Raw genomic sequence first — 57,671 nt, 5'->3', positions numbered from 1 at the left:
GATCGGGTTCAACAACGAAAAGCTCGTATCCGATGACACGTTTTTCGGCGACCCTGACCTGAAAGGGCGCGATATTGAGGATTACGCGACCAGCTATCGGCTGGACCATGAATTTGACGACGTCTTCAGCGTCGGCCACCAGTTCCTTGTTCATTTCGCAAGGGCGGACAATGAATCGATCCGCCCGCGCGGCGTTGCGGGAACCGCAGGAGCGGAGGTGCTTCGCCTGCGGTATCAGAACGAGGAGCGCAAGGACGACGAATACCAGGTTGTTACGGATGTAAAGGCGAAATTCGAAACCGGCGCCGTCGATCACAATGTCCTTGTCGGCGTCGATCTTTCCTACGCACGCACCGATTTTCGCCGGTTCCGCCAGAACCTCGCCAATGTTGCGATTTCCAACACGCCGAACGTGAATTTCGATCCCCCTGCCAATCAGGTCCAGCAGGTGAGAATTGCCAGCAGCAAGCGTGGCTCCCTGTATGTGCAGGATCAGGTATCACTTCTGGATGACGGCAAATTGAAACTGCTGATGGGCGGACGCTTCGACGCCCTGGAAAGTAAGCAAAAAACCGATGGGGTCAACGCGCCCGAAGTGACAGATACTGATTTTACAGGGCGTGTCGGGGCGCTGTACCAACTGCATCGCAACCTGTCTGTCTTTGCGAATTATACCGAGTCGTTCAATCCCCAACAGGCCGGTACGGTGGATGTCGCGGGTACGCCATTGGCGCCGGAAACGGGTGAACAATACGAAGCGGGTGTAAAGGCGGAATTCTTCGACGGGCAACTGATCACTACCGGTTCCGTCTATCAGATTCGCAAGGCGAATGTCGCCGTGCAGGATATCGCGCTCTTCAATGCGACGGGCCAGACCGCGTTTCTGCCCGATGTGGAGCAGCAGAGCCGTGGTGTCGAATTTGACGTAACGGGACAATTGACCCGGAATCTGAGTGCGACCGCCTTCTATTCCTACACCGACACCGAAGTTCTCGAAAATCCGCAGGTTACCGCCAATATCGGGCAGCGCTTGGGAAACGTCCCGTTGCAGAAGGCCCGGATGTGGCTGAAATACACATTCCCGGAAGGCTCCCCCCTGGCCGGTCTGTCGCTGAGCGGCGGCGCGCGTTATGTGAGCGAAAACACCGCACAGTTCGATACCGATGTGAAACTTGGCGCTTACACGGTGCTGGATCTGGGTGCACAGTACACGTACAAATTGCTGCGCTTCCGTCTGAACGTCGACAATATTCTGGACAAGGAATATTTCGTCCGCGCCAGTGACCGGGGAATCGTCCATCCCGGCGAACCTCTGTCTGTTCTGGGCACAGTCTCGGTGACGTTCTGAAGTCCTTGTCGGCGCCCGGTCATGCAGCATACCCGTCGGGTTCTATACAAGGTCCACGCCTGGATAGGCCTGAATCTCGGCCTGTTGCTGTTCTGCGTCTGCTTTTCGGGCACAGTGTCGGTATTCGGACCGGAACTGGAATGGCTCGGCGACCCGGATATGCGTGTCGAACAGCCAGTTGGAGGCGACCCCGCCGCAATGTCCTGGCAGAGAATGCATGATGCCGTTTCCGCCGCTTATCCCGATGCGCTGATCCTTCGGCTGTATGGCCCGAGGGGGCCGTCCTGGGTGGCGCAGGCCGTGGTTACATACGGGCGTGGCGACTTGCGCCGCGTACTCGTCAATCCCTATACGATGCAGGTGGCGGGTCAGCGCAGCACATTCGGGCCGCAGAGTTTTCTCCGCATCCTGCACAAGCAGTTCTATATCGTTCCCACCGTGCTGGGGTGGCACGGAATCCTGGTTGTCGGGCCGCTCGGGCTTGCGATGCTGGTGACGGTCGTTCTGGGGTTATGTTCGTATAGTCGGCCATGGCGGTCGCTGTTTTCGATACGATTCGGGCGCAGCGGCCGGGTGCTGTGGTCCGACCTGCACCGGGCCGCGGGTGTCTGGGCGCTTTTAGTGGGCCTGCTGCTTTCCGGTACCGGCGTCTGGTATCTGGTCGAGTACGGATTGGACAAGGCAGGCGTCGTTGAGGAAGATACGGGCAAGGTCGCGATGACCCGGGAAATGCTTCGCAGATTGCCGTTGTCGGGCGTTCCGTTCGATCTCGATGGCGCTGCAGCACGGGCGCGGTCGGCGTTTCCCGAGCTGAAAATTCAAATCGTGGCGCTGCCAATTCTCGGCGACGATGTCCTTGCGTTCCATGGCGATGGCGACGCCTGGGTTGTGCGCAGCCGCGCCAACCAGGTGTTTGTGAATCCCTTTACCGGCGCAGTGATGGGCGTGCGGCGGGGGCAAGACCTGCCCGGCTTCGACCGCTGGATTGAGACGGCCGACCCGTTGCATTTCGGTACCTTAGGCGGAACTTCGACCCGCGTGATCTGGCTGGTTACGGGGCTGCTGCTATGCGGTGGAATCGTCACCGGTCTGGTGACGTTCTGGCTGCGTTTCGGGCAACGGGGAGACGCCGCGCCGCGCCGGCATCTCTGGGCATGGCTGGCTGTCGTGCCCAGCATCGCCGTTATCGCTGCAAGTATCCATGGTACATTCGCCTTCGGCCTTCAACTGCACGATCAGACACAGATTCCAAAGGCCATGGAACGGCTGGGCGCAACGAAGGCAGGACCATGGCAGGTTACGATGTACCGGGACTGGTTGCCGATAGCGGCGGCGCCCGGCAAGGAACTGCAGATTCTGTTCAGTGGTGGCCGACCGAACGTGGCGGGGGTCTCGGCGCGGATCGGTCCCGAATCAGCGTTGGCGGACATGCAGCCGTTCCGGCTTCGCGGCAACCGTGCAAGTGGCAATGCCGACGCCTGCACCGGGGATTGTTATGTCGATATCGCTATTGAAGACCGGTCCGGCATCCGGCATACGGTGCGCATGCCCTTCCCGATTCCTGCCCGTTCAGTAGACGCCGTGCGGCTTATTCCGCCGGTGCCGCGCCTGCCGGCAGGCGCAGTCGCGATCGTTCTCGCCTTCGCATGCCTGCTGTTGTTGCCAGCGGGAGGCTGGATTTACCTGCAATTCCGGACGTCAGGATACAATGGGTCCAGGCGTCGTGAAGTATCAGCAGCACACAGTATCAGCAGCAACAGTTGACGCCTTCGCCACGCCTGCCGCAGACTCTCTCGTACAGGCGACACCACTGGAGAACCCCATGACCACCGCTGCCATCACCCGCGACCCGGAAACCGCCACGTTCGACGCCGTCATCGTCGGCGCGGGCTTCGCCGGGATGTATATGCTGCACGCGCTGCGCCAGTTGGGCTTTACCGCGCGGGTGTATGAGGGCGGCGGCGGAGTCGGAGGCACGTGGTACTGGAACCGCTATCCGGGCGCGCGCTGCGACGTGGAAAGCCTGCAGTATTCCTATTCGTTTTCCGAGGCGCTGGACCAGGAATGGGAATGGACGGAAAAATACGCGCCTCAGCCGGAAATCCTGTCCTACGCCAACCATGTCGCCGACCGCTTCGACCTGCGCCGCGATATCCGCTTCGACACGCGGGTGACGGCGGCGGCGTTCGATGAAGGCGGGAAATGCTGGACGGTCGAGACCGACCGGGGCGACCGGGTCACGGCGCAGTTCTGCATCATGGCGGTGGGCTGCCTGTCGGCGGCCAACAAGCCGGAATTTCCGGGGCTGTCGGATTATACCGGGCCGGTCTACCACACCGGCGAATGGCCGCATGAAGGGGTCGACTTCACCGGGTTGCGCGTCGGCGTGATCGGCACCGGATCGTCGGCGATCCAGTCGATCCCGCTGATCGCGAAACAGGCTTCGGCGCTGACCGTGTTCCAGCGCACGGCGAGCTATACCGTACCCGCCTGGAACGAAAAGCTGGATCCGGAATACCTGCGCGCGGTGAAGGCCGATTACCCGGCGCTTCGGGCGAAAGCGCGGGCGCGGCCGACCGGGTTCTATTTCCCGTTCAACACCAGACCGGCGCTGGAGGACAGTCCCGAGGATCGCGAGCGGCAGTATGAGGAATTCTGGTCGCGCGGCGGGCTGCCCTTTCTCGGGGCCTATGGCGACCTGCTGTTCGAAAAGGCGGCCAACGACACCGTCGCCGATTTCGCCCGCGCCAAGATCCGCGCCATCGTGAAGGACCCGAAGGTGGCCGAACTGCTGTGCCCGGACAATGTGTTCGGCTGCAAGCGGCTGTGCGTCGATACCGGCTATTACGAAACATACAACCAGCCGCATGTGACCCTGGTCGATATCGCGCAGAACGGCATCGAGCGATTCACCGAAACCGGCATCGTGGCCAACGGCACGGAATACGAACTGGATGCGGTGGTCTGCGCCACCGGCTTCGCGGCGATGACAGGCTCCTTCGACCGGATCGCCATTACCGGGCGCGATGGGTTGACCCTGAAGGAGAAATGGGCGGCGGGGCCCCGTACCTATCTGGGACTGACCTCGGTCGGATTTCCGAACCTGTTCATGCTTACCGGGCCGGGCAGCCCCTCGGTGCTGGCCAGCCTTGTGCAGGCGATCGAACAGCATGTGGACTGGGTCGCGGACTGCATTGCCCATATGCGCGACGTGGGCGCGGCGAGCATCGAACCGACGCTGACGGACGAGGACGCCTGGGTGGAGCATGTGAACGAGGTGGCGCAGGTGTCCCTGCGCTCCACCTGTTCGTCCTGGTATGTGGGGGCCAATATTCCCGGCCGTCCGCGTGTGTTCATGCCCTATATCGGCGGGTTCCCGGTCTATGTGAACAAATGCAACGAGGTGATGGACGCGGGCTATGAAGGCTTCGTGCTGGACGGCGCGAAAGCCGGCAACACCCCGCCGCGAATCCGCCTGACCGAACGCTGGCACGTGCCGCTGGACATGGACGTGATTTCCCCCGCCGCCCTGGCGGCGAAGCGCGTGCCGGTGGTTTAACCGGCTGCTGTCTTTCGGTCCGGCGCTGTTTCCCGGACCTCCGGATCGCAGGCGACCTGCAAGTTGTCGTGGAAAAAGGAACCAGCCTGATGCCGATGGACGAAAAAATGCTAGAGGCAGGCATGGCCGCCCGCCGCCGGATTCTGGGTGACGCCCATGTCGACCGCGCGGCTGCGAGAACAACGCCGCTGACCGCCGATTTCCAGGAGCTGATTTCCACCTATGCCTGGCATGTCTGGACCCGCGGCGTCCTGGATGACCGCACCCGCCGGGTGCTCGTCATCGGGACCATGATGGCCATCGGCCGCTGGGAGGAATTCGACATGCATGTGGGCGCGGCCCTGCGGGACAACTTTCCCCTGCTGGACATCAAGGAAACCGTGATCCAGCAGGGCGTCTATTGCGGCGTACCGGCGGCGAACACCGCCTTTCACCGGCTGCAGGCGCTGGTCGATGCGCTGGAAAAGGAAGGCGTTACGGTCAACAAGACCGGTATATGACGGGCGGGAGAATGCGAAACAGTCATATCACGGTGGAACCGGTTGCCGGCGCGCTGGGCGCCGAAATCGTGGGCATCGACCTGTCGCGGGATCTCGACGATGCGCAATTCGCCGCGGTGCACGATGCCCTGATGGCGTATGGCGTGATCTTTTTTCGCGACCAGAACATCACGCCGCAACAGGAACTCGCCTTCGCCCGGCGCTTCGGTGAAATCCATTTCCATCCCTTTGTCGCCGGGCTGGCGAACCTGCCCGAGGTGATGGAAATCATCAAGACCGAAACCGATGTCCGCAATTTTGGCGAGGGCTGGCACACGGACCAGATGTTTCTGCCGGAACCGGCGCTGGCAACGGTGCTGTATGCAAAGGAAATTCCCGAGTACGGCGGCGATACGCTGTACGCGAGCATGTACGCGGCCTATGACGCGCTGTCCGACGGCATGAAGGCGCTCGCGGGGCGGCTGAAAACCGTCAACCTGCCGGATGCGGGACGCCCTCGTGGCAGGCCGGCGACGGGCAGCTACGGCAACCTGCAGACCATGGGGCTGAGCGACACGGAAAAATATGAAAAAATCGCCGAACATCCGCTCGTCCGGACCCACCCGGTCACGGGGCGCAAGGCCCTCTATATCGGCCTGCATACCGAACGTTTTGCCGATATGACATGGGAGGAAAGCCAGGGCCTGCTGAACTATCTGATCGACCATGCCACGCGGCCGGAATTCACCTGCCGCTTCCGCTGGCGCGCTGGGTCGCTTGCGCTTTGGGACAATCGCGCCGTGCTGCACAACGCGATCAATGACTATCCGGGCAGGCGCCGCCGCATGCATCGGGTGACGGTCAGGGGCGACGCGCCGTTTTGACACGGGGGGCGGCATGCGCCATACGGTAATTTGGGCAACATCGAAACCGGTGCGTTTTACCAGGCCTTGACCGCGACGACATCTGCTGGCGGATCGGTCAGGAACCCTTCGGCCACGCTGCCGAGAAAGGCTCGCGCCACGCCAGTCCGGCCGTGCGTTCCCAGAACCAGAAGATCCGCGTCGAGTGCGGCAACCTGCGCGTTGATAACGCTATGGGGGTCGCCTTCGCTGACCACGATTTCGATCCGGCCTCTCTGGGCATCGAGCCCGGCCAGAAAAACCTCGACTTCCTGATCGACCATCTCGCGGAACAGAGTTTCGTCCCGCTTCCGCATTTCCGCATGCGTATTCGCGGATGGCAGGAAGCCCTTGAACGGAATTTCATATGCATGCACCAGTTGGATGCGGGAATTTTTCGAAAAGTCGAGCGCGAATTCCAGTGCCCGACGGGAATAGATCGAGAAGTCGACGCCAACGACGATTACCCGGTAATCGCGTGTTGGCCGGTTCTTGGCGACTAGGACCGGTGTATCGCCGTTGCGGACAACGCGCTCCACCGTCGTGCCGCGAAACATGCTCCCCAGGCCGCTTTTGCGGTGCAGGCCGAGGATGACCAGTTCCGATTGTTCGGTATCTGCCTGTTGCAGGATTTTAGACCAGTCCTTGCCGAAACCGACTACGAGGTTTGTGTCTAGGTCCTTAGCGCCTGGTATCGAGGCTAGGTGTTCGCGCATACTTTGGCCGGCCACCTGCTTTTGCGTTTCCGCAACTGACGCGGGAAGGTCGTCGTCTATGACATGCAGCACCGTCAGCCGCGCGGAAAGGGTCTTTGCCAACAAAATGGCGCGGCCGATGGCACGGTCCGACCTTTCGGAAAGGTCTGTAGCAACCAGAATTCGTTTCATTGCGTCATCTCCTGGTTATGTCCATTCGGATACCCTGGCAGGAACCCGCCAAAGGCGTTTGCGACCCACTCGACCGGCAGTGTCCCTAAACAATAACAGAGCCAGAGTTGCGGGCAATGCCCGGATCAATGCCAGAGACATATTTGGGCATCGTTGATCTAACGCAATTAGCCGGGATTCGATTTGAGTATATTTGACTCTGTACTGACAGGCGTCGAGATTGAAATTAAGGCGCTTGTGCATGCCAGCAAAGCATCAAGCACTGTGCTAGTCACACAAAATTATAGCGGGAACAGGGAATCGGTTTCTCGAGGGACAAAGATCATGAGTGATAGAGAAACCGGCGAAATGCGTTCCCCGTCTCAGCAACGGCCACGTTCGCTGCTGCCCCTTGCGGAGACCCTGCAGCAGCTTATCCGCGGTAAATTGTGGCTCCAGGTCCTCATCGGCATGGTCCTGGGGATCGGCTCGGGATTGCTGCTTGGGCCCAGCGTGGGGCTGGTACAAGCCGACATCGCAGCCGTTATCGGCAACTGGCTCGCCTTTCCGGGGCAGCTGTTCCTCGCCCTGATCCAGATGATCGTCATTCCGCTGGTCTTCGCCTCGATCATTCGGGGCCTCTGCTCCAGCGACAATCTCGATCAGCTGCGCAGCATGGGGTTGCGCGCCATCGGGTATTTTGTGGTCACAACGGCGGTCGCCGTCACCATCGGCGTCTGGCTGGCCCTGCTCATCCGGCCCGGCGATTTCGTCGATGCGGCCGAAATCCGGGCGGGGTTTGGCGTGGCGGCCGCCACGATCGATACCTCCGTTGCGACCGCGCCAAAACTGAACAACCTGCCGCAGCATTTCGTCGCGCTGCTACCGTCCAACCCGCTGTCTTCGATGGTCGAATCAAACATGCTGCAGGTCGTCATTTTCGCGACCGTCGTCGGCGTCGCGCTGGTCATGATGACGCGGGAAAAGGCGATGCCGATGCTCGACCTGCTGGCAACCCTGCAGGAAGTCTGCATGACCGTCGTGCGCTGGGCCATGTGGCTGGCGCCCTGGGCCGTGTTCGGTCTGATGGCGCAACTCACGTCACGGATCGGGCTGCAGGCATTCCTCGGCATGGCGGTCTATGTCGGCACGGTCCTGCTGGGGCTGTTGCTGCTGCTGGTCATGTTTCTGACCATCGCCGCCATCGGTGGCGGAATGAAGCCGCTGAAATTCCTGGCATCGGCGCGCGACGTGATGCTGCTGGCCTTTTCCACGTCCAGTTCCGCCGCCGTCATGCCCCTGTCGATGAAAACGGCGGAGGACCGCCTCGGTGTGCGCCCGCCGATCAGCCAGTTCATCATCCCGCTGGGCGCGACCATCAACATGAACGGCACGGCGCTGTATCAGGGGGTGGCGGCAATTTTCCTGGCCCAGGTGTTCGGTGTCGATACCGGCACCGGCGGGCTGGTCCTGATTGTGCTGACCGCTGTCGGCGCGTCCATCGGTTCGCCGGCCACGCCCGGGGTCGGCATCGTGATCCTGTCGTCGATCCTCGTAACCGTCGGCGTGCCGCCGGCGGGGGTTGCGCTGATCATGGGGGTTGACCGTATCCTGGATATGAGCCGTACGGCGCTGAACGTGACAGGCGATCTGGTCGCCTGCGTGCTGATGAACAAGTGGGTGCCGGCGGAAGCGCCGCCGGAAAGCCCGGGTGGAGGCTGACGAAAGGATGAGCGCACGCGAACAATGGGGGTCCCGCCGGGGGTTTATCCTGGCGACAATCGGGGCGGCGGTCGGGCTGGGCAATATCTGGCGCTTTTCCTATGTCGCCGGCGAAAACGGCGGCGCGGTATTCCTGTTCATCTACCTCGTCTGCATCCTGCTGGTGGGGTTGCCGCTGGTCATCGCCGAACTGTCCCTCGGCCGACGCGCCCAGGGCGATGCGGTCGCGGCGTTCGATATCGCTGAAAATGGTGGAAAATGGCGCTATCTCGGCTGGGTCGGCGTTGCCGGCGCCGTCCTGATCCTCAGCTATTATGCGGTCATCGCGGGCTGGGCCCTCAAATATTTCAGCGGCGCGGCGACGGGAAGCCTGTGGACCGCGGCGGCGGCCGGTTACGGCGCCTATTTCAAGGCCTTCATCGCCGATCCGGGCGAACCGGTCGGCTGGCAGGCGGCCATGCTGGCGGCGACCATGTTCACCGTGGCGGGTGGCGTGCAGGGCGGTATCGAGCGGATGAACCGTTGGCTCATGCCGGTGCTTGTGATCATCATCGCGTTGCTCGCCGGCTACGCCCTGTTCCTGCCCAATGCCGGGGCCGGCGTGCGCTTCCTGTTCGCACCGGACTGGGCGGCCTTCGCCAGACCCTCGGTCTATGTCGCCGCGCTGGGGCAGGCGTTTTTCTCCCTCGGCATCGGCATGGCGGTCTTCATCACCTATGGCAGTTACATGCCGCGCAGCTTCTCGCTGTCGACCTCGGCTGTCGCCATCGCCTTTGGCGATTCGCTGTTCGCGATCATCGCCGGGCTCGCCATCTTTCCGGCGGTGTTTTCCTTTGGCGTCGATCCGACCGCGGGGCCGGAACTGGCCTTCATCACACTGCCGCAGATTTTTCTCGCCATGCCCGGAGGGCGAATGATCGGCGCGGTGTTCTTCCTGCTGCTGTCGGCGGCGGCCTTTACGTCAATGGTGGCGCTTCTGGAGGTGCCGGTTTCGCTCGCCGTGCACCGGCTGAAGATGCGGCGCTGGACCGCTTCCGCCCTTGTCGGCGGCATCGTGTTCGCGGCTGGCGTGCCGTCGGCGATGAGCTTCGGCGTGCTGTCTCATATTCAGATCGGCCAGCACGGCATTCTCGACGCCATCGATGCCGGGGTCTCGAATTTCCTGCTGCCCGTCGGCGGTGTGCTGGTGGCGCTCTTTGTGGGCTGGCGCGTGAAGCGGGCGGTAGCGCTGCACGAAGCCGACCTCGCGGACAGCCGGTTTGGAAAGGTTTGGCTGTGGCTGCTGCGCTACCTTGTACCAGTAACGATCCTCGCGATCCTGCTGCAATCGGCGAGCACCCTGTAACACGCCGGCGCGGCCGGGGTTATTTCAGATAGGACTGGATCGTCTGCGCCATGGTGCGCGGGTCGGTGCCGGCGTTGAACATGGTCAGGAAATCGCCGTCTGGCCCCATCAGGTAGACGAAAGAGGAATGATCGACCAGGTAGTCGGTCGCCGAATCGTCCACGGCCTTCCTGTGATATACGCGAAAAGCCTTTGCGGCCTCGTTGACCGCCGCCTCCGTTCCGGTCAGACCGACCATGTCCGGGTGGAAATGGGAGACGTAATCGGCCATGAAATCGACCGTGTCGCGCTCCGGATCGACGGTGATGAAAATCGGCTGCACGCGCGCGGCGTCGTTACCCAGCGCATCGAGCGCGCCGGACATGATCTGCAACTCGGTCGGGCATACATCGGGGCAGAAGCCGTAGCCGAAATAGATCAGCATCAGCTTGCCGCGCCAGGTTGTGTCGCTGACGGTTTTGCCGGTCTGGTCGACCAGCGTGAAGGGGCCGCCGATCTTTACCGTGGGGGCGACGGCGACGGTCCGGACATCGCCAACCTGGACCCGGGGCGCCGGACGCGTGAGGGTCCACGCCACCCAGGTGATCAGCCCGATGGCGGCCAGCGCCGCAAGCAGCACGGCAATCAGCGGATAGGAAGGTCTGGAAGCCATCGTCAGTGGAAAACCATTTGATTTATTGCCTTGGAATCGTAGATATAGGGGGCGTGAGACGCGTTGCGAGTGGGCATTTCGCCGCACGATATATCGATTCGCCGCCGATTGGCCCGCCAATGGCGGCAATGTCGTGAGCCGGCCGCTTGCTCGCCATATTCCCGCCACATCGCGACCGCACGCTGGCATCGGTGGAATTGAGATCCTGATCTGTACAGGGGTCTTCGGTAAAAAAAAGGGGAGTCTCCAATGCACAGGACGATCGCGCTCGTGGACGACGACCGCAATATTCTAACCTCCGTCGCCATGACCCTGGAAGCCGAAGGCTATCAGGTCCGTGCCTATAGCGACGGGGAAGAGGCTTATCGCGGCATCAGTCAGCAGCCGGTGGATCTGGCGATCCTCGACATCAAGATGCCGCGGATGGACGGTATGGAGCTGCTGCAGAACCTGCGCAGGACCAGTCGCGTTCCTGTCATTTTTCTGACCTCGAAAGACGACGAGGTCGACGAGGTGCTGGGTTTGCGTATGGGCGCGGACGACTACATCAAGAAGCCGTTTTCCCAGCGCCTGCTGATCGAACGGATCCGCACGCTGCTGCGTCGCGCGGATGCCCTGAAGGATCCGGATCACGTGCGCGGCGAAGCGACGCTGGTGCGCGGCGAACTGGTACTCGACCCGGAGCGCCACCAGTGCACCTGGAAAGGAATGCCGGTGCAGTTGACCGTCACCGAGTTTCTGCTGCTGCGCGCGCTGGCGCAGTATCCGGGCCATGTCAAAAGCCGCGATCAGCTGATGGATGCGGCCTATGGCGAAAGCATCTACGTCGATGACCGCACCATCGACAGCCACATCAAGCGCCTGCGCAAGAAGTTCCGCGACACCGACGACGAATTCTCGGAAATTGAAACCCTTTACGGCGTCGGCTACCGGTACAATGACAGCTAGTACCCGTTTTCGCGCTAATGTGCGCCATGGCGGCTAAGGAGGCGGGCGGGTCGGAAGCCAGCCCCTTCCCGCGGCGGCGGCGCCGTATCCTGTCGCCGTTGACGCGGCGCATATTGGCGGTCAATGTGCTGGCGCTGGCAATTCCGGTTGTCGGCCTGCTTTATCTCGGCACCTATCGCGACCGGTTGATTGAGGCAGAGCTGGATTCCCTCAAGACCCACACGGACATATTTGCCGGCGCGCTGGGCGAAGGCGCCACCCATATCGATCCGACCGGACGCCAGGTGCTCGACCCGATCCAGGCGCGCGACATGATCCGCCGGCTGACCAGCGAGCGGACCACCCGCGCGCGGCTGTTCATGACGGACGGGAGTCTGGTGGCGGACAGCCGGCGGCTCGGCGGCAAGGGGCGGCTGGTGCGCATCCGCTCCCTGCCGCCGCCGCCGGACGACATCTCCTTCTTGGACCGGGCGATGCAGTTCTTCGAGCGCCTGTTCGATGCGCTTCAGACCCGCACCGACCTGGACCTCTATCAGGAAGCCCCGCAGCAGAGCATCGCCGATTACCCGGAGGCCAGCCGCGCGCTCGGCGGCGAATCCGTCAGCGTTGCCCGGCAGGACGGAGAGGGCGGCTACGTGCTTTCCGTCGCCATGCCCGTACAGCAATACCGGCAGGTTATCGGCGTGGTCCTGCTGTCCAGGGCCGGCCCGGAAATTCAGCAATCGGTGCGCGCCGTGCGGATTGTGGTGCTGCAGGTGTTTGCCGGCGCGCTGGTCGTCACGGTCCTGCTGTCGCTCTACCTTGCAGGGACGATTGCCCGCCCCGTCCACAGGCTGGCGGAAGCCGCGATCCGCGTTCGGCACGGGCTTGGCGGTCCGGATATGCAGATACCGGACATGGCGCGGCGCGGCGACGAAATCGGCGACCTGTCGGTGGCGCTGCGGGACATGACGGACGCGCTGTACAAACGGATGGACGCGATCGGCCGCTTTGCCGCCGATGTCAGCCATGAAATCAAGAATCCGCTGACGTCGCTGCGCAGCGCGGTGGAAACCGCGGCGCGGCTGAAGGACCCGGTCCAGCAGCAGAAACTGATGGCGATCATCCTGGATGACGTGCAGCGGCTGGACCGACTGATCACGGATATTTCCGATTATTCCCGGCTGGATGCGGAACTGGGCCGGGAGAACCGCGAACCGGTCGATATCGGCAGAATGCTGCAGTCCCTGGTGAACATCCGCGAGACCGTGGGCGGAGACGGCGCCCCCCGCTATGTCATCGAAAAGTCCGAAAGCGAAAATATAACGGTGCCGGGAATCGAAAGCCGGCTGGCCCAGGTTTTCACCAACCTGATCGACAATGCGCGCAGTTTCAGCCCGCCTGGCGGGACCATTCGAATCCGGGTGGCCCGACGGGGCGGCGATGTCACGGTCAGCGTTTCCGATGATGGGCCGGGCATACCGGACGGCAAGCTGGAAGCGGTTTTCGACCGGTTTTACTCGGAGCGGCCGGCGGCCGAGAAATTCGGCACCCATTCCGGTCTCGGCCTGTCGATTTCCCGGCAGATCGTAGAGGCGCATGGCGGCACGATCCGTGCGGAGAACCGCCGGGACGACGCCGGCAAAATAATCGGCGCGCATTTCACGGTCTGCCTGCCGGTCGACTAGGTCGGACCGTGCTTGACCGGAATCGCCTCTGGCGATCCAACAAGCACGTGAATCCGATCTATCTTGTTGAAGATATGGCGCCCGTCTTGTTCACCAGCCTGCTAACAGCCATTTGTGGCTTCCTAAACCGCATGTGCCCTATGCCGGATATTCTGTTAGGCTTGGGGCGGTCGGAATCATGGGAGCGGCGCCGGTATGGTTGAACAGACAATGGATACGCCCGCGGCTGCGGCGCGGCATGCAACGGGCGTGCTGCCATCGCAGGCGATCCGGGCGCTGATCGACGGCGGCGTCATTACTGCCGACACGCCCATCGACGAAGACCAGGTCCAGCCGGCCAGCATCGATTTGCGCCTTGGTGCGGTGGCGCACCGGGTGCAGGCCAGTTTCCTGCCGGGGCCGGCCACGGTGGCGGAAAAGCTGGCGCAGTTCGGGCTGCATGCATTCGATATCACCGACGGCGCGGTGCTGGAATGCGGCTGCGTCTATATCGTGCCGCTGCGTGAATCGCTGCGGCTGGAGCGCGGGTTGTCGGCGATTGCCAATCCGAAAAGCTCCACGGGGCGGCTGGATATCTTCACCCGGCTCATTACCGACCGCGGCGTGGAATTCGACCGGGTCCGGGGCGGCTATGACGGGCCGCTCTACGCCGAAATCTCGCCGCGCACCTTCAGCATCGTGGTGCGGGCGGGGGCGCGGCTGAACCAGTTGCGGCTGAAGGCCGGACAGTTTTCCTACAGCGACCGGGCGATGCGGCAACTCAACCGCAAAGTCGGCCTGATCGATTCCGATCCGCAGCCAGGGAACATGAAGGACGGTATTCCCTTCACGGTCGACCTGCAGGGCGACCCGAAAACGGGCCTGATCGGGTTCCGGGCGCGCAAGAACACGCGGCTGATCGACGTTGACAACAAGGGCGGCTATGACCCGATCGAATTCTGGGAGCCGATCCATCGCAACCGCCTGCCGGCCATCGTTCTCAACCCGGACGACTTCTACATCCTGGCGTCGCGGGAAGCAGTGACCGTGCCGCCAGACCACGCCGCCGAAATGGTCGCCTACGACACGCTGGTCGGCGAATTCCGGGTCCATTACGCCGGGTTTTTCGATCCCGGTTTCGGCGATGCCGGCAGCGGCGGCGGGGGCAGCCGTGCGGTGCTCGAAGTCCGCTCGCACGATGTTCCCTTCATGATCGAGCACGGCCAGATCATGGGGCGCCTGGTTTATGAACGCCTCACCGAACCGCCGGACCGGGTGTACGGACAGGGGATCGGCTCGTCCTACCAGCGCCAGGGGTTGCAACTCGGCAAGCATTTCACGCCCTGGCCCGGCCTCGGGGATACCGGAGGCTGACTCCATGGAAACACTGCACGGCACCACGGTGGCGATCGGCGGCCGGGGCGTGCTGTTGCGCGGACCGTCAGGCGGCGGCAAATCGGACCTGGCGCTGCGGCTGATCGACGGCGGGGCCGAACTGGTGTCCGACGACCGCACGATCCTGACCCGGACCGCCGAGGGCATCATCGCGTCGTCGCCGCCGTCCATTTTCGGGAAAATCGAAATACGCGGGCTCGGTATCGTCCGTCTGGCGGCCCGGGAGCAGGTGTTGCTCGCGCTGGTCGTCGATATATCGGCGGGTGAAATCGAGCGGTTGCCGTCGCCGGAATCGGCAAATATTCTGGGTCTCGGCCTTCCGTTGCTCCGCATCTCGCCGTTTGAGGCATCCGCGCCCGCGAAAATCCGGCTTGCCGTCGGGGCCAAAGCGGGGGATATAGAGCGGTGAGCGAGTTTTCTGCGGTGCAGCAATCCCGATCCGGCCCAGCGTGGGAGTTGTCCGGTGGATAGGAAACCAATGAAGCAGACCGTTGTTCTGGTGACAGGGATGTCCGGCGCGGGCCGGTCGACTGCCCTCAAGGTCCTGGAAGATCTCGGCTACGAAGCGGTCGATAACCTGCCCCTGTCGCTGCTCGGCAGTCTGGTGCAGCCGCGAACCGGCCGCAGCATGGTCCGCCCGCTGGCAATCGGCGTCGACATCCGGACGCGTGATTTCAGCGTCGATCCCTTTATTGCCGAACTGGACCGCATGATCGATCATGACGAACTGGTCGTCCGCGTGCTGTTCCTGGATTGCGACGATGAAATTCTGCAGCGTCGCTATACGGAAACACGGCGCCGCCATCCGCTGGCGCTGGATCGCCCGGTACCCGACGGTATCAGGCTGGAACGGCGGTTTCTGGCGCGGCTGCGGGAACGCGCCGATGCGGTTATCGATACATCGAACAAGACATTGTGGGACCTGAAGGAACAGGTTTCGGAGCGGTTCGGTTTCGAGGACAAGTCCGGCCTGACCATCAACGTGACGTCATTTTCCTATCGGCAGGGCCTGCCGCGCGAAGCCGACCTGGTATTCGACGCCCGGTTCCTCGCGAATCCCCATTACGTCGACGCGCTGCGGCCGTTGACCGGCGAGGATGTCGAGGTCGGCACCTATATTGCCGCCGATGCGGTATTTCCGGCGTTTCTCGATTCGCTTACCGTCATGATGACGATCCTGCTACCGCGCTTTGAAGCGGAGGGAAAGAGTTACCTGACAATCGCGATCGGTTGCACGGGCGGCCGGCACCGGTCAGTCTACATCGCCAGGCGGCTCGTCGAATGGCTCGAAAATCAGGGACGCGTCGTTTACATCCATCACCGCGACATGGCGAGCGGTGGCGGCGGAAACATGTTGTGAGGAAGATATGATCGGGATGGTGCTGGTCACGCATGGGGGCCTGGCGGCGGAATTTGTCGCCGCGCTGGAACATATCGTCGAGGACAAGGTCGGAAACGTCGCGGTCGTGCCGATCGGCCCCGAAGACGACATGGAGCAGCGGCGATATGAATTGCTGGAAAAGGTCAGGGAGGTCGATGACGGCGACGGGGTGGTTGTCCTGACCGATATGTTTGGCGGCACGCCTTCCAACCTGGCGATCTCCATTCTGGAAGCCGCCAATGTCGAGGTCATCGCCGGCGTCAACCTTCCGATGCTGATCCGGCTGCACAAGGTGCGCGGCACCAAATCCCTGCTCGAAGCGGCCGAGGCGGCGCAGGAAGCCGGCCGCAACAACATCAACATCGCGTCCAGTCTGCTCGCGACCCGGACCGGCTAGGGCGCTGCGTCCGATGATGCGCCAGATGCGAATCGTCAATGAAAAGGGGCTACATGCGCGCGCTTCCGCCCGTTTCGTGAAGGTGACCGAACAGTTCGACGCGATAATCGAGGTCACAAAGGACGGCACAACCGTATCAGGCGATTCGATCCTCGGTCTGATGACGCTGGGAGCGTCGACCGGAACCTGCATAGACGTCTCGGCCGTCGGCGCGGAAGCCGATGCGGCGCTAACGGCGCTGGCGGCGCTGGTGGAAAACGGATTCGATGAAAGCTGAACCGGACAAACCTGCGCAGGCGCGGGAACGAATCTTCGAAGGCCTGGGCGTTTCGCCCGGCATCGCCATCGGGCCGGCGCATCTCAGCGAGGTCGGTGCGCCGACTGTCCCCGAATTCACCGTGCGCAAGTCGGAAATCCCGGCGGAACAGGCGCGGTTCCGGACGGCGCTGGAACTGTCGCGCCGGCAGTTGCGACGGCTGGGCCACCGGGCTCGTACGATGCACGCGGGCGCCGCGGGCGAAGAACTGTCCAGCCTGCTGGAGGCCTATACAAGGATGCTGACCGGGTCGCGGCTGGTGCGGGGTGTGGAGCAGCGGATCGAGGAAACGCGGATCAACGCGGAAGCGGCGGTGCGGGCGGAAATCTCGAAGATCGCGCGAAATTTTGCCGAACTGGACGACCCCTATATGGCGGCCCGGGCGGACGACATCCGGGAGGCCGGCGCCCGGCTGATCCGCAATCTGACCAAGACTCCCCTGCCGGCCTATTCGACCCTGCCGCGCGGCTGCATCATCCTGGCGGAAGATCTCAGCCCGGCCGAGACGGCACTGTTGAATCCAGCCTTGATCGGCGGCTTCGGCACCATTCTGGGCGGACCCGAAGGGCATACGGCGATTGTCGCGCGGTCGCTGGGGATTCCCGCGGTACTGGGGGTCACCGGACTGGACATGTCGCGGCTGTCGCCCGGGGCGCGCGGGGCATTGACCGTGATCGTCGATGGCAGCGGTGGACGGATCGTTATCGATCCCACGCCGGAAACACTGGCGGCCTATGAGGCGAAGCGGACGTCGTTCCGGCGTGAATCGCGGCGATTCGCCAGACTGCGCGACCGGCGCGCCATAACGCGGGACAAGGCGGAAATTCAGCTCTGCGCGAATTACGAACTGCCGCATGAACTGATGCTGGCGCAACGTCATGGCGCCGCGGGTATCGGATTGCTGCGCACCGAATTCCTGTTCATGAATCGCGACCGCCCGCCGAACGAAGACGAACAGTACGAGAGCCTGCGCGCCATCGTCGAGGGGATGGAGGGCCGCACGGTAACCGTCCGGACGCTTGATGTCGGCAGCGACAAGCTGGCCTATTCGGTGGGCAGCGACCTGCACGATTCGGTCAATCCGGCGCTCGGTTTGCGGGCGATTCGCCTGTCGCTTCGGGAGCCGAAGATGCTGTCGGACCAGTTGTCGGCGATCCTGCGGGCCGGGGCGCACGGTCCGGTGCGTATCCTTTTGCCGATGGTGGCGACGGTGGACGAGGTGTTGCAGGTGCAGGCGGTTCTGGCGGCGGCCGTGCACCGGTTGAAGCGCCGCGGTATTCCGATCGCCGAACCGCTGCCGCCGGTAGGGGTGATGATCGAAGTGCCCGGAGCGGCGCTGATCGCCGATATTCTGGCGCAGGTGGCGGATTTCTTCGCTATCGGCACCAATGACCTGACCATGTATACGCTGGCCATCGACCGCGCCGATGAACGCGTCGCCTATCTGTACAACCCCCTGCATCCCGCTGTACTTCGGCTGATTCAGTCGACGGTCGATTCCGCCCTGCGCGCGCGAATCCCGGTCAGCATCTGTGGCGAGGTGGCGGGCGATCCCCGCTATACCGCGCTGCTGCTCGGACTTGGCGTGCGCGAACTGTCGATGGCGGCGCCGAGCCTGCCCCGCGTCAAACAGCGGGTGCGGGCGCTCGATATCGCATCGACGACGCTGCATGCCAGGGCGATCATGGAGCAGTCCGACACCGAGCAGATCGGCCGCATGCTCGACGACCTGAATGAAACCATCTGATGCATCGCCGGATGTAATGGGCGCCTGCCCGAAGCGTTTATTGATTTCCTAAATGTTCCGGAAAGTATTTCTACCTATGATCAATACGGCAAAAAGCCGGGGAGCCATTGCCATGCTGCAGCGCAAATTGCATAGTATTGCAGTGCAGCAACGCTTGCTGCTTGCCACAATTATATTGCGAGGCAAATGAATGAACTATCATATGCATGAACTGGCGCACACGTTGATGACACCCTGGCGATGGGGTGCGAAGGGGCTGAAGTTCCAGCTCGACCTGCCCTTCAACTGCTTTGGTAAATCATCGGTCGGCCGGAACCTGTCCGCCGGACTGGAAGTGTTCGAGAACCTGACGCGTCGCTACGGAAAACCCGAATTCGGCCTGCATGAAACCAAAATCCATGGCATGCCGGTCCCGGTGAAGGAAGAGATCGTTCTCAACAAGACATTCTGCAAGCTGCTGCATTTCGCTCGCGATGAGGCGGTAACGGGGCAGCGTTACGATCCCAAGGTGCTGATGGTTGCGCCGATGTCGGGTCACTATGCGACGCTGCTGCGCGGCACAGTCGAAGCCATGCTGCCGGAACACGAGGTATATATTACGGACTGGGTCGATTCCCGCTACGTTCCGGTTGTTGCCGGGCGTTTCGACCTGGATGACTTCATAGATTACATTATTGAATTTGTACAGTTTCTCGGGCCCAACACCCATGTGATCGCGGTCTGTCAGCCGGCCGTTCCGGTGCTGGCGGCGACCGCCCTGATGGCCGCGCGCGACGAGACGATCCAGCCCGCCTCGCTGACGCTGATGGGCGGCCCGATCGATACGCGGCGCAACCCCACCGTCGTCAACGAACTGGCGGAAAGCCGGTCCATCGAGTGGTTCGAGCGTACGGTGATCTCCCAGGTGCCGTTCCCCAATGCGGGAGCGATGCGGCGCGTGTACCCCGGTTTCATGCAATTGACGGGTTTCATGACCATGAACCTGGAACGGCACATGACGGCGCATCGCAAGCTGTTCGAACATCTGGTCGAGGGCGATGCGGATTCGGTGAAGCAGCACCAGGATTTCTACGAGGAATACATGTCCGTCATGGACCTGCCGGCGGAATTCTACCTGCAGACGGTCAAGACGGCGTTCCAGGATCATTCGCTGCCCGATGGCTGGATGACACATCGGGGCGAACCGGTGGATTGTAGCGCGATCCGGCGCACGGCAATCATGACCGTGGAAGGCGAAAAGGACGATATCTGCGGCCTCGGCCAGACCGAAGCGGCGCTGGATCTTTGCGTCAATGTGCCGGTCGATGAAAAATACCACTATGTCCAGCCGGGCGTCGGCCATTACGGGGTGTTCAACGGCCGTCGCTGGAAGACCGAAATCCAGCCGCGGATCCGCGAATTCATCCGCACCATACAGTTCAAGCGCCGGACGGGCGATACCGGAATGACCTATGGCCTTCCCTATCGCAGCCTGCAGGAAAAGCGCGAACCGGCAGTCGATTGGGAAACGGTCGAAGAATAGCCGCACGCCGCGGCAACGCCGCCATTCACGCCGGTATGGAACGGACACCGCGGCGCCGGATGGCCGAAACAAGAAGATAAATACATAAAGATTTATTTATGTAATTGTTGCGGGTGGCGGCAATCCTTGCTATACGCCGGTTCAGAATTCGGCCGGTGTGCGTATCGCCATCGCGCCTAGCATGCATGAATCAGGAGACGCAGATGACGACCGAAAATGATTACAAAGTCGCCAATATCGACCTCGCGGACTGGGGTCGCAAGGAAATCACCATCGCCGAGACGGAAATGCCGGGGCTGATGGCCCTGCGCGAGGAGTTCGGCAAGTCCAAGCCGCTGAAGGGGGCGCGCATCGCGGGTTGCCTGCATATGACAATCCAGACTGCGGTGCTGATGGAAACGCTGACGGCGCTGGGCGCGGATATCCGCTGGTCGTCCTGCAATATCTTCTCCACCCAGGACCAGGCGGCGGCGGCGATGGCCGCGGCGGGCATGCCGGTTTTCGCCTGGAAAGGCGAAACGGAAATAGAAGCCGAATGGTGCATCGAACAGACGATCGTCGGCCCGAACGGCTGGCATCCGAACATGATTCTGGACGATGGCGGCGACCTGACCATCATGATGCATGAAAAATTTCCCGAACTGATGACCGGCGTGAAGGGCATTTCGGAGGAAACCACCACCGGCGTCCATCGCCTCTACGAAATGCACAAGGCGGGCAAACTCAAGGCGCCGGCGATCAACGTCAATGACTCGGTCACCAAGTCGAAATTCGACAATCTGTATGGCTGCCGCGAAAGCCTGGTCGATGGCATCAAGCGTGCGACCGACGTGATGGTGGCCGGCAAGATCGTGGTGATTTGCGGGTATGGCGATGTCGGCAAGGGATCCGCCGCAAGCCTGCGCAACCAGGGCGCGCGCGTGCTGGTAACGGAAATCGACCCGATCTGCGCCCTGCAGGCCGCAATGGAAGGCTACCAGGTCACGACGATGGAAAAGGCGGCGTCAGAGGGCGATATCTTCGTGACCACCACGGGCAATATCGACGTCATCACCATCGATCATATGCGTGCGATGAAGGACCGGGCGATTGTCTGCAATATCGGGCATTTCGATTCGGAAATCCAGATTTCCGCCCTGCGCAATTACCCCTGGCACAACGTGAAGGAACAGGTGGACGAGGTGGAATTCCCGGACGGCAAGCGGCTGATCGTCCTGGCCGAAGGGCGGCTGGTCAATCTCGGCTGCGCGACGGGTCATCCCAGCTTCGTCATGTCCGCTTCCTTCACGAACCAGGTTCTGGCGCAGATCGAATTGTGGAACCATTCCGACCGGTACGATATCGGCGTCTTCGTGCTGCCGAAGCATCTGGATGAAAAGGTTGCGACACTGCATCTGAAGAAGCTGGGCGTTGAATTGACCGCCCTGAGCGCGGCGCAGGCGAAATATCTCGGCCTTTCACAAAGCGGCCCGTTCAAGCCCGATCACTACCGTTACTAGTGCTTCGACCGGATCCACCGCGCCGCGGCGGATCCGGATGCTGCCGGAGAACAGGCCTCTTGTTTACGGACGTAGGAAAAATTACACTGTGCCCGTGCAATTCAGGGGCAGAAAACGCGTTGCGGGCGCAGGGTTCCTTGCGGCGGCGGGCGCACCGAAAATAGCCTTCGCCGCCGGGCTGGAGGTCGCGTCTCCCGTTTGGGGTTACCTGTTAGCCGGCATCGTGGCGGCGCTGGCGGTGGCCCTGCTTTTGCGTCGCCGCAAGGCCGAAGACGACACGATTGAATCGGCGCCGGTCGGGCTTGTCTGGTGGGCGCGCGGCAATTCCGGCATAACGGGTCCGGCCCGCGACCTGCTCGGCATCGACAATGCCGCCAATCTGTCCGCGCTGGCAAATATCTTTTCAGACAGGGATGCGCCGGAGGTTTCCGGCATTCTGGGGGCGCTTCGCGAACAGGGGAAACCCTTCGCCGGGCGCTACCGGACCCGCGCCGGCAAGGAGATTTCGCTGACCGGCCGCCGCGTCGCGTCGCGGGATCTGGTCTGGGTCGGCGCGCCGGCAATACAAAGCGTCGAAACGGCTGCCTTGCGGGCGCTGATCGACCGGTTGCCGATGCCGGTATGGTGGCGACGCCCGGATATGGATCTGGCGGGATGCAATGCGGCCTATGCGGCCGCGCTGGATTGCGATGTCGAAACGGTGCTGCGCGACCGTCGCGAACTGGGCGCCGGTTACCTTGACCGGGACGGCCGCAGCCTCGCGCGCCGCGCGATGAATACGGAAAGCGCCCAGTCGGAAAGCCACCATATCATTGTCGGCGGTCGCCGCCGCCTGTACGAATTCTCGGAAATGCGGCTTGGCGAACAGACCGGCATCGTGGGCGGCTACGCGACGGATGTCACGATGATCGAGGACGTGCAATCCGATCTTGCGTCGCATGTCGCCGCGCATGCGGAAGTGCTGGAAAGCCTGTGGGCGGCAATCGCCATATACGGGCCCGACCAGCGGCTGAAATTCTTCAATTCCGCCTTTCTGGAAATGTGGAACATCGACGCGGAGGCGCTGCACGGTGAACCGTCGCTGGGCGATGTGCTGGAAGTGCTGCGGGAACGGCGGCGCCTGCCCGAATATCTCGACTTCCAGAGCTTCAAGCAGGAAACCGCCGCGCTGTTCAACACATTGATCGAGCCCCGCGAGGAACTGCTGCATCTGCCCGACGAACGGACCCTGCGCATGATTGTGTCGTCGCATCCCATGGGCGGCCTGATGTTCGTTTACGAGAACGTCACGGACAGCCTGGCGCTGGAGCGATCGTACAATACCCTGACCGAAGTGCAGCGCGAAACGCTGGACAACCTGCATGAGGCCGTGACCGTCTTCGGCGCGGATGGCCGGCTGAAACTGTGGAACGTGGAAGCGGCCGTCATGTGGAACCTGCCCATGACGGAAGCCAGCCTCGATACGCATATCGGCGACATCCTGGAGGAGACCCGCGCCCAGTTTCCGCCGGTCGATGACTGGGCGGCGCGCAAACAGCGCCTGATCCTGGCGGTGACGGAACCGAAACCGCAATCGGGACGGCTGCGGCGAATCGACGGACGGATCATCGACTATAACTGCGTTCCCCTGCCGGATGGCGGCTGCCTGCTGGGCTATATCGACGTGACCGACGGGGCGCGCGTGCAGCAGGCGCTGGAAGAACGCAACCTTGCGCTGGAAGCCGCCGACCGGATGAAGTCGGACTTTATCGCCAATGTCAGCTACGAACTCCGGACTCCGCTGAATGCGATAATCGGCTTTACCGAAATTCTCGATAACCGGTATTTCGGCGAGTTGACGGCGCGCCAGGGCGAGTATGTGCAAAGCGTCCTGCAGGCGTCCAATCACCTGATGGCGCTGATCAACGATATCATCGACCTGGCGACGATCGAGGCCGGTTATCTGACGCTGGAACTGGGCACGGTGAATGTCCACGATGCCCTGGTCAATCTGTTGCCGGTCTTTCGCAAACGCGCCGGCGATTCCGGTCTGGAACTCAATTTCGACTGTCCCGCGGATATCGGCACGATAGTCGCCGACGAACGGCGGGTCCGCCAGGCGATTTACAACCTGATCACCAATGCGGTGCAGTTCACGCCCGAAGGCGGCACGGTGACCCTGTCGGCGCGGCGGGAGCCCGACGGCATGACCATCGCGGTCGCCGATACCGGCATCGGGATCGCGCCGGAAGATACCGACAGGATGCTGGAGAAATTCGAGCGTGGCCAGGGCGATTCCCGCGAATACGGGGCGGGCCTGGGGCTGGCCCTGGTCAAGAACCTGATAGAGCTGCACGGCGGGTCAATTACCGTGCAAAGCGAACTGGGCAAGGGGACCCGGATCGAATGCCGGTTGCCGCTGAACGCCATGGCGAAGAACGCCGTTGCCGAATCGACAGAGGCCGTTGCGTGATCGCCGCCGGGTCGCATGGTCGAAATGCAGCGACGCCGGATGGCCGCGTTATCGTCGATCTGCCGGACGAAACGGCGACGGCGGCGCTGGCCGGAAGACTGGCGCCGTTGCTGCGGACCGGCGATATCGTGGCGCTGCGCGGCGATCTTGGCGCCGGGAAGACCAGCCTGGCCCGCGCGGTCGTCCACGCGCTGGGCAATCCGGCCGAAGCGGTGCCGAGCCCGACATTCACGCTGGTGCAGACCTATGCTTTGCCGGCGTTCGATCTGTGGCATTTCGACCTGTACCGGCTGGAATCGGCCGAGGACGCGTTCGAACTCGATATCGAGGAGGCCTTTGCCGGCGGCGTGTCGCTGATCGAATGGCCAGACCGGCTGGGCGGCTGGCTGCCGGAAATACGCCTCGATATCGAACTGCATTTCAGCGATGACGGCGAATCGCGGTGGGCGATTCTGGCCGGGCGCGGCGACTGGCCCGCGCGTCTGGCGCCGCTGCGCGATGACTGACAGAGCCGCGCAAATCGAGGCGTTCCTGGCGGCGCAGGGCTGGGAGCGGGCGACGCGGCGACCGCTTGCCGACGATGCCTCCTTCCGCCGGTATGAACGGCTGCGCGAGGATACGCGCCGCGCCATCCTGATGGATGCGCCGCCGCCACGGGAAAATGTCGGACCCTTCCTCGAAATCGACCGCATCCTGCGCGGCATGGGGTTCAGCGCGCCGGAGATATTCGCCGAGGATCGCGAGGCGGGGTTGCTGCTGCTGGAGGATTTCGGCGATGCGACCTATACCAGCGCGCTGGCGGACGATCCGGCCTGCGAAACGGCGCTCTATACGCTGGCGGTCGATGTGCTGGTTGAATTGCACCGGCGTTTCGACGGCGCCGAAGGGGTCCCCCCCTATGACCATGCCCGCCTGATGACGGAGGCAAACCTGCTGATCGAATGGTATTATCCGGCGATGTACGGCAGGGATGCGCCGCCGGCCCTGGGCCGTGAATTCGAGGTGTTGTGGCAAACCGCGTTTGACGCCCTGCCCGCGTCGCCCGATACGCTGGTGCTGCGCGATTATCATGTGGACAACCTGATGTGGCTGCGGGATCGGGATGGCGTGCAGGCCTGCGGGTTGCTGGATTTTCAGGACGCCGTGATCGGCCATCGGGCCTATGACCTGGTGTCGCTGCTGGAGGATGCCCGCCGCGACGTGCCGGGCGGCTTGGCGGCCGGGCTGTTCGACCGTTACCTCGATGCGTTTCCGGAAATCGGGCGCGGTGCATTCCGGCAGGCATATGCGCTGTACGGCGCGCAGCGCTGCACCAAGATCCTGGGAATATTCACGCGGCTCGACCGGCGGGACGGCAAGCCCGTTTATCTGAAGCATTTGGCGCGCGTCTGGCGCTGGCTCGAAGGCGACCTGACGCATCCGGCGCTGGGCGCGCTGAAAACCTGGTTCGACCGCGAATTTCCGCTTGAATCGCGAATCGCACCGCCGCCGAAGGCAGGCGCATGACACAGCGGATCAGAACAGCGATGGTGCTGGCCGCGGGGCGCGGCACGCGCATGCGCCATCTTTCGAAGACCCGGCCGAAGCCGCTGACGGTACTGGCCGGTCGGACCTTGCTCGACCGGGTGCTCGACCATCTTGAAGCCGACGGCGTGGACCGGATCGTGGTCAACACCCATTACATGGGCGAGATGATCACGGAGCACCTTTCGAGGCGGTCGGGCATCATCCTCTCGCCCGAGGTGGACCTGCTGGAAACCGGCGGCGGGGTCCGGCATGCGCTGCCGCACCTGGGCGACGATCCGTTCTACGTCATCAACAGCGATGCTGTATGGGGCAACGGTCCCACGCCGGCGCTGCGGCGCCTGGCGGCGGCGTGGCGCGACGAAACCATGGATGCGCTGTTGCTGCTGCAGCGCATGGTCGCCGTCGCCGGTACCAGCGGGCGCGGCGATTTTTTCCTCGATCCGCTGGGCAGGGTGCGCCGCCGCGACAGCCGGGAAATCGCCGCCTTCCTGTTTGCCGGCGTCCAGATTCTGCATCCGCGCCTGTTCGCCGGATCGCCGGAGGGCGCGTTTTCCCTGAACCGGCTCTACGACGCGGCCGCGGCGACGAACCGTTTGCACGGCATCGTCCATGACGGCGAATGGTATCATGTCGGCACGCCCGAACAGTTGCTGCAGGCCGAATTCGATCTGGCGCTGGGCGACGCCCTGGTCAACAGCCGCTGATGGCCGGGGTCTATACCATTCCGCCGGGCGCCCCCTTTGTGGATGCGCTGGCCGGGGGCATTCTCGCCGAAACAGGCGGCGATCCTTCCGCGCTGCTCGACTACACAATCCTGCTGCCGACGCGCCGGGCCTGCCGGTCGCTGCGCGATGCGTTCCTGCGCGCCGGCGACGGCAGGGCGATGCTGCTGCCCACGATGCGGCCGCTCGGCGATGTCGATGAAGATGAGTTCGCCTTTCACGAAGCGCCCGAACCGGGCGGCGCCGAAACGCCGCCTGCCATTCCCGCCCTGCACCGCCGGCTGCTGCTGACGCGGCTGATCCTCGGCTGGGACCGGGCCGGGGACGATATGTCGGTCGACCAGGCGGCGCGGCTGGCGGTGGAACTGGAACGGCTGCTGGACCAGGTGCAGACCGAACGCCTGTCGTTCGACGGGCTGAAGGATCTGGTGCCCGGGGATTTCGCCGAGCACTGGCAGAAGGTGCTGGCCTTTCTCACTATCCTGACCGAGCACTGGCCTGCGGTCTTGCGCGAGCAGGGCGGCATCGACCAGGCGGAACGGCGCAACCGCCTGCTGGATTCGCTGGCGGCCCTGTGGGCGCAGACGCCGCCGCCGGGCCATGTCATCGCCGCCGGATCGACGGGCAGTATCCCCGCGACCGCCGATCTGCTGGCCACGGTCGCGGCCATGCCGAACGGCCGCGTGGTGCTGCCGGGCCTGCTCCGCGATACCGATGCCGGGACGCAGGAGGCGATCGAACGCGACCAGACCCATCCGCAGCATAATCTGGCGCGGCTGCTGCGCCGCATGGCGCTGACGCCCGACGCGGTGCCGGACTGGCCCGGCGTCGCGCCGCCCGGCCCGCGGATGCGGCTGATCGCCGAAGTCATGCGGCCCGCCGACACGACTCAGGCCTGGCGCCTGCTCCGGGACCTGCCCGCCGGCGCCCTGGACGGGGTGCAGCGGGTCGATTGCGCGGATTCCGCCGAGGAAGCGGGCGTCATTGCGCTCATTCTCCGCCAGGTGCTGGAAGACAGTTCGCGGACCGCGGCGCTGGTGACGCCGGACCGGAAACTCGCGCGCCGGGTCACGGCGGAACTGCGCCGCTGGAACATCGATATCGACGATTCCGCGGGCGAGCCGCTGATGACCGCGACGCCAGGCAGTTTCATGCGCCTGATCGCGGCGATGGTCGCCGGCCGCTTTGCGCCGGCGCCCCTGCTTGCGGTCCTCAAGCATCCCCTGGCGGCGGGGGGACGGCAGGCCATCGCTTTCCGCAGCGATGCCCGGTTGCTGGAGCGGATGATCCTGCGCGGGCCAAGGCCGGGTGCGGGGATTGCCGGGTTGCGGGCGGCGGCGCCGGCCGGCAGCGCCGAATCCGCGACGCTGAAAGCGTTCCTCGATTCGCTGGAGGCCATGACCCGGCCGCTGGTTTCCGTCGTCGATGGCGGCGGCGCGCGGCTGGAGGATTTCCTGGAAGCGCATGTCGCCACTGCCGAAGCCCTGGCGGCGACCGACACAGAATTCGGCGCGGAACGCCTGTGGCGGGGCGATGCCGGGGAAATGCTGGCCCGATTCATCGCCGAATTGCGGCACGCGGCGGATTTCCTGCCCCCCGTGGATCCCGGCGCCTATCCGGCCCTGCTCGATTCGCTGATGAACGGCGCGACCGTTCGCCCGCGCTATGGCCGCCATCCGCGCCTCGCGATCCTGGGGCTGCTGGAAGCGCGGTTGCAGCGCGCCGATCTTCTGGTGCTGGGCGGGCTGAACGAGGGCGTCTGGCCGCCCGATCCGCAGCCGGACCCCTGGCTCAGCCGGCCGATGCGCGAACGCTTCGGCCTGCCGCTGCCGGAACGGCGCATCGGCCTGACCGCGCATGACTTCGTGCAGGCCTTCGCCGCGCCGGAAATCGTCCTGACCCGCGCGGCCAAGACCGAAGGGCAGCCGACCGTGCCCTCGCGCTGGCTGACGCGGCTCGACGCTGTCCTGCGCGGCGTCGGCCAGGAAAACGCGCTGCAGGCGGGGCCGAGCCAGTGGCGCGCGGTCCGCGCCCTGCTGCGCCAGCCGAAACGCCCGATCCGGATTTCGCCGCCGGCCCCCCGCCCGCCGCTGGCGGCGCGGCCCCGGCGCCTGTCGGTGACCCAGATCGAAACCTGGATGCGCGACCCCTATGCGATCTACGCCCGCCATATATTGCGATTGCGGCCGCTGGATCCGCTGGACGCGGATCCGGGCGCGGCGGAACGCGGCACCTTCATCCATGATGCGCTGGACCGGTTCCTGCGCGAGTTTCCCGACACGCTGCCGCCGGATGCGCTGGAGAAGCTGCTGGAATTCGGCACTGCCGCCTTCGGCGACGCGCTGGTGCGACCCACCGTCCGCGCCTTCTGGTGGCCGCGCTTCGCGCGCATCGCCGGCTGGTTCGTCGAGAACGAATCCACCCGGCGCGGCGATGTCGTCCGGGCGCATTCGGAAACCGAAGGCCGGCTGGACATGCCGGCCGCCTATGCGCCGTTCGCCCTGACCGCGAAGGCGGACCGGATCGACCGCCTGGCCGACGGCAGCTACGAGATCATCGATTACAAGACCGGCGCCCCGCCGTCGAATGTCGAGGTCGGTCTCGGTTACGCGCCGCAACTTGCGCTGGAGGCGGTTATCCTGCGCGGCGGCGGATTTAGGACGGTGCCTGAAGGCGACGTGCGGAAGCTGGCGTACTGGCAGCTCGGCGGCGGCGAACCCCCGGCGACGATCCGTGCGGTTGGCGGCGATGCGGGCGACCTGGCCGATGCGGCGCGGGCCGGGTTGATGGCGCTGATCGAGTCCTTCGACAACCCCGATACGGCCTATGCGGCGGTGCCGCGCCCGGACCGCGCCCCCCGGTTCAACGACTATGCGCATCTGGCCCGCATTCGCGAATGGGGGGATGGATGACCGTCGACATGATCACGGCGGCCGGCATCGCGCAGCGCCGGGCGGTGCACCCCGAAGCCAGCGTCTGGGTTGCCGCCTCGGCGGGCAGTGGAAAAACCAAAGTGCTGACCGACCGGGTCCTGGCCCTGCTGCTGAACGAAACCCGGCCGGAACGAATCCTCTGCCTGACCTTCACCCGCGCTGCGGCGGCGGAAATGGCGGTACGGATCAACCGGCGGCTGGCCGGCTGGGCCACCGAACCGGATGACGCCGTTCGCCGGGATATCGGGCAACTGCTCGGCGCGGCGCCGGACGATGACCGGCTGGACCGCGCCCGGCGGCTGTTTGCGCAGGTTCTCGATGTGCCGGGTGGGCTCAAGGTCCAGACCATACACGGCTTCTGCCAGTCGCTGCTGGCGCGGTTTCCCCTGGAAGCGGGGATCGCGCCGCATTTCGAGGCGATGGACGACCGCAGCGCCGCCGAACTGATGCTGGCGGCCCGGGACATGGTGCTGACGGCGGCGCGGCAGGGGGGCGAACTGGCGGATGCGCTGGCGGTCGTTACCGGTCATATCCAGGAGGAACAGTTCGCCGCGCTGATGGACCACATGGCGCAGAACCGCAGCCGGATTCGCGGCCTGATCGACCTGTATGGCGACGGGATGGGCGACGCGGTCTGCCGGAAACTGGGCGTGGCGCCGGGACAGTCCCCGGCGGACGTGATTTCCCGGGCGTGCTGGGACGCCGCGGTGGATACGGCGGCGCTCACACGCGCCGGTGAAGCGCTGCTGACAGGTACCGCGAAAACCGACCAGCCCCGGGGCCTGACCCTGTTGCAATGGCTGAAGGCGAACCCGGTCAAGCGGCAGGAATTGTTTGCCGGATACGCCGATGCGTTCCTGACCAAGGCGGGCGACCTCCGGTCGCGGCTTATTACCGTCAGGCCGGCGGATGCGGCGCCGGGCTCGGCCGAGGCGCTGGGCGCGGAGGCGGAACGGCTTGCCGGAGTGATGGACGAATGCCGCGCGGTGGTGACGGCGGAGGCGACGGTCGCCCTGTTGCGGCTGGGCGCGGCGTTGCTGGACGCCTATGAAAGATCCAAGCTCGTGCTGGCGCGGCTCGACTACGACGACCTGATCCTCAAGACGATTGCCCTGCTGAACCGGAGCGCCGATGCGGCCTGGGTCCTGTACAAGCTGGATGGCGGGCTGGACCATATCCTGATCGACGAGGCGCAGGATACGAACCTGCATCAATGGGCCATCGTCGAGGCGCTGGCGAAGGAATTTTTCTCCGGCGCCGGGGCGCGGACCGAAACCCGGACCGTGTTTACCGTGGGCGATGCGAAACAGTCGATTTTCAGCTTCCAGGGCGCCGATCCGACGGCGTTCACCCATATGCGCGAAGTCTTCCGCAAACAGGTGGAAGCCGCGGCAAAACCCTGGGAATCGGTGGACCTGAACTGGTCCTTCCGCTCCGCGACGCCAATACTGGACACGGTGGATGCGGTATTCGGGATAGACCCGGCACGGGACGGCGTTGCGCCGGACGGCGAACCGATCGTGCATCGCGCGGTGCGCGCGGGCCATGCGGGGCTGGTCGAAATCTGGCCGCCGGTCCGTCCGCGCGACGCGCCCGATGCCGCGCCCTGGGCGCCGCCGCTGGACCGGGAGGCGGCGGATAATCCCTCGGCCCGGCTGGCGAATGTGCTGGCGGCGAAAATCGAGAGCTGGATCGGGTGCGAGGTCCTGGCCTCCCGGGGACGAACCGTCCGCGCCGGCGATATCATGGTGCTGGTCCGCCGCCGCAACCGGTTCGTCGACCAGTTTGTCCGGGCGCTCAAATCGCGCGGCATCCCGGTTGCCGGGGTCGACCGGATGGCGCTGGCGGAACAGCTTGCGGTGATGGACCTGATCGCGCTTGGCGAATTCCTGCTGCTGCCGGAAGACAACCTGACCCTCGCCACTGTCCTGAAGGGACCGTTCATCGGACTGGACGATGACAACCTGTTTGCGCTGGCCTATGACCGGGGCGATTCCTCCCTGTGGCAGCGGCTGGCGGCCGACCCCCGCTACGCGGCGGCGCATGGCTGGCTGTCCGCCCTGCTGGCGCGGGTCGATTTCGCGCCGCCCTTCGAGCTTTTCTCCCATGTCCTGACCGCGCCGGTGGCGGATGGGGAATCCGGGCGGCAGCGCCTTGTCGCCCGGCTGGGAGTCGAGGCGGAGGACCCGGTCGAGGAATTCATGAACCTGACGCTGGAGCACGAACGGCTCAACCCGCCATCGCTGCAGGGGTTCCTGCACTGGCTGAAGGCGGGCGATCAGATCGTGAAGCGGGATATGGAACACGGCAGCCGCGACGAGGTACGCGTCATCACCGTGCACGGCGCGAAGGGGCTGCAGGCGCCGATCGTTATCCTGCCCGATACGATGGCCGCGCCGCGGTCCAGCCCCGATATGCTGTGGTCGGAGGGTATCCTGCTGTGGCCGCCCAATCGCGGTTGCGAAAGCGCGGTCAGCGCCACCGCCCGCGCGGCGGCGAACCTGCGGCGCGACCAGGAATACCGGCGGCTGCTCTATGTCGCGATGACCCGGGCCGAGGACAGGCTTTATATCTGCGGCGCCGAAGGACGACAGGCGCCGCCGGACACCTGCTGGTACGCCATGGCCCATGCGGGGCTGGAAGCGATCGGCGAGCCCTTCGCGTTTTCCGCCGATGGCGAGGATGGCTGGGAGGGCGAGGGTATTCGCCTGTCCAGCCTGCAGTCGGTGGACAGCGCACCGGACGCCGCCACCATCGCCGATGACGAGCCGCCGGCCGAGGCGCTGCCCTGGATGTTTGCGCCGGCGCCGCCCGAACCGACGCCGGTCCGGCCGCTGACGCCGTCCCGGCCGGCAATGGATCCGCCGGTCGTATCGCCGTTCGATACCGATAACGGGCAGCGGTTCCGGCGCGGCACGCTTATCCACCGGTTGCTCCAGACCCTGCCGGACCTGTCGCCGGCGCGCCGGCGCGCCGCCGCCGGGGGGTTCCTCGCCCTGCAGGTGCACGGGCTGACCCCGGAGGAACAGGACGTCATCGTGGCTGAAGTCATGGCCGTGCTGGAAAACCCTGAATTCGCGGCGCTTTTCGGCCCGGACAGCCGCGCCGAAGCGCCCGTTGTCGGCCGCATCGACAGTCGCGAGGGGCCGGAAATCGTGTCCGGACAGGTCGACCGGGTGGTTATTCGGGACGACGAAATTCTGGTTGTCGATTACAAGACCAACCGCCCGCCGCCCCGGCGCGAAGCGGATGTTGCAGAGGTTTATTTGCGCCAGATGGCGGCCTACCGCGCCATCCTGCGGCAAATCTGGCCGGATCGGCCGGTTCGCTGTGCGCTGCTGTGGACGGACGGGCCGCGCATCATGGCGCTCAACGACTCGTTGCTTGACCGTTTCTTCGATGCTCCATAGAGTCCGTATCAAAGGGTTCCCAAAGGGAATCCGGCGTTGAAATAACCGCAGGGGTAGCAATATGGCAACGGTTAAGGTATCGGACGATGATTTCGACAAGAGCGTGCTTGGCGCCGGCCAGCCGGTTCTGGTCGACTTCTGGGCTGAATGGTGCGGACCGTGCAAGATGATTGCGCCGGCGCTGGAAGAAATCGCGACGGATATGGCCGGTAAACTGACGATTGCAAAGCTGAATATCGACGACAATCCGCAGACTCCGGCGAAATACGGCGTAAGGGGCATCCCGACCCTGATCCTTTTCAAGGACGGGCAGGTCGCGGCGACGAAAGTCGGCGCCCTGGCAAAGACCCAGCTCGCGCAATGGGTTGAATCCGTCGTCTGACGGTCTGACGGGTCGCCGATTCCGCAGGAAAGGCTCCACCGGTTCGGGTGGGGCCTTTTTTGGTTGTGCTCTACCGGTGCTCCGACAGGACCCTGCCGGCCAGGTAGAGCGAGCCGCAGATGAGGATTCGCGCGGGTTCCGGGGCGGCCGCGACGATCCGGGAAACCGCTTCCGCCATCGACGGGGCCGGCACGGCGCGGGCGTTTCTCGAAATCGCGGCGGCGGCGGTCTGTTCGGCGCTCAGGCTGGCTTCCTCGCCCGGAATGGCGACGGTCTGAACCTGCTGCACATAGGGGCCCAGCGGCTGGAAGAATGCGCCCGCATCCTTGCTGTCCAGCATGCCGGCAACGAGGAACAGCGGCCGGTCCTGCCAGTCGCGGGCGACCTGTCCCAGCACGACGCCCGCCGCCGCATTATGGCCGCCATCGAGCCATAGCTCCCAGCCGCGCGGCAGCAAATCGACCAGCGGCCCACCGATCAACCGCTGTAACCGTCCGGGCCAGGAAACCCGGGTCAGCCCCTCGGCGATGGCCGCATTGCTGATGTTGAAGCCACGCAGCTGTTCAGCGCAGGCGACGGCCATGCCCGCATTGTGGATCTGGTGTGCACCGGGCAGCGCCGGGGCGGGATACTGCCGGATACCGGCGCCGAGCCGCACCCGCAGGCTGGTGGCGTCGCCCGACGCCCCCCAGTCGGCGCCATGGCGGAACAGGGGCGCGCCCACGGCCCGCGCCTGTTCGGCGATAACGGCGGCGGCTTCCGGCGGCTGCTCGCCGATGACCGACGGGACGCCGGGCTTCTGGATCGCCGCTTTTTCGCCGGCAATCGCCGTTATCGTCGGACCCAGGAACTGAACGTGATCGATCGAAATGGGAGTAATGGCGGTCAGGGCCGGTCGGGCAACGACATTGGTCGAATCGAACCGCCCGCCAAGCCCGGTTTCCAGCAGGACGATATCCGCCGGCGTTTCCGCGAAGGCGCGGAAGGCGGCGGCGGTGGTGATCTCGAAGAAGGTGATCGGCCGCCCTTCGTTCACGATCTCGCAATAGCCCAGCAACTGCGCCAGGCGTTCTTCCGAAATCAGCTGGCCCGCCAGCCGGATGCGCTCGTTGAAGCGGACCAGATGCGGCGAGGTATAGACATGCACGCGCTTGCCGGCGGCTTCCAGCATGGCGCGCAGGAAGGCGATCAGCGAGCCCTTGCCATTGGTCCCGGCGACATGGACCACCGGCGGCAGCCGGTCCTGCGGACGGCCGAGCCGTTCCAGCAGGTCGAGCGTCCGGCCGAGCGACAGGTCGATTTTCTTGGGGTGCAACGTCATCAGGCGCGCGAGGACGGCGTCGCTGCTGCGCGGGTCCATGGGGCGGGCTATCCGATCCGGAGCGGGGGGTCTTCCGGCTGCGCCTTGTCGTCCGAATCCGGGATATGTAAATCCCTGTCGCCACCTTCGGATTCAGGCTCACCCGGCGGGCGCGGGTTGCGCAGCAGGTCGATCAGCCGGATCAGCGTGTCGCGCAGGGCCGAACGCGGCACGACACAGTCGATCATGCCGTGTTCCAGCAGGAATTCCGCTGTCTGGAACCCGTCCGGCAGGTTTTCGTGCACCGTCTGCTCAATCACCCGCCTGCCGGCAAAGCCGATGGTGGCGCCGGGTTCGGCCAGATGAATATCGCCCAGCATGGCGAAGCTGGCGGAGACGCCGCCGGTGGTCGGGTCGGTCAGCAGGACAATATACGGGAGGCCCGCTTCCTTGACATCCTGCACGGCGACGACGGTGCGCGGAAGCTGCATCAGCGACATGATGCCTTCCTGCATGCGGGCGCCGCCCGATGCGGGGATCACGATCAGCGGCGCGTGCTGGCTGACGGCCCGTCGCGCGGCGGCGACGAAGCCCGAACCGGCGGCGATACCCATCGACCCGGCCATGAATTCGAAATTCAGCGCGGCGATCACCGCGGGCTGCCCGCCCATCCTGCCGGTGGCGACGACGACGGCGTCGCGTTCCTTGGTTGCGTTCCGGGCTTCCTTCAGCCGGTCCGTGTAGCGCCGGCGGTCGCGGAAGCCAAGCGGATCGTCCGGGGTGCTCGGCACATTGACCCGCTGATAGACGCCGTCATCGAACAGCATTTTCAGGCGCCGTTCGGCCGATATGCGCAGGTGATGGCCGCAATGCTGGCAGACATGCAGATTTTTTTCGAGATCCCGGTGGAAGATCATCTGGTCGCATTCCGGGCATTTGCTCCACAGGTTGTCCGGCACCTCCGCCCTGTTGACCAGGGCCTGCAGCTTGGGTCGAACGAAATTTGTCAGCCAGCTCATGGTTTCAATCCACCTGCCAGTTCCCGGACGTAATTCAAGACCGAATCCACGAGACCGGCAGCCGGTTTGCCGTTCCCGTCAAGACCGTTTGCGATTCGGTCGACAATCGCAGAGCCGACGACGGCGGCATCGGCTGTCCGCGTGATGGCATGCACCGCGTCCGCCGTGCGGATCCCGAACCCGACGGCCACGGGAAGGTCCGTATGGCGATGCAGCCGTTCGACCGCGCCGCGGATATCGTCGTTCCGCCCGGACTTGGTGCCGGTAATGCCCAGCACCGAAACGTAATAGACGAACCCGCTGGTGTTCCGCAGGACGGCGGGAAGGCGGGCATCGTCGGTCGTCGGGGTCGCCAGCCGGATGAAATTGATACCGGCCTCCAGCGCCGGAAGGCAGAGTTCCGCATCCTCTTCCGGCGGCAGGTCGACGACAATCAACCCGTCGACGCCGGCCGCCTTCGCGTCGTTGAGGAAGCGTTCGACGCCGTAGAGATAGATGGGGTTGTAGTAGCCCATCAGGATGATTGGCGTGTCACCGTCGGAGTGGCGGAACAGTCGCACGAGGTCGAGGGTCTGCTTCATGTTCGCACCGCTCGCCAGCGCGCGCACGGAGGCGGCTTGAATGGCCGGGCCGTCCGCCATCGGGTCGCTGAACGGCATGCCCAGTTCGATCAGGTCGGCGCCCGCGCCCGGCAGGCCCAGCAGGATCTTCTCGAACGTCGGCCGGTCCGGGTCGCCCGCCGTCACAAAGGTCACCAGCCCGCCGCGCTCTTCGGCCTTCAGCGCCGCGAAGCGCCTGGCGATGCGGCCGGAATCCGCGCCCCTGTTCATAGTTCCGTTCCCAGTGATTCGGCGACGGCAAAGATGTCCTTGTCGCCGCGGCCGCACATGTTCATGCAGAGAAGATGGTCCTTCGGCAGGTCCGGGGCGATCCGGGACACGAAATCCAGCGCGTGGGCGGGTTCGAGCGCCGGTATGATGCCTTCCATGCGGCTGCACAGCTGGAAGGCGGCCAGCGCGCCGTCATCCTGCGCGGATACGTATTTCACCCGGCCGGATTCGTGCAGCCATGAATGTTCCGGACCGATGCCCGGGTAGTCCAGCCCGGCGGAAATCGAATGCGCGTCCAGGATCTGCCCGTCGTCGTTCTGCAGCAGGTAGGTCCGGTTGCCGTGCAGCACGCCCGGCCTGCCGCCGGCGATCGATGCCGCGTGTTTCGTCGTGTTCAGCCCGAGTCCGGCGGCTTCCACGCCGTACATCTTCACGGACGGATCGTCCAGGAACGGGTGGAACAGCCCGATGGCGTTGGAGCCGCCGCCGATGCAGGCCACCAGCGAGTCGGGCAGGCGGCCTTCGGCTTCGAGCATCTGTTCGCGCGCCTCCCGGCCGATGACGGACTGGAAGTCGCGCACCATCGCCGGGTAGGGATGCGGCCCCGCGGCGGTGCCGATGATGTAGAACGTGTCCTCGACATTGGACACCCAGTCCCGCAGGGCATCGTTCATGGCATCCTTGAGCGTCGCGGTGCCGCTGGTCACGGGGACAATTTCCGCCCCCAGCAGCTTCATGCGGAAGACGTTCGGTTTCTGCCGTTCGATATCGGTCTTGCCCATATAGACGACGCAGGGAAGGTTGAACAGGGCGCAGACCGTGGCCGTGGCGACGCCGTGCTGGCCGGCGCCGGTTTCGGCGATGATCCGCTTCTTGCCCATGCGCCGCGCCAGCAGGATCTGGCCGATCGTATTGTTGATCTTGTGGGCGCCGGTGTGGTTCAGCTCGTCGCGCTTGAAATATATTTTAGCGCCGCCAAAATGTTCGGTCAGCCGCCGCGCAAAATACAGCGGGCTCGGCCGGCCGACATAATGCTTCAGGTAATAATCGATCTCCGCCTGGAAGGATGGGTCCTGCCGCGCCGCGGTATAGGCTTTTTCGACTTCCAGGATCAGCGGCATCAGGGTTTCGGCAACGAACCGTCCGCCGAAAATGCCGAAATGACCAGATTCGTCCGGGCCGCCGCGAAAGGTGTTCTGCTGTTCCATGTCCTCTCCGCGTTAATAGGCCGGTATTAATACAGGACCGGTGCCGCCGGAACCAGAAAATCGCGCGGATCAGAGCGCCGCAACGGCCGCCAGAAACGCGCGGATCTTGTCGGGGTTCTTTTGCCCCGGCGAATCCTCCACACCCGAAGAGGTATCCAGGATGACCGCGCGGGACAGCCTGACCGCCTCGGCGGCGTTGCCGCTGTCCAGCCCGCCGGCGAGCATCCAGGGCAGCGGCCATTGGCGGTCGGCCAGCAACCGCCATTCGAAACTGAGCGCATTGCCGCCGGGCAGCGCGTTGGCCATGCTTTTCGGCGGCTTTGCGTCGAACAGCAGCCAGTCGGCGACAGGCAAATAGGCGTCGGCGCGGGCGAGGTCGGCTTCTTCCGCAATGGGGATCGCCTTCATCACCTTCAGGCCGGTGCGCTGCTTCAACTCGGTGACGCGTTCCGGCGATTCCGCGCCGTGCAGTTGCAACAGGTCCAAAGCTACCGCATCCAGAACGGCGTCAATGGCCGCATCGGCGGCATCGACGAACAGTCCGACCCGCGTGACATGGCCGGGCGCCAGCGCGACCAGCGCGGCGGCCTGCTGCGGGGACACAGCGCGCGGACTGGGCGGGTAGAAGACCAGCCCGACATGGCTCGCGCCGCCGGAAACCGCTGTCTGCATCGCTGCCGGATCGTTGATGCCGCAGATTTTTGCGGTGACCGGCATGGTTTCAGCCGGCGGCCAGCGTTGCGGCCATGGCCCTGGCCGCGGCCGCGGGGTCGGGCGCGCGCGTAATCGGACGTCCGATGACCAGGATATCGGCGCCGGCGCCGACCGCGTCGGCGGGTCCGGCGGTCCGCTTCTGATCGTTGGACAGGCTCAGGTTCGGGCGGATGCCGGGCACAACCAGCTTGAAACCCGGTCCGCAGGCGGCCCGGACGCTGGCGACTTCCTTGGGCGAACAGACGATGCCGTCCAGCCCGCAGTCCCGCGTCAGCCGCGCGAGCCGGAGGACCTGATCGGCGGCGGGGCCTATCTGGCCGACGGCTTCCAGGTCACCGGCGTCCAGGCTGGTGAGGACCGTGACAGCGATGACCATGGGCCGCGGTGCCTTTTGCGCCTTCGCCGCCTCGGTCGCCGCCTCGGCCGCCGCGCGCATCATGGCGGGCCCGCCGGCGGCGTGCACGTTCACGATCTTCGGGCGCAGGCTGATGGCGGCGCGGATGGCGCCGGCAACCGTATTCGGGATATCGTGGAATTTCAGATCCAGAAACAGCGGCAGCCCGGAACCGGTCACGGCGCGGACGCCGGCGGCGCCGTTCGCGGTAAAGAACTCCAGCCCCAGCTTCACACCGCCGACAGTGCCTTTCAGGCGTTGCGCCATGGCCCTGGCTTCGTCGACATTCGTGGTGTCAAGCGCGACAAAAATACGATCGGCTGGCTTGGTCATGATTCCTCCGGGGACGATGCGGGCGTATTCTTACACCGGGCTTTCCGCTATTGATAGCGCCGCCGGAATCCACCCATCAACGCCCCGTCGCGGGAAGGGACGGTGTGGATGTCGTCATGGCGGTGCCGCCGGACGCCGGTTCGGTCCCGGCGGTATCCTGCTCGTCGCGCCCTGTCCGGCCCCGCCTTTTGTGCCGCGCGGCGATACGCCCCAGCCAGACAACCAGCCCGCCGCTAAAGAAGCCGATGACGAACGCAGCCATGACCGCGCCGTACACCGGAACCTCCACGCTGTACGGCGCCGGCCATAATGCCAGTTCGGTGACCTGATCGTTGCTCAACGCAAAAGACACCGCAATGGCGGCCAATGCCAGTACGAATGCCCAGTTGAGAAGCTTCATGGAAGAAAACCGACCTCAGCTGTTATTGATAAGTTCGCGTAACTGTTTACCCGTCTTGAAGAACGGCACCGTCTTGGAAACGACTTCAACGGCCTCCCCGGTGCGGGGGTTCCGTCCAACGCGCGAGTCCCGGGACTTTATGGAAAATGCCCCGAAACCGCGAAGTTCAACCCGGTCACCACGGGATAATGCAGCGGAAATCTCCTCGAAAATCGTCGAGACGATCCGTTCGACATCCCGTTGATACAAATGCGGGTTGAGCTCGGCGATGCGCGCAATCAACTCTGACTTAGTCATCGCAGCGAATTCCTTTTTCGGTATGCCGGCAACTTATTGAGGCGGGCCGGTTCTGGATTGTTTCCCTGTTCACGATAGACCGGCGCTTTTCCTCTCTGGTCTAAGGGATAGAGCGTGCCAAAGCCCGGCCTGTACGTCAAGCGATAGTCCCAGTGAAATCAATGGTTTTGTCGTTTTGTAAACAAGAAGGGGAAAACCGGCCCGATCCAAAAGTCGATCGTACGGTTTTCCCCTTGATCCCGTTCAGCTTTCCGATGACCCTGCTGCTCAGGCCTTGTCGCCCTTATCGGCGGCATCGTCGTCGCTATCGGATGCATCCTCCGCGACGGATTCACGCCGCGACTGCAACGCCGCCCCAAGAATATCGCCCAGCGATGCGCCGGAATCGGAGCTGCCGTATTCCTGCATGGCCTTCTTTTCTTCCTGGATTTCACGCGCCTTGACCGAAAGGCTCAGCTTGCGGCCCGAAGCGTCGATTGACGTAACCCGCGCGTCGATCTTGTCGCCGACGGCAAATCGGTCGGGGCGCTGCTCCGAACGGTCGCGGGACAGGTCCGACCGGCGGATGAAGCCCTGCAGAACATCGTTGACGGTCACTTCGATCCCGTTTTCCTGGATCGCGGAGACCGTACAGGTCACGATGCTGCCTTTCTTCACATCTGCGGCGCTGCCGGCAATCGGGTCGTCGGTCAGTTGCTTGATGCCGAGGCTGATACGTTCCTTGGTGACATCGACTTCGAGGATCTTCGCCTTGACGATGTCGCCCTTCTCGTACTTCTTGATGGCCTCTTCGCCCGGTAGTTGCCAGTCGATATCCGACAGATGGACCATGCCGTCGATATCGTCCGCAAGGCCGATAAAAATACCGAATTCGGTAATATTCTTGACCTCGCCTTCGATGATGCTGTCGGTCGGGAAGCGTTCCTGGAAATCCTCCCAGGGATTCGCCATGGTCTGCTTGAGGCCGAGGCTGATGCGACGCTTGTTGGAGTCGACATCGAGAACCATCACGTCGACCGCCTGGCTTGTGGAGACGATCTTGCCCGGATGCACGTTCTTCTTGGTCCAGCTCATTTCGGAGACATGGACCAGGCCTTCCACACCGGGTTCCAGTTCCACGAACGCGCCGTAATCGGTAATATTCGTGATCCGGCCGGTAAAGCGGGTGCCGATGGGATACTTGTCCGCCACGCCATCCCAGGGATCGGCCTCCAGCTGTTTCATGCCAAGGCTGATGCGCTGGGTTTCCGAATTGAAGCGGATGACCTGGACCTTGACGGTCTGGCCGATCTGCAGCGCTTCGGACGGATGATTGATCCGTCGCCACGCAATGTCGGTAACGTGCAGCAGGCCGTCGACGCCGCCCAGGTCGACGAACGCGCCGTAATCGGTGATATTCTTGACAACGCCTTCCAGGACCTGACCCTCTTTCAGGTTGGCGATCAGTTCGGAGCGCTGCTCGGCGCGGCTTTCCTCCAGAACGGCGCGCCGGGAGACGACGATATTGCCGCGTCCGCGATCCATTTTCAGAATCTGGAACGGCTGCGGGTTGCCCATGAGGGGCGTGATATCGCGAACCGGACGAATATCGACCTGACTGCCCGGCAGGAAGGCCACAGCGCCGGAGAGATCGACGGTAAAGCCGCCCTTGACCCGGCCGAATATCGTGCCCGTGACCCGTTCGGTGGACTCGAACGCCTGCTCGAGCAGGCCCCAGGCTTCCTCACGCCGCGCTTTTTCGCGGGACAGAACGGCTTCGCCGTTGCGGTTTTCCATCCGTTCGAGGTAGACGTCGACGACATCGCCGACCCGGATTTCCTCGCCGATCCCGGCGCCGGTGAACTCGCGCAGGGCAATGCGTCCCTCCGACTTCAGGCCGGCGTCGATCAGGGCGAAATCGTTTTCGATGGCGATGATAGTGCCCTTGACGACGGAGCCTTCGAGGCCGCTCGAATCCCCCAGCGTTTCATTCAGCAGATCGGCAAAACTTTCTTTGGCAACTTCGGCTGTTTCAGGAGCCATGGTTAAATCGTATCCTTTCCAACGTTCATTTTATTCCGGCCAACCGGTTGTATCCGGCGGTCTTTTACCAATTGATCGATCGATACCGCGCATGTTCATGCGCCGTGATTTCACATGCGGAAGCAGGGTTTCAACGTGTCCGGGAACGGACGATATTGATCGCCGTATCGAAAGCCTCATCCGCATCCATCGTTGTCGTATCGACTATGACGGCGTCGTCTGCTGCCTTCATCGGTGCCGTTGACCGGCTTCGATCGCGCGTGTCCCGGTCCGCCAACGCTTGTAAAACGCGCGCATATATACTTGCCTCACCCCTGTCAAGCAACTCCTTATGTCGGCGTTCGGCGCGGGTTTCCACATCGGCGGTCACGAAAAGCTTCACATCCGCGTCGGGGCAGACCACCGTTCCGATATCCCGGCCGTCCAGTACAGCGCCGGGCGGCCGGGCGGCGAAATCCCGCTGAAACGCCATCAGCGCGTCGCGGACGGCGGGCATCACGGCCACTTTCGACGCCGCATCGGCCGCGTCGTCCCCGGCCAGCGCCGGGTCGGACAGGTCGGATGAATCGAGCGCGCGGGCCGCCGCGAGGGCGGCTTCGGGATCGGCGGGGTCGCCGCCCGCGGCCAGCACACGATATCCCACCGCCCTGTATATCTTGCCCGTATCCAGATAAGCCAGGCCCAGTTCATCGGCGAGGCGGCGCGCGAGCGTCCCCTTGCCGGACGCGGCGGGGCCGTCGACGGCAACGATCATGCGGCGCTTCCCGGCCGGATATCGGCGCCCAGTCCGTTCATCAGGTCGACAAAGCCGGGAAAGCTCGTATTGATCGGCCCGGCGTCATCCACCATGACCGGTTCCCGCGTCGCCATGCCGAGCACCAGGAAGCTCATGGCGATCCGGTGATCCAGCGCGGTGGCCACGGCGCCGCCGCCGGGTGGCGTGCCGGCGCAGCCATGCACGGTCAGGTTGTCCGGTCCCGCCGTCACGCGGACGCCGCAGGCGGTCAGCCCCCTGTCGATGGCATCCAGCCGGTCGCTTTCCTTGACCCGCAATTCGCCGACTCCCAGCATGACCGTATCGCCACCGGCAACGGCGGCGGCGGCGGCCAGCACCGGGTATTCGTCGATCATCGACGGCGCGCGTTCGGCCGGCACGGTCACGCCGCGCAGCCGGCTGGAACGGACCGTCATGTCGGCGACGGGTTCGCCCGCCTCGGTGCGTTCGTTGCGCAGCGTGATGTCGGCGCCCATTTCCAGCAGGGTGGTAAACAGCCCGGTGCGTTTCGGGTTCATGCCGATACCGGTCAGGGTGATTTCGGAATCCGGGACAATGGCGGCGGCAATGGCGGCAAAGGCGGCGGAACTGGGGTCGCCCGGCACGACGACCGGCCGGCCGCTCAGTTCCGGCTGGCCGGTAACACTGATATGGGCGGCGTTTTCCGCGTCATGGACGATGTCGATTTGCGCGCCGAAATGAATCAGCATCAGTTCGGTATGGTCGCGGGTCGGTTGCGGTTCGATGACCGTGGTCCGGCCGGGCGCGTTCAGCCCCGCCAGCAGGATGGCGGATTTCACCTGCGCCGACGCGACCGGCAGGCGGTAGGTGATCGGCATGGGGTCGCGGGCGCCAACGATGGCCAGCGGCATGCGGCCCCCTTCGCGGCAGACGAATGTCGCGCCGAATTCGCGCAGCGGATCGACGACGCGGTTCATCGGCCGGCCGCGCAACGACGCGTCGCCGGTCATGAAACTGGTGATGGGATGTCCCGCCAGGATTCCCATCAGCAGCCGCGCGGCGGTTCCCGAATTGCCGAGGTCGATGACGCTGTCGGGTTCCCGCAACCCGCCGATCCCGACGCCGGACACGCGCCATACGCCGTTTTTATCCCGCTCCACCGTCGCGCCGAGCGACCGCATCGCGGCGGCGGTATTCAGCACGTCCTCGCCTTCGAGCAGGCCGGTGATTGTCGTCTCGCCGACCGCCAGCCCGCCCAGCATGAGCGCACGGTGCGAAATGGACTTGTCGCCGGGTACGGATACGGCGCCGCGCAGGGGCCTTGCGGCATGGGATCGCAGGGAAGACAAGTGAACGGCCTCGCGGATTGGTGAAACCGCCCCCGGCGGGGGCGGACCTTCTCTAACATGTTTAATCCGCCGCACGGTAGAATTCTCGCGCAGTTTTTTTTCACGATACGGCCCTTGGGACAGGCGTTTTGTTTTGACAGGGAGGCGCGAACGTGGCAATTCGGCGAAAATTCCGGAAATACAATTTAAGGAGCGGATTTTGGTCAAGCCGGAATGGGGTGCGAAACACCTCTGCGAAAACTGCGGCGCGAAGTATTACGACATGCTGCGCGACCCGATCACCTGCCCGAAATGTGATACAATAGTTTCCGCGCCGTCGCGGTCGCGGCGCGGCAAGGCCGCGGCCGTAAAGGAAGAAGCGCCGAAAGCGCCCGTCAAGAAGCCGATTGTGGACGAACTCGACGATGATGTGGACGATCTTCTCGTCGACGACGATGACGACGATGCGGATGACGATTCCCTGCTGGACGACGACGAAGACGATGACGAGTACAGCACGGACGATATTCCCCTTGTCGTAGGCGGTGACGACGACGACAAGGACATCTGATCCCGTTGAGCACGGGGTTGACCCGGCGCTGCACAAATCCCTTGCATCGCCGGGGTTTCTTTCTGTAAGGGTTTCGCCTCGCGCCGCCGCCCAAGGGCGCGCGACAGATGTTACCGTGGGGCCGTAGCTCAGTTGGGAGAGCGCTTGAATGGCATTCAAGAGGTCAGGGGTTCGATTCCCCTCGGCTCCACCAGTTCCTTACGGCGATTCCGGTCCATTCCGGCGCGCTTCAAATAACGCCGTATTTACCGCGGCTTAACCGCCCGCGCGCGCACCGTTACGGTCGCCGGAGACGCCACCCCGCGCCAATTGGCCGGTATTCGCGGGCGCGTCTCCCGCGGCCGTTTTCGCGGTCATTCCGTTGGGACAGGGAACCTTCCAGGGGATCACCGGAGGCGCAGCAATTCCCGTTGCGCGCGCCATGACGCGGGCAGGTTCAGGCGCTTGAGGGCTGACAGGGTAAGGCGGGTTTCGTCGGTGCGCCCGTCGACGATCGCCTGGACGATATCGGGTGCGAGGAAGGCCAGCGGCAGGGTGCGGCTGACATGGCTGCGATCGACGTTGTGCCGTGCGGCCAGTTCGAGCACCGATGCGGCATCTCCGGTGCGCAGCGCGTCGAACCAGTGCCTGGCGGACGCGATGGCGGCAACGATATTTGCATCGGGTGATCCCGATGCGGTGTCGCCGCCGGTGACCAATCGGGTTTCAGCGCCGCGACGCTTCAGCGCGATGGATGCCACGATGGCGATGTCGGCGCTTGGGTCGCGATCCATATCGGAAAGGTTCAGCGCCTCGTATAACCGGATTCGATCCAGGACGATGCGGATGGTCGCCGGGGCAAGGTCGACGCGCGCGACGACGGGAGCGATGGATGCCGGGACGTCTCCGTCGCGTTTCCACTCGGCGGCGAGCGATCGCGCCGCCGCCGCGAGCGCACTGCGCTCGGCGATGCGGGCATCCGGCGGCAGCAGGAATGTTTCCGATTCGCGGCTATTCTCGAGCCACCGGGTTACAATACTCCCGATCGCCTGTTCCAGCTCCTTCGTAGGCAGGCGCCAGCCGGCAGGGTCGGCGCTGCCCGGCGCGGTCAGCAGCCGACCGGAGACGTAGTAGTGGTAGCGCCGACCCTTCTTGCTGGCGTGATGCGGTCGCAGGGCATCGCCGGTTTCGTCGAAGACGCGGCCCGCGAAGGCGTGGCGGCTTTCCCCATTCCGCGTCGACCGCCGGCTGACGGCGCTTGCCGCAAGCCGCGCCTGTACCCGGTCCCAGACCGCGCAGTCGACGATCGCGGCGTGCTGCCCCGCATGATTCTGCCCCTTGTGGGGGACGAGTCCCGCATAGAGCGGGTTCGACAGCAGCTTGTAGAGGTGCCCGCGGGTGAACGGCAAGTCGCCTGTGGCGCGCCCGTTGTTCGGCCTGCGGGGCTTGGTGCGCAGGCCGATACGATCCGCCTCGGCCTTCACCAGCCGGACGTTGCCGAGCTCGAGATACAGGGCGAACAGGCGCCGCACCGTTTCGGCTTCGGCCTGGTTCACGACCAGCTTCTTTTCCGCGCAGTCATAGCCCAGCGGCGGCAGCCCGCCCATCCACATGCCCTTCTTCTTGGAGGCGGCGATCTTGTCGCGGATGCGCTCCGCGGTCACCTCGCGTTCGAACTGGGCGAAGGACAGCAGCACATTGAGGGTCAACCGCCCCATCGACGTGGTGGTATTGAACGATTGGGTCACCGACACGAACGAGACCCGATGCGCATCGAAGATGTCGACCAGCCGGGCGAAGTCGGACAGCGCCCGGGTCAGCCGGTCGACCTTGTAGACGACGACCACATCGATGGTGCCGGCCTCGATGTCGCCCAGCAGCGCCCGGAGCCCCGGCCGGTCCATGGTGCCGCCGGAGAAGCCGCCATCGTCGTACCGCGCCGCGAATCCGATCCACCCTTCGCCCGCCTGGCTCCGAATATACGCGTCGCAGGCCTCGCGCTGGGCATCGAGGCTGTTGAAGTCCTGTTCCAGCCCTTCATCGGAGGATTTGCGGGTATAGATGGCGCAGCGCAGCCTGCGCGCCCGGGGTATCCGGTTCGCATCCAGATTCATGCCCCGGTATTCCGCAGGCCGAAGAACCGGGGTCCGGACCAGCGCGCGCCGGTGATGGCGCGGGCGATGGCGGAGAGTGACGAACAGGGCGTCCCGTTCCAGAGGAGCCCGTCGGCGGTGACATCGACGATATGGGTGCGGCCGTTCCATTCGCGCATCAGCCGCATCCCCGGCTTCAGCGCCACGCCGGGATTCGGCGCCGGACCGGAGTTCGGGACGCCGGCCGCGATGCGGCGCAGCCGGCGATCCGTTGCCGGATCGAGATCGCCTAGGACGTCCGCCTGGACACGGTAGGCGAGGGCCAGCAGTAGGAGCCGTCGGCTCAGCCCCTTCGGCGGCGCCGCGCCGGACAGCGCCCGCCATCGCGCGGCCAGTTCTGGATGCGGAAGATCGGACAGGCGGGCGACCGCCTGTTCCGGATCCTGCCTGGCGGCGCGAGAGTTGCGGGCCATGGTTCAGCGTCCCGTATCCGGACTATCCATCGCGATGCGATAGACCCGGCCGCGATCGGCAAGTTTTTCCGACGATACGATCAGGCCGAGTTTTTTCTTGAGCGTGCCGCTGATGGTGCCGCGGACCGAATGCGCCTGCCAGCCGGTTGCCGCGACGACCTCGGCGATCGTGGCACCGGACGGCCGCGTCAGGAGGTCGACCAGCAGCGCCTGTTTCGTCCCCGCGCGAACCGCGCCGGGGGCCTCGGTCGTCTCGCCGGGGATTTTGGTTTCGGGATTGGAGTCGTCGCACCGTTCCGCCGGATTGATGCCGATGGCCGTCAGGCCGGCGTCCGTTACAACCAGCGCCCATCGGGTGCCGTCGTCCGCCTCGTGCCATACAGTGTCGTCCGGCCCGGCGGGTTGTTCCGCGATCAGGCCGCTCTTGATCATGCTGCGGAGGCTGATCGTCGCGGCCCCCTTGTTGGCCGTCAGGGTTGCGGGCAGGGGCAGAACGGCGCCGTCGTCGCTTTGCGCGGCGGCGTTCAGGATAACGGATTGGGTATCAGTAAGCTTGGGCATGATGGCCTCCTTCGGTTGCGGGCGCCGCGTGGATCATCGGTCCCGCGAAGGCGGGGAAACGGCGCTTCCCACTGCCCGAAGCCCCGCCGGGTAGCCGGGCGGGGCGCGCGGGCCGGAGGCTGCCCGCGTTTCTGCTGCCGGCATGAATGCTTGCCATGCCGGCGAAGTCCAGTCGAGTTTTGCCGACACTGACGATTCCCGGTATGGGTGCTGGTCGATTCGATTCGGATTGGTTGAGGGAAGGTTGTCGGGAACGTCCGGGGGCGGTCCGATTCCGACATGGTGATCACCGAAGGCCTCCACCGGATCGAAAAAGGGGGAAGCGCGACGCGTAATCAGGGGGCGAATCGATTCATTTCTTCACTAACGGCTCTGGCGATGCTGCCGGAAAAGTAGCGTTTCAGCGGCACACCGATCCGCACCGCGACGCTCGCGACCTTGACCTGCTGGAATTTGGTGATCCGAACGCGGAGCCGATGCTGGCGACGTTTGGGGAGATACTGGCGCAGTATGCCGGCGATGGCGTCGAATACGATACTGACGTACTTAGGGTCGACCGCATTCGCTAGGAGCTGGAGTATGGCGGACTCAGGCTAAGGACGATGACTGCGATCAGCGGTGCCCGGTTCCGCCTGATGAATTCCTGATACCCCACGCCGCCTCAGCCGCGAGTTTGAACCATGAAGCTCTTCTGATCGATGGAGATATCGACAAGGCCTTAAACAAGAATGAGGGAAGGAATGGCACGATCACCCTCGTCGCTGATTGTTGTCTGCGAAACACATAACTATAGTGAAAAGTGAAATTCTACTACTGGTTCTATTAAGCCACGAAGAGGGGTCGGAGGAGGGGGCATGCGTACCGAGATTAAGCATATGCGGGAGGCGCTGGCCTCCTACATCGAGGCGACCTATCACCTTTCGAATCCCAAGGTGGTTAACCTCCGTCGGCAGATCTTGATGAAGGGCGGCATCGCCCAGACGCCGTATATAGAGAGTACGCCCGCCTATGTAGGAGACCGCAAGTTTGCGACCCTTGACCTGGATCAGCAGGTCTGCGATTTCCTGACTAGCATGGCCTCAAAGGAGTCTGATGAACTCCTTTTCGACCCGCCATATGAACATCAGGCACAATCGCTTGAAAAGACGATGGCCGCTAACGCAGGCGGCACCGGGATTGTTGTCACCACTGGCACGGGGTCCGGCAAGACCGAGAGCTTCTTGCTGCCTGTGCTGGCGCGGCTTGCCGATGAGGCGATTTACAGGGCCGATCATTTTTCGACCCGCGCCGTGCGCGCGCTGCTCCTTTACCCGATGAATGCGCTCGTCAACGACCAGCTAGGTCGGTTGCGCACGCTGTTCGGTTCAAGCGCGGCACGAAAATGGTTCACCGCCGCAGGCAAGCGCCCAGCAAAGTTTGGCCGTTATACCGGCCGCACTCTTTATCCTGGTATCCGCGACGGTGATCGTGACCAGAAGCGCCTCAAGACGCTTGAATATTATCTAAAGATCGAGGACGGCGCACGCGCTGGCAACGCCAAGGATCAAGCGCTTGTCAATATCCTCAAGGAAAAAGGGCGCTGGCCAGCCAAGCCCGACAGCTTCGTCGGCGCGTTCGATGGCCTTCGCAAATGGTACGGCAAGTCTGGCGAACACTGGGAGACTAGGAAAGGAGATCCCTTGCGCGCCAATGAGCGACCCGAGGATCCCGAACTGCTTACGCGTCACGAGATTCAGGGCGCGTGTCCTGACCTCCTCGTTACCAACTATTCGATGCTCGAGTATATGCTTTTGCGCCCGATCGAGAGGCAGATTTTCGCTGAGACGCGTGCTTATTTCGAAGCGCATCCGGACGAGAAATTCTTTCTTATTCTTGACGAGGCGCATCTCTATCGCGGCGCCAATGGCACGGAAGTCGCCTATCTGATCAGGCGCTTGCTCGATCGGCTGGGTCTGCCACCGTCCCGCGTCGTATTTATCGCGACAAGCGCCTCGTTCTCTGATGGAGATTCCGCCGCCGAGTTTGTCGCTGGTCTTTCCGGACTTGCGAAAGAGCGCATTCAGACACTTCAGGGTGACAAGCGATCGTTCGCGCCGGCGGGGGACGGGTCGACCAACCTTGCCGCGGCGCTCGCCTCCGTCCCGCTGGCCTTGCTCCAATCCTCGGCTCCCACTGATCGTTCGCAAGTCGTGGCCCCGCTCGCCGCTCATGCCAAGGCATCGAGCGCACGCCCCGTAACCCTGACGCGCAAGGACAGCGGTTCCGCCAATATCATCGTTACCGTCCACGGTCGCGATGCGTCCGGCGCCGAAGTCGAAGAGCAAGTGGTCGTGCCGGGTGGCGCGACAGTTACGACCGCGAGACTATTCCTCATCGTCGATGATATCCGCACCGATTCGGGCAGCGTCGCGTTCGCGCGCGCCTACGCTCTCGGCACTGCTACATCTGGGAAGTGTGACTGGGATGAGGACGACCTGCCTGCTGCGCTTGCAGCAATTCTGGATGGTTCGAACGTGTTGGGGCGTCTTCGCAACATTACGTCAGGCGCTTCGTCGCCCAAAGATCCCGTCGAATCTCGGGGAGCAGCTTGGGCGTTCACCGCACTACCCAAGGCGCTCTTCCCCTCGGTCCAGCCCGATACGGCGGCCTCGGCAGTTGACGCCTTGCTAGAACTCGCCTCGCTCGCCAAAGCTGCGCCGGGAACCGCCCCGCTGCTACCGGCCCGCGTCCATATGCTGTTTCGGGGTCTGCCAGGTCTCTGGGCTTGCGCCAATCCGGGATGTGACCAGATATCCGCGGAAGAACGTGGCGGGCCCACCGGCGCTCTCTATGCCGAGGCGCGCCAGAATTGCGGCTGTGGCTCCCAAGTTTACGAGCTGCATAGTTGCCGAGATTGCGGGCTCTCAGTTGCATGCGCCAACGTTGGCGCTCCGACTGGAGTCGAGCACCTCTGGCAAGATAATGGTCGCGCTTATGCCGGCGACACCGGCGTCCTCCAACCTATCCATGTCTGTCTCGAGGATCCGCTTCCGGAAAAGTCCGGCGTCGTCCGCCCGGTCTATCTGGATCTGAGTTCCGGGCGCATCGATGGAAGCGGCACCTTCAACCGCGAAGTCTGGCTGCCGCCAATCACCAGCGCGACTCTATTCGAGAACTGCCCACGGTGCGGGGCAGCGTGCGGCGATACCGCAATGGGCGGCATTTCGGACCTGCAGACCAAGGGCGAGCAGCCCTTCAAGGAACTAATTACCGTTCAAGTGCTCGAACAACCTCCCCGCCCTGAAAGTCACACGCCGCTTCAAGGCCGAAAGGCGCTGGTTTTCTCCGATGGTCGCCAGACTGCATCGCGGCTTGCGGGCGACATGAAGACCTTCTCCTTCCGCGATAGCCTACGCCCGCTGTTGCTGGTCGGCATGGCCGCCCTTCGCCATCCGACCTATAAGCCTTCGCTCAACGATGCGCCGCTCGCAGTGGCACTCGGCGCCACCAAATTCGGCGTGCGGCTGCGACCGCTTGGCGACGTTGACGGCGTCATGGACCGCGTCGGCCAGATGGCCGCTGGGCTCATCAAGAATGACGATGCTGAGAATGATGACTTTCGCGGCCTCACCGCCCAAACCTCGGACGCCGCGCCGCTATCGGTGTTCCAGAGCATCTATGCAGTTCTTCAGGACGATCATACCGGCCTGTTTCCGCTCGCGCTCGCTGTGTTGCGCCCCAAGCTCACCAAGTCCGAGCAGCAGAAATTGGCCGACGAACTCAAACTGCCCAAAGTCGAGGGTATGACTCCTGACGATGTCAAAGGCTCGCTCATCGAACTATGGTTGTGGCAGGCGATGCGCAAGCACGCGATCAAGCTCCAGGCGACGCCGGCCAATATCGACTCGGCCAAGGGCTCATCGGGCATTCGGCTATGGAACGGCAAGTTCAGCCGGGTCATCACCAAGGCACTCGCGGAGCGCGGACTCAATACCTGGGTGAAGGGTGACTTCCTGACCGATTGCGCGCCCGTGCTGCGCGCCGTCTTCAGTCCTGGTGAGCAAGGTGACTTTCATGTCTCGGCAAGCCGCGTCATGCTCGACCCGGGCGACAGCGTTGAGTGGCTCCGCTGCGAGCGTTGCACCAAGGTCTCACCAAGCAACACGTTGCTTGGGCGCGTATGCGGATATTGCGGGGGAAGCGCCAAGCCGATCGACCCAGCGCATGACTTCGTCTTCCGAAGCCGTAAGGCCTTTTACCGGCGCCTGTGGGAGCGGCTAAACGATCCCGATGACACCTACACGCCACATCAACTGATCGCCGAAGAGCACTCGGCTGCACTCAATGATAGCGGGCTCGCCAACGCGATGTCGCGCAACGAAGCTTATGAACTGCGCTTCCAAGACATTCCGATCGATCAGGATGGCCGCGTCGGCTCGCCGATCGACATTTTGAGTTGTACAACGACTATGGAGGTCGGCATCGATATAGGAGGTCTCACCGCGGTCGCCTTGCGAAACGTGCCGCCGGGACGCGCCAACTATCAGCAGCGTGCCGGTCGCGCTGGCCGTCGCGGCGCCGGGCTATCGACCGTCGTGATGTTCTGCGGTGCCGACAGCCACGACCAGAGTTTCTTTCGCGAGCCAGCGCCGATTGTCGCCGGGCCCGCACCTGATCCCATCCTCAATCTCAACAACCCCGTCATCGCACGGCGCCAGGCGCTCGCTTATCTAATCGGACGCTTCCAGCAGGAGCGCATTGACACCGTCGGAGGAAGCGCGGACGTCTTTTCTTCGTTGGGTACCGTCGCCGATTTCATGAACGGCGCCGGTGACGTCTTCTCGTTCGCTGGCTTCAAGCAGTGGATTGCAGAGGGTCGCGAGGCGCTTCGGTTAGATCTCGAGCGGATGTTCACCGTTCATTGCCCAGCGCTTGATGCCGATGAATTGCTCAATGGTTTTCCAGGCTCGCTCCAACACACGCTGGCGCAGCCCCCCGAAGTTGCGTCAGTGCCGCAGCCCGCCAAATCCGCGGATGCCGATGACGACATGGAGGACGAGGTGATGGAGGATGCGGACGACGAGGAGCATGGTGTAATCGACAATGGCAAACTGCTCGATCGCCTGTTTGATGTAGGCCTTCTGCCCAAATATGCGTTCCCGACCGACGTTGCGACCTTCAGCGTCTTCGAGAGCGACACCGACCCTTGGAGACCGAAGCGGCGCTACTCCCCCCAACTCGGCCTGAACGCGGCGCTCAGCCAATATGCGCCGGGCCACGAAGTCTATGTCGACAGTCAGCGCTACATCTCGCTTGGCCTTTATTCCGAGCATGAAGATGATCGCTATGAGGCTTATCGGAACCGCCGGCTCTATTACCAATGTCAGATTTGCAACTATGCTGATCTCAAGGACTTAGCCGAGGGTTACGTCGACGAAACCCGCGATTGTCCGGCTTGCGCGACCCGCGGCGCCCTAGGACCTGCCCGCCGCTGGGTCCGCCCAACCGGCTTCTCGCACCCTCCGACTATCACAGCGCTTCCGCCCGATTTCGACGCCGGCACCCGGCTTCGCCCGACGCGCGCCACGCTCGATTCGCTGCAATTTTCGTCCGAAGCGCGGATTGGCGGCAAAGCCTGGCCGATCGGCACCGGCTGGGAGGGATGGGGCGACAACAAGACCCTCGTCGTCACCAATCGCGGGACACTGAGCGCGACCGACTACGGCTTCAACTATTGCAACAAATGCGGACGCATTGAGCCCGCGGACTTCGACCCTGCGCTGCGCCGGTTGCGTAGCGGGCAGTCGCATCCACGGCCGCGTCCCAACCGGTCCAACGAAAGCGTCGAGTGCGACGGCAACCCGGCCAAGATCGTGATCGGTAACGAGTTCAAGACCGATGTCGCCGTGTTCCGACTCGCCCTGCCGTCGGACTGGAGTCTCGATCCTGATCGGCCGTCGACCACGATCGCTGCGCGTTCCGCGGTCGAGGCCCTTCGCCGCGCCGCGTGCAGGCTGGAAGACCTCGAGCCAAACGATATCGACGGCGACTTCCGTTTCGCGCCGGGCGACGGCACATGCCAATATATCGATCTCTATCTTTATGATCAGGCCGCAGGGGGCGCCGGATTCGTCAAGGCGGCGGCGCGCGATCCACAACGCCTCGTCGACGACGCGCTTGAACTGCTGGACAGTTGCGACTGCGACGACAGTTGCTACCAGTGCCTGAGATCCTACAAGAACCGGTATGAGCATGAACTGTTTGATCGGCGGATCGGGGCCGACCTACTGCGCGCCGCCTTCAAGGGCGTGCAGCTCTCAATCGACCCGACCCGTGAAGATCTCGCGCTCGATCGTCTCGAAGCCGACCTGACCGAAAGCGGTGCCACGGTCGCGCGCGCCGACGGCGGGCTGATCAAGGACAATGGCGAGGTGATCTGCCTCGCCCATCCCTTCGTTGAGAATTGCCCCGGTTCGGCGCGAGGTGCAGCACTTGCCGATGGCAAGGACGCGGTTGCGGTCGACATCCTACTCGTGCTTCGCGCCCTACCAATTGCGTCTAGCGAAGCCCTCTCGGTCCCCAATGTCGATCTCAATGCCGGACTCAAACCCGACTCCGATGGCGTCCCGGAATTAAGTGCGGCGGCCGTTGGGGCGGGCAACCTTGCACCGGCCGCAACGGCTTCGCGCTTTGCCGTCAGCGATGCCGAAGAGGGCGACATTCTGTTCCGGCTCACCGCCAATGTGCTTAGCGGCAAGAAGGGTGACGGCAGTGCGCCCGTGCCCAAAGGGACGATGTGTCTATTCCGGCCGCATGATGGCGGTGCTGATCAGGCCACTGAGACCACCGATGTTTTCTTGCTCCGCCGGACCGATGGGAAGGTGTTCGGCGCAACCGGTGAGGCTTGGACAGTAGGGCTGCTCCAGTCCGTAACTGGCGGTGGCATCCGCGTCCGCTACCGGCCAGCATCCCATTTCATGGAGTGCGCCAGCGAGTTGGTGCAGCCGGCGAAGCAGGTGGTGCCGGTCGCCCTGTTCGTGAAGGCAGTCTCCTGATGGCCCAATTCATCCCGATGATTGACCCCGAGACGATGGAATTCGGATCAGAGGCCGACGTTGCGCGCTCAATGTTGAAGCAACTCGGGCCCAGCTATTTGATCATGCATTCGCTACCTTGGGTGTTTCCGGCCCGCGACGATATTGACGCGCCGACCCGTGAAGGCGAAGCCGATTTCCTTATTCTCCATCGTCAACATGGTTTGCTTATCCTCGAGGTCAAGGGTGGCGAGATCGGGTTGAAGGGTCGAATCTGGGTGCGCTGGGTCAAGTCCGTACCCAAGGAAATTAAGGACCCGGTGAAACAGGCACGCCGCAGTCTCTGGGCGCTCAAAAAGCGAATCACGTTGATTTGCGGAAAACCGGTTGCGGACCGCACCGTCATCTCGGTGGGGATCGCCTTTCCGCATTGCCTCTACAAGGATCATCCACCGAGCGACCTTCCGCCTGAGGCCATTCTCACAATGGATGACCTTCCAGACGTAGAGCCCGCGATCCTGCGGGCCTACAAAGCCGGTGGTGGCGGGAGATATGAGCTCTCGGTGCTGGAGTTCGATGCGGTGCGCCGCGCGCTTGCGCCCGAATTCCAAGTCTATGAGCCGCTGCGCGTCAGCGTCGATGCCGCCGCCGAAACCCTGGCTCGGCTCACTCGGCAGCAACTGCAGGTGTTGCGCGGTTTTGACGGCAATCCGCGTGCTATCATTGAAGGGGTGGCGGGCTCGGGCAAAACTCTACTCGCAATGCAGCGCGCGCGCTCCTTTGCTGCCGCGCATAAGGCTGTGCTCTTCACCTGCTTCAACGCAGAACTCGCCAAATGGATTCGCGAGGAGATGGACGCCGATTTAGCGGAAAATGGTGGCAAGATCACCGTTCAGAACTTCCATCGGCTTGCGTCCGACCTCTGCAGGGCGGCGGACGTTGACTTTACCGTCAACCAGCAGGATGCGGCGCGCTGGTGGGATGAAAAGGCGCCCGACCTTCTCGCTGAGGCAGCGCTCGATCTCTACGGGGGCACACCACCCTTCGACGCGATGGTCGTTGACGAAGCACAAGATTTCTCACCTTCCTGGTGGGATGCGCTTGAATACCTATGCGATCGAGAGGGCTCGGTCTGGGCATTTCTCGACAAGGCGCAGAGTCTGCGCCGCGATCCGGTCGATCCGCCACTTGCTGGAGCGTTTCGCGTCTCACTTGACGTGAATTGCCGGAACACGCGCCGGATCGTCGCCTGCGCCAACGTTGCGACCGAAGTCGAGAGCGAGCCGTTCGAACTCGCCCCGCTTGGTAGGCCACCCAAACTGATCGTCCCCCAGACGCCGACCACGATCAGCGGACTCGTCCAGCAAGAGATCCGCGCGCTTCTCAGGGAACATCGTCTTGAACCCCGACAGATCGCGATCATTGGGCCGGCGAGCAAGGCCAAGGGGCCCCTTGCCAGCGTCACGTCGATCGACGGCATTGCTTTGCTGGATGATGCATCGCTCTGGCGTGAGGGTAAGGGGGTGCTGTTCAGCACCGCCCGCAGTTTCAAGGGACTCGAGGCGGACGTCGTCATTCTTTGCGATTTTTCTGGGCTCGGCGGCCTCTTTACGGTGAGCGACCTCTACGTAGCGCTGACCCGCGCTCGCTCGCATCTGATTATCGTCGCGCATGATCGCGCAGCCAAGGAGAGTCTCGATGCTGCATTGGCTGCTGCAATCGCAACCGGTGCGGACGAATGAGTGCGGGGGAAGCCTGGGCGCAGGCGATCGTCTTTAGCACTGACGACGGTGGCGGCCCTACGCTTGAGACCGTCGTCACTCATATTCGCGACGCGGTGTTCGAGAGCGGCTTTATAAGTCGCGGTCGAATCTCTAGCGGACTGAAAGAAGCGTATCGTCCGCTTGGATTGGATGATGCGCTAATTCGCGAACGCATCGAGGCGGCGCTCAATCTGTTGCTCCTGAGCGGCGATCTCGATGAATATACGACTAGTGCGGGGCGCAGCTATGCCGGAACGCTACCCCGGCTGGTTTATTGGGGCGGCGAAACCAAGACGCTGCTTGGCGCGAGCATGTCTGGGACTGGCGTTGTCCGACACCTGGCGCCGGACACGCCAAGGAGCGAAGCGGCTGCGCCGATCCCATTGTCGGACGAACTGGGCCGACCGGAGTGGCGCAATGCACTGGTCGAATTGGGCGGTGCCGATGTGCCCGAGGGCGATGCCCGAAACCTATTCGCCTTCTCGCAAGCCCTTGCAGAAAGTGGGGAGCGCTATTCGCTTGACGAGCCAACTGCCGTTGCCGTCGTCGGTGGCCGGGGCGAGTTTTTTGGTCGCGCCGATCCTTCGCCGTCCGGGCGCTGGCGGCGCGTCGACGCTGATGGTTTCTTCCCCGCCGCGGTCCGCACCGGCTACTCGTACAAAAATGTTGTGCTTCATGTCGCCGGCAAGGACACAACGCTATGGCAACCGCCTTCGCGCGATATCTGGCGCTGGATCGTGGCCGGGCAAACCTTGGCACTCGGCGACCCCGTGCTGCGCTACGATCTAGCGAGCGAGATCCTCGACTTCCTGACACCGCCGCCACGCCAAGCCGAGCGAGCAGCGTTCATCACGGGAACCCAGCAAGCGGCATGGTCCTGGAAACTCGGGCCGAGCGCGTACGCGGTGATGGCTGCGCTCATGGGGTCTCCGTGACAGGAGCTCTTGGCACCAACCAGAAGAATTTTGGTGCCTTGAGTTTTGCAGCAGCACCAAGCGATTGTTCGATTCCTTGGAGACGGCCTGCGCGCGCTTGCCAAGCGCATTCTGTAAGTGCGAGCATCAGATTAGCCCCGCGCACAGCCGCGCGGTTGAACTCGAGCTTGGTATCGAGTGTCGCAGCGGCCTTGATCTCAGCGAGCGCTGCCTCTGTGAGATTGTCCGCGTCCGCCTTCGCCGCAAACAGTCGGCTCTCAATTGCACGCCGGACGGCGAGCATTGCCTGACCGAGGCACTCATTGCCCAGTTTGGTCAGTTGGCGCATCGCCGCGGCTCGAGCGTCGCGCCGTTGGCCGTCCGAAAGAATCGAGCGTCTCTTAGCGAGTTGGCGTGCGGATTTGCCCTCATGGATGGGGTTCAGCACAAAGGGACCGGCCTCGGCCACCACCATCTCAATTCCGTCCTCGACAAGTGTGGCAAACAGCATCTCAGGCGTACCCGTCCGGTGAAGTAGCGGTTCGGCTGATGATATTGTGTTTTTACGCCGAG

The 57,671-nt window shown here is 63.7% G+C and carries 45 protein-coding genes and 1 tRNA gene (1 of these 46 running past the window's edge); 29 read left to right on the top strand and 17 right to left on the bottom strand.

Annotated elements, in window-relative coordinates; all coding sequences use genetic code 11:
• From WD767_08120 to WD767_08100, 5 genes are all read left to right on the top strand, one after another.
• Window positions 1–1,348: the 3' portion of a TonB-dependent receptor gene (locus WD767_08120; protein MEX2616045.1), read on the top strand. 1,091 nt of this gene lie to the left of the window's left edge; the window shows 1,348 of its 2,439 coding nt (coding positions 1,092–2,439); the start codon falls outside the window, past its left edge; it ends in the stop codon at window positions 1,346–1,348.
• Between the two features lie 21 nt (window positions 1,349–1,369).
• A complete protein-coding gene (locus tag WD767_08115) occupies window positions 1,370–3,112 on the top strand; it encodes a PepSY-associated TM helix domain-containing protein (GenBank protein MEX2616044.1) in 1,743 nt (580 codons plus the stop codon).
• Window positions 3,113–3,170: 58 nt separating this feature from the next.
• Window positions 3,171–4,907 carry an NAD(P)/FAD-dependent oxidoreductase gene (locus WD767_08110; protein MEX2616043.1) on the top strand — a complete coding sequence of 579 codons (1,737 nt, stop codon included), beginning with the start codon at window positions 3,171–3,173 and terminating at the stop codon, window positions 4,905–4,907.
• Between the two features lie 95 nt (window positions 4,908–5,002).
• Entirely contained in the window at window positions 5,003–5,407 is a 405-nt protein-coding gene (locus WD767_08105; GenBank protein MEX2616042.1) for a carboxymuconolactone decarboxylase family protein, read from the top strand.
• A gap of 11 nt (window positions 5,408–5,418) precedes the next feature.
• Complete coding sequence (locus WD767_08100; protein MEX2616041.1) at window positions 5,419–6,270, top strand: TauD/TfdA family dioxygenase; 852 nt, start codon at window positions 5,419–5,421, stop codon at window positions 6,268–6,270.
• 56 nt (window positions 6,271–6,326) lie between these two features.
• Here WD767_08100 and WD767_08095 read toward each other — a convergent pair whose 3' ends face one another.
• A complete protein-coding gene (locus WD767_08095; GenBank protein ID MEX2616040.1) occupies window positions 6,327–7,175 on the bottom strand; it encodes a universal stress protein in 849 nt (282 codons plus the stop codon).
• A 324-nt stretch (window positions 7,176–7,499) separates the two neighbouring features.
• Here WD767_08095 and WD767_08090 point away from each other — a divergent pair, with 324 nt between their 5' ends.
• A complete protein-coding gene (locus WD767_08090) occupies window positions 7,500–8,876 on the top strand; it encodes a dicarboxylate/amino acid:cation symporter (GenBank protein ID MEX2616039.1) in 1,377 nt (458 codons plus the stop codon).
• A 7-nt stretch (window positions 8,877–8,883) separates the two neighbouring features.
• The gene (locus WD767_08085; protein ID MEX2616038.1) at window positions 8,884–10,221 is read left to right on the top strand and encodes a sodium-dependent transporter; all 1,338 of its coding nucleotides are present in this window, start codon (window positions 8,884–8,886) and stop codon (window positions 10,219–10,221) included.
• 19 nt (window positions 10,222–10,240) lie between these two features.
• Here the strand turns inward: WD767_08085 and WD767_08080 are convergent, their stop codons facing one another.
• On the bottom strand, window positions 10,241–10,873 hold the full coding sequence (locus WD767_08080) for an SCO family protein (protein ID MEX2616037.1): 633 nt from the start codon (window positions 10,871–10,873) through the stop codon (window positions 10,241–10,243).
• A gap of 249 nt (window positions 10,874–11,122) precedes the next feature.
• Here WD767_08080 and WD767_08075 point away from each other — a divergent pair, with 249 nt between their 5' ends.
• From WD767_08075 to trxA, 17 genes are all read left to right on the top strand, one after another.
• The gene (locus tag WD767_08075; GenBank protein MEX2616036.1) at window positions 11,123–11,821 is read left to right on the top strand and encodes a response regulator transcription factor; all 699 of its coding nucleotides are present in this window, start codon (window positions 11,123–11,125) and stop codon (window positions 11,819–11,821) included.
• A 26-nt stretch (window positions 11,822–11,847) separates the two neighbouring features.
• Window positions 11,848–13,488 carry a stimulus-sensing domain-containing protein gene (locus WD767_08070; GenBank protein ID MEX2616035.1) on the top strand — a complete coding sequence of 547 codons (1,641 nt, stop codon included), beginning with the start codon at window positions 11,848–11,850 and terminating at the stop codon, window positions 13,486–13,488.
• 195 nt (window positions 13,489–13,683) lie between these two features.
• The gene (locus WD767_08065; GenBank protein ID MEX2616034.1) at window positions 13,684–14,841 is read left to right on the top strand and encodes a 2'-deoxycytidine 5'-triphosphate deaminase; all 1,158 of its coding nucleotides are present in this window, start codon (window positions 13,684–13,686) and stop codon (window positions 14,839–14,841) included.
• 4 nt (window positions 14,842–14,845) lie between these two features.
• Window positions 14,846–15,271 carry an HPr kinase/phosphatase C-terminal domain-containing protein gene (locus tag WD767_08060; GenBank protein ID MEX2616033.1) on the top strand — a complete coding sequence of 142 codons (426 nt, stop codon included), beginning with the start codon at window positions 14,846–14,848 and terminating at the stop codon, window positions 15,269–15,271.
• Between the two features lie 69 nt (window positions 15,272–15,340).
• A complete protein-coding gene (rapZ, locus tag WD767_08055) occupies window positions 15,341–16,222 on the top strand; it encodes an RNase adapter RapZ (protein ID MEX2616032.1) in 882 nt (293 codons plus the stop codon).
• A 7-nt stretch (window positions 16,223–16,229) separates the two neighbouring features.
• Complete coding sequence (locus WD767_08050; protein MEX2616031.1) at window positions 16,230–16,640, top strand: PTS fructose transporter subunit IIA; 411 nt, start codon at window positions 16,230–16,232, stop codon at window positions 16,638–16,640.
• Between the two features lie 25 nt (window positions 16,641–16,665).
• The gene (locus WD767_08045; GenBank protein ID MEX2616030.1) at window positions 16,666–16,917 is read left to right on the top strand and encodes an HPr family phosphocarrier protein; all 252 of its coding nucleotides are present in this window, start codon (window positions 16,666–16,668) and stop codon (window positions 16,915–16,917) included.
• Window positions 16,907–18,703 carry a phosphoenolpyruvate--protein phosphotransferase gene (gene ptsP, locus WD767_08040; GenBank protein MEX2616029.1) on the top strand — a complete coding sequence of 599 codons (1,797 nt, stop codon included), beginning with the start codon at window positions 16,907–16,909 and terminating at the stop codon, window positions 18,701–18,703. Before WD767_08045 ends, ptsP begins: the two co-directional genes overlap by 11 nt.
• A 190-nt stretch (window positions 18,704–18,893) precedes the next feature.
• Window positions 18,894–20,225 carry a polyhydroxyalkanoate depolymerase gene (phaZ, locus tag WD767_08035; GenBank protein MEX2616028.1) on the top strand — a complete coding sequence of 444 codons (1,332 nt, stop codon included), beginning with the start codon at window positions 18,894–18,896 and terminating at the stop codon, window positions 20,223–20,225.
• A 203-nt stretch (window positions 20,226–20,428) separates the two neighbouring features.
• Entirely contained in the window at window positions 20,429–21,724 is a 1,296-nt protein-coding gene (ahcY, locus tag WD767_08030) for an adenosylhomocysteinase (GenBank protein ID MEX2616027.1), read from the top strand.
• Window positions 21,725–21,812: 88 nt separating this feature from the next.
• Window positions 21,813–24,176: an ATP-binding protein gene (locus WD767_08025; GenBank protein MEX2616026.1), complete on the top strand. Its 2,364-nt coding sequence runs from the start codon at window positions 21,813–21,815 to the stop codon at window positions 24,174–24,176.
• Window positions 24,173–24,682 carry a tRNA (adenosine(37)-N6)-threonylcarbamoyltransferase complex ATPase subunit type 1 TsaE gene (gene tsaE / locus WD767_08020; protein ID MEX2616025.1) on the top strand — a complete coding sequence of 170 codons (510 nt, stop codon included), beginning with the start codon at window positions 24,173–24,175 and terminating at the stop codon, window positions 24,680–24,682. The genes WD767_08025 and tsaE overlap by 4 nt, the downstream gene beginning before the upstream one ends.
• Window positions 24,675–25,682 (top strand): phosphotransferase, encoded by a 1,008-nt coding sequence (locus WD767_08015; GenBank protein ID MEX2616024.1) that lies wholly within the window; start codon window positions 24,675–24,677, stop codon window positions 25,680–25,682. Before tsaE ends, WD767_08015 begins: the two co-directional genes overlap by 8 nt.
• The gene (locus tag WD767_08010; GenBank protein MEX2616023.1) at window positions 25,679–26,407 is read left to right on the top strand and encodes a nucleotidyltransferase family protein; all 729 of its coding nucleotides are present in this window, start codon (window positions 25,679–25,681) and stop codon (window positions 26,405–26,407) included. The genes WD767_08015 and WD767_08010 overlap by 4 nt, the downstream gene beginning before the upstream one ends.
• A complete protein-coding gene (gene addB / locus WD767_08005; protein ID MEX2616022.1) occupies window positions 26,407–29,337 on the top strand; it encodes a double-strand break repair protein AddB in 2,931 nt (976 codons plus the stop codon). The genes WD767_08010 and addB overlap by 1 nt, the downstream gene beginning before the upstream one ends.
• The gene (gene addA, locus WD767_08000) at window positions 29,334–32,768 is read left to right on the top strand and encodes a double-strand break repair helicase AddA (GenBank protein ID MEX2616021.1); all 3,435 of its coding nucleotides are present in this window, start codon (window positions 29,334–29,336) and stop codon (window positions 32,766–32,768) included. The genes addB and addA overlap by 4 nt, the downstream gene beginning before the upstream one ends.
• A 61-nt stretch (window positions 32,769–32,829) precedes the next feature.
• On the top strand, window positions 32,830–33,150 hold the full coding sequence (trxA, locus tag WD767_07995; protein MEX2616020.1) for a thioredoxin TrxA: 321 nt from the start codon (window positions 32,830–32,832) through the stop codon (window positions 33,148–33,150).
• A 70-nt stretch (window positions 33,151–33,220) separates the two neighbouring features.
• Here the strand turns inward: trxA and WD767_07990 are convergent, their stop codons facing one another.
• The 11 genes from WD767_07990 to aroA all read right to left on the bottom strand — a co-directional run bounded on the left by WD767_07990 (window position 33,221) and on the right by aroA (window position 43,752).
• Complete coding sequence (locus WD767_07990) at window positions 33,221–34,510, bottom strand: folylpolyglutamate synthase/dihydrofolate synthase family protein (GenBank protein ID MEX2616019.1); 1,290 nt, start codon at window positions 34,508–34,510, stop codon at window positions 33,221–33,223.
• An 8-nt stretch (window positions 34,511–34,518) separates the two neighbouring features.
• Window positions 34,519–35,469 carry an acetyl-CoA carboxylase, carboxyltransferase subunit beta gene (gene accD / locus WD767_07985; protein ID MEX2616018.1) on the bottom strand — a complete coding sequence of 317 codons (951 nt, stop codon included), beginning with the start codon at window positions 35,467–35,469 and terminating at the stop codon, window positions 34,519–34,521.
• A complete protein-coding gene (gene trpA, locus WD767_07980; protein ID MEX2616017.1) occupies window positions 35,466–36,299 on the bottom strand; it encodes a tryptophan synthase subunit alpha in 834 nt (277 codons plus the stop codon). Before trpA ends, accD begins: the two co-directional genes overlap by 4 nt.
• Complete coding sequence (trpB, locus tag WD767_07975; GenBank protein MEX2616016.1) at window positions 36,296–37,507, bottom strand: tryptophan synthase subunit beta; 1,212 nt, start codon at window positions 37,505–37,507, stop codon at window positions 36,296–36,298. Before trpB ends, trpA begins: the two co-directional genes overlap by 4 nt.
• A gap of 69 nt (window positions 37,508–37,576) precedes the next feature.
• Entirely contained in the window at window positions 37,577–38,224 is a 648-nt protein-coding gene (locus WD767_07970) for a phosphoribosylanthranilate isomerase (GenBank protein MEX2616015.1), read from the bottom strand.
• Window positions 38,225–38,228: 4 nt separating this feature from the next.
• A complete protein-coding gene (pyrF, locus tag WD767_07965; protein ID MEX2616014.1) occupies window positions 38,229–38,948 on the bottom strand; it encodes an orotidine-5'-phosphate decarboxylase in 720 nt (239 codons plus the stop codon).
• Between the two features lie 76 nt (window positions 38,949–39,024).
• A complete protein-coding gene (locus WD767_07960; protein ID MEX2616013.1) occupies window positions 39,025–39,348 on the bottom strand; it encodes a DUF1049 domain-containing protein in 324 nt (107 codons plus the stop codon).
• Between the two features lie 15 nt (window positions 39,349–39,363).
• Window positions 39,364–39,645 (bottom strand): integration host factor subunit beta, encoded by a 282-nt coding sequence (gene ihfB, locus WD767_07955; protein MEX2616012.1) that lies wholly within the window; start codon window positions 39,643–39,645, stop codon window positions 39,364–39,366.
• Window positions 39,646–39,912: 267 nt separating this feature from the next.
• On the bottom strand, window positions 39,913–41,667 hold the full coding sequence (gene rpsA / locus WD767_07950) for a 30S ribosomal protein S1 (GenBank protein MEX2616011.1): 1,755 nt from the start codon (window positions 41,665–41,667) through the stop codon (window positions 39,913–39,915).
• Between the two features lie 130 nt (window positions 41,668–41,797).
• Window positions 41,798–42,421 carry a (d)CMP kinase gene (gene cmk / locus WD767_07945; GenBank protein ID MEX2616010.1) on the bottom strand — a complete coding sequence of 208 codons (624 nt, stop codon included), beginning with the start codon at window positions 42,419–42,421 and terminating at the stop codon, window positions 41,798–41,800.
• The gene (aroA, locus tag WD767_07940) at window positions 42,418–43,752 is read right to left on the bottom strand and encodes a 3-phosphoshikimate 1-carboxyvinyltransferase (protein MEX2616009.1); all 1,335 of its coding nucleotides are present in this window, start codon (window positions 43,750–43,752) and stop codon (window positions 42,418–42,420) included. Before aroA ends, cmk begins: the two co-directional genes overlap by 4 nt.
• Before the next feature lie 199 nt (window positions 43,753–43,951).
• Between aroA and WD767_07935 the strand changes: the two genes are divergently transcribed.
• Window positions 43,952–44,302 carry an FYDLN acid domain-containing protein gene (locus WD767_07935; protein MEX2616008.1) on the top strand — a complete coding sequence of 117 codons (351 nt, stop codon included), beginning with the start codon at window positions 43,952–43,954 and terminating at the stop codon, window positions 44,300–44,302.
• Between the two features lie 117 nt (window positions 44,303–44,419).
• Window positions 44,420–44,495: transfer RNA gene (locus WD767_07930), tRNA-Ala, on the top strand.
• Window positions 44,496–44,688: 193 nt separating this feature from the next.
• Here WD767_07930 and WD767_07925 read toward each other — a convergent pair.
• The 3 genes from WD767_07925 to WD767_07915 are packed head-to-tail and all read right to left on the bottom strand — an operon-like array spanning window position 44,689 to window position 47,408.
• Window positions 44,689–46,395 (bottom strand): recombinase family protein, encoded by a 1,707-nt coding sequence (locus tag WD767_07925; GenBank protein ID MEX2616007.1) that lies wholly within the window; start codon window positions 46,393–46,395, stop codon window positions 44,689–44,691.
• Entirely contained in the window at window positions 46,392–46,847 is a 456-nt protein-coding gene (locus WD767_07920; protein MEX2616006.1) for a DUF2924 domain-containing protein, read from the bottom strand. The genes WD767_07925 and WD767_07920 overlap by 4 nt, the downstream gene beginning before the upstream one ends.
• A gap of 3 nt (window positions 46,848–46,850) precedes the next feature.
• Window positions 46,851–47,408, bottom strand: a complete 558-nt coding sequence (locus tag WD767_07915; GenBank protein MEX2616005.1) for a DUF3489 domain-containing protein — start codon at window positions 47,406–47,408, stop codon at window positions 46,851–46,853.
• A gap of 854 nt (window positions 47,409–48,262) precedes the next feature.
• Between WD767_07915 and WD767_07910 the strand changes: the two genes are divergently transcribed.
• The 3 genes from WD767_07910 to WD767_07900 are packed head-to-tail and all read left to right on the top strand — an operon-like array spanning window position 48,263 to window position 57,119.
• Entirely contained in the window at window positions 48,263–54,442 is a 6,180-nt protein-coding gene (locus WD767_07910; protein MEX2616004.1) for a DEAD/DEAH box helicase, read from the top strand.
• Window positions 54,442–56,163 carry a DNA/RNA helicase domain-containing protein gene (locus tag WD767_07905; protein ID MEX2616003.1) on the top strand — a complete coding sequence of 574 codons (1,722 nt, stop codon included), beginning with the start codon at window positions 54,442–54,444 and terminating at the stop codon, window positions 56,161–56,163. Before WD767_07910 ends, WD767_07905 begins: the two co-directional genes overlap by 1 nt.
• On the top strand, window positions 56,160–57,119 hold the full coding sequence (locus WD767_07900; protein ID MEX2616002.1) for a hypothetical protein: 960 nt from the start codon (window positions 56,160–56,162) through the stop codon (window positions 57,117–57,119). Before WD767_07905 ends, WD767_07900 begins: the two co-directional genes overlap by 4 nt.
• Here the strand turns inward: WD767_07900 and WD767_07895 are convergent.
• The coding region (locus WD767_07895) for a hypothetical protein (protein MEX2616001.1) at window positions 57,103–57,671 on the bottom strand (569 nt) is incomplete at its 5' end. The genes WD767_07900 and WD767_07895 overlap by 17 nt on opposite strands.

Source organism: Alphaproteobacteria bacterium (genome assembly GCA_040905865.1).
Lineage (GTDB): Bacteria > Pseudomonadota > Alphaproteobacteria > UBA8366.
Note: the sequence above shows the minus strand (reverse complement) of the source record. Positions and strands in the feature narration are given on the sequence as shown.

Coding starts and splice junctions, on each gene's coding strand:
- addA (MEX2616021.1), top strand. CDS start 29,334: ATGACCGTCGACATGATCACGGCGGCCGGCATCGCGCAGCGCCGGGCG.
- WD767_08065 (MEX2616034.1), top strand. CDS start 13,684: ATGGTTGAACAGACAATGGATACGCCCGCGGCTGCGGCGCGGCATGCA.
- ahcY (MEX2616027.1), top strand. CDS start 20,429: ATGACGACCGAAAATGATTACAAAGTCGCCAATATCGACCTCGCGGAC.
- WD767_08115 (MEX2616044.1), top strand. CDS start 1,370: ATGCAGCATACCCGTCGGGTTCTATACAAGGTCCACGCCTGGATAGGC.
- WD767_08045 (MEX2616030.1), top strand. CDS start 16,666: ATGCGAATCGTCAATGAAAAGGGGCTACATGCGCGCGCTTCCGCCCGT.
- WD767_08080 (MEX2616037.1), bottom strand. CDS start 10,873: ATGGCTTCCAGACCTTCCTATCCGCTGATTGCCGTGCTGCTTGCGGCG.
- trxA (MEX2616020.1), top strand. CDS start 32,830: ATGGCAACGGTTAAGGTATCGGACGATGATTTCGACAAGAGCGTGCTT.
- WD767_07915 (MEX2616005.1), bottom strand. CDS start 47,408: ATGCCCAAGCTTACTGATACCCAATCCGTTATCCTGAACGCCGCCGCG.
- ptsP (MEX2616029.1), top strand. CDS start 16,907: ATGAAAGCTGAACCGGACAAACCTGCGCAGGCGCGGGAACGAATCTTC.
- cmk (MEX2616010.1), bottom strand. CDS start 42,421: ATGATCGTTGCCGTCGACGGCCCCGCCGCGTCCGGCAAGGGGACGCTC.
- WD767_08105 (MEX2616042.1), top strand. CDS start 5,003: ATGGACGAAAAAATGCTAGAGGCAGGCATGGCCGCCCGCCGCCGGATT.
- addB (MEX2616022.1), top strand. CDS start 26,407: ATGGCCGGGGTCTATACCATTCCGCCGGGCGCCCCCTTTGTGGATGCG.
- WD767_08015 (MEX2616024.1), top strand. CDS start 24,675: ATGACTGACAGAGCCGCGCAAATCGAGGCGTTCCTGGCGGCGCAGGGC.
- WD767_07905 (MEX2616003.1), top strand. CDS start 54,442: ATGGCCCAATTCATCCCGATGATTGACCCCGAGACGATGGAATTCGGA.
- WD767_08050 (MEX2616031.1), top strand. CDS start 16,230: ATGATCGGGATGGTGCTGGTCACGCATGGGGGCCTGGCGGCGGAATTT.
- WD767_08095 (MEX2616040.1), bottom strand. CDS start 7,175: ATGAAACGAATTCTGGTTGCTACAGACCTTTCCGAAAGGTCGGACCGT.
- WD767_07925 (MEX2616007.1), bottom strand. CDS start 46,395: ATGAATCTGGATGCGAACCGGATACCCCGGGCGCGCAGGCTGCGCTGC.
- WD767_08110 (MEX2616043.1), top strand. CDS start 3,171: ATGACCACCGCTGCCATCACCCGCGACCCGGAAACCGCCACGTTCGAC.
- accD (MEX2616018.1), bottom strand. CDS start 35,469: ATGAGCTGGCTGACAAATTTCGTTCGACCCAAGCTGCAGGCCCTGGTC.
- trpB (MEX2616016.1), bottom strand. CDS start 37,507: ATGGAACAGCAGAACACCTTTCGCGGCGGCCCGGACGAATCTGGTCAT.
- trpA (MEX2616017.1), bottom strand. CDS start 36,299: ATGAACAGGGGCGCGGATTCCGGCCGCATCGCCAGGCGCTTCGCGGCG.
- WD767_08085 (MEX2616038.1), top strand. CDS start 8,884: ATGAGCGCACGCGAACAATGGGGGTCCCGCCGGGGGTTTATCCTGGCG.
- rpsA (MEX2616011.1), bottom strand. CDS start 41,667: ATGGCTCCTGAAACAGCCGAAGTTGCCAAAGAAAGTTTTGCCGATCTG.
- WD767_07990 (MEX2616019.1), bottom strand. CDS start 34,510: ATGGACCCGCGCAGCAGCGACGCCGTCCTCGCGCGCCTGATGACGTTG.
- WD767_07910 (MEX2616004.1), top strand. CDS start 48,263: ATGCGTACCGAGATTAAGCATATGCGGGAGGCGCTGGCCTCCTACATC.
- WD767_08100 (MEX2616041.1), top strand. CDS start 5,419: ATGCGAAACAGTCATATCACGGTGGAACCGGTTGCCGGCGCGCTGGGC.
- WD767_08090 (MEX2616039.1), top strand. CDS start 7,500: ATGAGTGATAGAGAAACCGGCGAAATGCGTTCCCCGTCTCAGCAACGG.
- pyrF (MEX2616014.1), bottom strand. CDS start 38,948: ATGACCAAGCCAGCCGATCGTATTTTTGTCGCGCTTGACACCACGAAT.
- WD767_07960 (MEX2616013.1), bottom strand. CDS start 39,348: ATGAAGCTTCTCAACTGGGCATTCGTACTGGCATTGGCCGCCATTGCG.
- WD767_08075 (MEX2616036.1), top strand. CDS start 11,123: ATGCACAGGACGATCGCGCTCGTGGACGACGACCGCAATATTCTAACC.
- ihfB (MEX2616012.1), bottom strand. CDS start 39,645: ATGACTAAGTCAGAGTTGATTGCGCGCATCGCCGAGCTCAACCCGCAT.
- WD767_08010 (MEX2616023.1), top strand. CDS start 25,679: ATGACACAGCGGATCAGAACAGCGATGGTGCTGGCCGCGGGGCGCGGC.
- rapZ (MEX2616032.1), top strand. CDS start 15,341: ATGAAGCAGACCGTTGTTCTGGTGACAGGGATGTCCGGCGCGGGCCGG.
- WD767_08060 (MEX2616033.1), top strand. CDS start 14,846: ATGGAAACACTGCACGGCACCACGGTGGCGATCGGCGGCCGGGGCGTG.
- WD767_07970 (MEX2616015.1), bottom strand. CDS start 38,224: ATGCCGGTCACCGCAAAAATCTGCGGCATCAACGATCCGGCAGCGATG.
- WD767_07900 (MEX2616002.1), top strand. CDS start 56,160: ATGAGTGCGGGGGAAGCCTGGGCGCAGGCGATCGTCTTTAGCACTGAC.
- phaZ (MEX2616028.1), top strand. CDS start 18,894: ATGAACTATCATATGCATGAACTGGCGCACACGTTGATGACACCCTGG.
- WD767_08070 (MEX2616035.1), top strand. CDS start 11,848: ATGGCGGCTAAGGAGGCGGGCGGGTCGGAAGCCAGCCCCTTCCCGCGG.
- WD767_07920 (MEX2616006.1), bottom strand. CDS start 46,847: ATGGCCCGCAACTCTCGCGCCGCCAGGCAGGATCCGGAACAGGCGGTC.